Consider the following 57671-nt stretch of genomic DNA (forward strand, 5'->3'; position numbering starts at 1 on the left):
CTTCCGCCCGCACCCATGACCCGATCCGACCTCGTCGCCCGGCTGGCCGAACGCTTCAGCCAGCTCACCCAGCGCGACGCCGAATTCGCCGTCAAGACCATCCTGGACGCCATGTCGGAAGCGCTGGCGCGGGGACACCGCATCGAAATCCGTGGATTTGGCAGCTTTTCCATCAACCGCCGCCCGCCCCGCATGGGCCGCAACCCGCGCTCCGGCGAGCAAGTCCTGATCCCCGAGAAGCTGGTGCCGCACTTCAAACCTGGCAAAGCCCTGCGCGAAGGCGTGGACACGGTGGATACTGCGGGGGAGGCAGCGGCCACACCGACCGTCGCCGACACCCCATCGACTTGAACACCCAGCTGAACACCCATGCGAGCACTGACCTGGTTGTGGCGCGGCCTGCTGTTTTTCGTGTTGTTCGCCTTCGCACTGAACAACCAGCACCTTGTCGAACTGAAATGGATGTTCGGCTGGCACTGGCAGGGCCCGATTGTGTTCGTGGTGCTCGGCGTGTTCGCACTCGGTTGCGCCACGGGCGTGCTGTCGATGGTGCCCAGCTGGTGGCGCCACCGCCGTGACGCGCGCACCCGCCAACTGCTGATGCCCGAGCCAGTGCCAGGCACCGCCAAATCAAGCGGCAAAGCAGGGACAGGCAATGCCAGCGACGCGGCCGGACCGCCCTCGCTGCCCAGCGAACTGCCCTTCCCGCCCGACATGCCTGCGCCGCGCAAGCCGGCGAAATGAGCTTGGCCCTGGTGGCCTGACACACCCATGGACTTCAATTTCTACTGGCTGCTGCTGGCCCTGCCTGGCGCTTTCGTGCTGGGCTGGATGGCCTCGCGCATGGACCTGCGCCAACTCAAACGCGAAGACCAGGCCTCGCCCCAAGCCTATTTCAAAGGCCTGAACCTGCTGCTCAACGAACAACAGGACAAAGCCATCGACGCCTTCATCGAGGCAGTGCAACACGACCCCGACACCTCGGACCTGCATTTCGCCCTGGGCAACCTGTTCCGCCGCCGTGGCGAGTACGAACGCGCCATCCGGGTGCACCAACACCTGCTGGCCCGCGCCGACCTCAAGCGCGACGAGCGCGAACGCGCCCAGCACGCCCTGGCCCAGGACTTCATGAAGGCCGGCCTGTTCGACCGCGCCGAAGAGGCCTTCCAGGCGCTGGCCGGCACCGCCTTCAGCACCGATGCCCGCCTGGCGCTGCTCTCGCTGCACGAGCGTTCGCGCAACTGGCACCCGGCCATCGAGATGGCCCACCAGCTGGAAGCGGCCGGCACGGGTTCGTTCTCGCAGCGCACGGCCCACCACTGGTGCGAAATCGCCCACGAGGCCGATGCACGCAGCCACCCGGAAGAAGCCGCCCAGGCCTTGGTGCGCGCCCGCGAAGCCGCACCGCAAGCCGCCCGCCCCCTGGTGATGATGGGCCAACGCTTCATGCGCATGGGCCAAAACGCCGAGGCCTTGCGCGCCTGGGAGGAACTGCTGGCCGTGCAACCGCAGGCCTTCGCACTCATCGCCATGGACTACGCGCGCTGCGCCCAAGCCTGCGGACAAACCGCCACGGCCCTGGGCAAGCTGGAGAGTCTGTATGCACAGGCCCCTTCGGTGGACGTGTTGCTGGCCCTCAACGCCCTGCAGCCCGATGGCGACCTGCGCCGCCAGGCCCTGATGACCCACATCTCCAGGCAGCCATCCTTGTCAGCGGCGCAAGGCCTGATCCGCGAGCGCCTGCTGACGCACAAGCCCTTGGAAGAGCCGGAAATCGAGCGCATGCAGCAGGCCCTGGCCACCGCGGCCCAACCGCTGCAACGCTACCGCTGTGCGGCCTGCGGTTTCGAGAGCCAGCACTACTTCTGGCAATGCCCTGGCTGCCAGGGCTGGGACACCTACCCCCCCCGGCGCCTGGAAGATCAGTGAGCGTGTTGGTGCTTGTGGTCGTGGCTGCCGTCGTGACCATGGGGGTGGCCGCCCTCTGACGGCACAGCCTCTGCCGCAGGCCCCTTGGCCTTGACCGGCACCACCACCGTTTGCGAGAAGGCCGTGCCATCGGCCGCCTTCAGCTTCAGCACCACCTGGACCTTCTCGCCCGCCTTGAGCTGACGCTTCAGGCCCATCAGCATGAGGTGGCGCTGTCCTGCGCCCGGCTGCAGGGCCACCGCGGTGCCCGCTGGCAGCGACAAAGCAGCCGACTCTCGCATTTGCATCACGTCACCGTTCATCACCATTTCGTGCAGTTGGGCTTCGGCCGCCACGGGGCTGCTGAAGCCGAGCAACTGCAGGTCTTGGGATGCGGTCAGGCGCATGTAGCCCCCGGTCGCCGACTGCCCAGCCACCGTGGGGCGCAACCAGGCGTCCTGAACCTGAACCTGTGCTTGTGCGCGCCCCTGGGGCTGCGCCTGCGGTGACTGCCCCCGAGGGGCCTGCGCCCACACCGTGCCCACAGCCAGGCTTGCCAGGCACAAGCCCGCCAGCCAGGGTCGCACCCTCGGTGCGCTGGTGGCCCGGGCGCGGGCGTCATCGGGGGCGGATGCAAAAGTGGCCTTGGAAGACATGGATGTGGCTCCGATGACGGTGAGGGATGGGTGGGGTGCTGGTGGATGCCTGATGAGCGTTGGCTCAGGCCAGAACCTGCAGTATGCCGACACGCCACCTCAGGCAGAAGTCAAGACCCTCCGGTGCTGGATGGCCTCGGCCATGTGCGCCGATGCGATGCGCGGTGCTCCGGCCAGGTCCGCCACCGTGCGCGCCAGCTTGAGCACGCGGTGGTACGCACGGCCCGACCAGCCCAGCTTGGTGCAAGCCGCCTGCAGAAAGGCCAGCGCTGCCTGATCGGCCTGGGCGTGCTCGTCAAGCAGCGACCCGGACAATTCGGCGTTGAGCGCCCCCTGGCGCTGCAGCTGGCGCGACCGGGCAGCCTGCACCCTGGCCGCGATGCTCGCCGAGGCCTCGCCATCCGGGCTGCGCGCCAGCACCTCGGGCGGCACGGCAGGCACCTCCACTTGCACGTCGATGCGGTCCAGCAAGGGGCCGCTGAGGCGCCCCTGATAGCGGGCCACCATTTCGGGCGTGCAGCGACAGGCCTTGATCGGGTTGCCGAAATGCCCGCACGGGCAGGGGTTCATGGCGCCCACCAATTGGAAGCGCGCTGGAAAGTCATGCCGCCGCGCCGCGCGCGAGATGGTGATGTGGCCGGTTTCGAGCGGTTCGCGCAGGGCTTCCAGGGCGGCGCGCGGGAACTCGGGCAACTCGTCCAGGAAAAGGACGCCGTGGTGCGCCAGGGAAATCTCACCCGGGCGTGGGGGCGATCCGCCGCCGACCAGCGCCACGGACGAGGCCGTGTGGTGAGGCGCGCGCAGCACCCGCTGGCGCCAGTTGGCCGCGTCAAAGTGACCGGCGAGGCTGAGCACGGCCGCCGAGCTCAGGGCCTCCTCCTGGGTGAGCTCGGGCAGCAGCCCCAGGAATCGCTGCGCCAGCATGGACTTGCCCGTGCCAGGTGGCCCCACCATGAGCAGGGAATGGCCGCCGCCGGCCGCCACCTCCAGCGCGCGCTTGGCCGCCGACTGGCCCCTCACGTCGCGCATGTCGGGTAGCACACGGTCGAGCAGCGCTGGAATCTGGGCGCGCGCCCGTGACAAGTCCGCGCCCGAGCCCTGGCCGTCGGGTCGCAAGGCCTCCACCACCTCCAGCAGGTGCCGCGCGCCGTACACCCGGGCGCTGTCCACGAGGGCGGCCTCGCAGGCACTGGCGTGAGGCAGCACCAGCCCGCGCTGGCGCACACCTGGCATCTGGCGGTGCCAGGCCAGGGCCATGGGCAGGGCGCCCCGCACCGGGCGCAACTCCCCACCCAAAGACAGCTCACCCGCGAACTCCAGCTCGGCCAGCTTGGCTGCGTCCACGTGGCCCATGGCGGCAAGGATGCCGAGCGCGATCGGCAAGTCGAAGCGCCCTGATTCCTTGGGCAGGTCGGCGGGGGCGAGGTTGACCGTGATGCGCTTGTTGACCGGGAACTCCAGGCCGCTGTTGCTCAGCGCCGCGCGAACGCGCTCGCGGGCCTCCTTGACCTCGGTGTCCGCCAACCCAACCAAAGTGAACGAGGGCAGGCCGTTGGCGAGGTGGACCTCCACGGTGACTTCCGGGGCCAGCAGGCCATCGAGGGCGCGGCTGTGAACGATGGCAAGCGACATGGCTTTGGATTCTGCCCAGATCAGGCCGGTTTGACCCTCCCTCTGAAGGGGGTGTTGCGCAAAGGGTGGGCCAGGGGGGTGACCATCCGCAATCGCACCATTCAGGTGCGATCCACGCATGTCCCCACCTGACCCGTCAGACCGCGCACCTTTGGCGTGCGCCTTGCGCAGCGCTCCGCCAAAGCGGTGCACAAGCCCATGCACCAAAGGCAAGCTCGCCACGGTCAGCTCACCGTTTTGGCGCGCTGGCACAGATCATGCAGTTGATGGTCCACACCCATCTGTCCACCCTCACCGGAGAAACAACCATGAAAATGGTGACTGCCATCGTCAAGCCCTTCAAGCTTGATGAAGTGCGTGAGGCCCTGTCTGCCATCGGCGTCCAGGGCATCACCGTGACCGAAGTCAAAGGCTTCGGCCGCCAGAAAGGCCACACCGAGCTGTACCGAGGCGCGGAATACGTGGTCGATTTCCTGCCCAAGGTCAAGATCGAAGCCGCTGTGGACGAAGCCATCCTGGACCGCGTCATCGAGGCCATCGAGACCGCAGCGCGCACCGGCAAGATCGGCGACGGCAAGATCTTCGTCACCGCCCTGGAGCAGGTCATCCGCATCCGCACCGGCGAGACCGGCCAGGACGCGCTCTGACACCCACACGCCCGATCCCCTGAACCCTTCTGTGTGGCCGCACCCGCGTGGTGTGCGCGCCGTCCCCCTTCATTTCGACCCTTCGAGAGGCATTTCATGAGAAAGCTCATTGCGTCCATCGCGCTGGGGCTCGCCGCCTTCGGCATCCTGGGCGTCTCGCACGCTCAGGACACCGCAGCGTCGGCCCCGGTGGCGGCATCGGCCATGGCCGAGTCCGTTGCACCTGCAGCAGCACCCACCGCAGCACCTGCACCGGCCGCTGACGCCAGCGCCCCCGCAGAGGCCGCTGCGGCCGCCGCCCCCGTGCCCAACAAGGGCGACACCACGTGGATGATGGTGTCCACCCTGCTGGTGATCCTCATGACCGTGCCGGGCCTGGCCTTGTTCTACGGCGGCTTGGTGCGCAGCAAGAACATGCTGTCCGTGCTGATGCAGGTGATGGTCACGTTCTCGCTGATCGTCGTGCTGTGGTTCGTGTACGGCTACAGCCTGGCCTTCACCGAGGGCAATGCCTACATAGGCGGCCTGGACCGCCTGTTCATGAAGGGCATCTGGGACAACGTTGCCGGCACATTCGCCGTCACCGGCACCTTCAGCAAAGGTGTGCCGATGTACGAGATGGTGTTCGCCGCCTTCCAGGCCACCTTCGCCGGCATCACCTGCTGCCTGATCGTGGGCGCCTTCGCTGAGCGCATCAAGTTCTCGGCCGTGCTGATGTTCATGGTGCTGTGGTTCACCTTCAGCTACGCCCCGATCGCGCACATGGTCTGGTTCTGGATGGGCCCTGACGCCTACACCAGCAAGGAAGTGGTCGATGCCATGAACGGCAAGGCTGGCCTGATCTGGCAATGGGGCGCGCTGGACTTCGCCGGCGGCACCGTGGTGCACATCAACGCCGCTGTCGCTGGCATCGTGGGCGCCTACATGGTCGGCAAGCGCGTCGGCTACGGCAAGGAGTCGTTCACCCCGCACTCGCTGACGCTGACCATGGTCGGTGCCTCGCTGCTGTGGGTGGGCTGGTTCGGCTTCAACGCCGGCTCCGCCCTGGAAGCCAACGGTTTCGCCGCCCTGGCCTTCATCAACACCTTCATCGCCACCGCTGCCGCTGTGCTGGGCTGGTGCCTGGGTGAGGCGCTGCTCAAGGGCAAGGCCTCGATGCTGGGTGCCGCTTCCGGTGCTGTGGCTGGCCTGGTCGCCATCACCCCTGCCGCCGGCAACGTCGGCCTGGGTGGCGCCGTGATCATCGGCCTGCTGGCCGGCCTGATCTGCCTGTGGGGCGTGACCGGTCTGAAGAAGATGCTGGGTGCGGACGACTCGCTCGACGTGTTCGGTGTGCACGGCGTCGGCGGCATCTTCGGTGCCCTGGCCACCGGCATCTTCAACTCGCCCAACCTGGGCGGCCCCTCGGCCGTAGGCGACTGGGTGACCGCTTCGGTGATCCCCGCGGCCGACTACGTGATCTCCACCCAGCTCATCACCCAGGCCAAGGCTGTGGGCCTGACGGTGGTGTGGTCCGCGGTGGTGTCGGTGATCGCCTACAAGATCGTCGATGTGGTGATCGGTCTGCGCGTGCCGGAAGAGGAAGAACGCGAAGGCCTGGACATCACTTCGCATGGCGAAACGGCCTACCACAAGTGATCAGCCCATGAGCTGAGCCGCTCTTCGGAGCGTCACACCAGGGTCGCCTTCGGGCGGCCCTTTTTTTTTGCCGAACAGGCACCATCTGCTCTTCTTCCTAGAATGAACGGGTGTTCCACGTCCGACACCTCCGCCCCCCATGGTCCCCCACCTCATCACCGCACTGACTGGCCCCATCAACGAGCTGGAGCAGCGCATGCTGGAGTCCATGCCCGCCATCGAACGCTGGTTCCGGCTGGAATGGATGGAGCACACGCCGCCCTTCTACACCTCGGTGGACCTGCGCAACGCCGGCTTCAAGCTGGCGCCGGTGGACACCAACCTCTTCCCCGGCGGCTTCAACAACCTGACCAACGAGATGCTGCCGCTGGCGGTGCAGGCGTCGATGGCGGCCATCGAGAAGATCTGCCCCGAGGCCAAGAACCTGCTGCTGATCCCCGAGAAGCACACGCGCAACACGTTTTACCTGGCCAACCTGGCGCGCCTGGTTCAGATCTTCACGCTCACGGGCCTGAATGTGCGCCTGGGCACACTGGACGAATCCATCAAGGAGCCCACCGACATCGAACTGCCCGACGGCAGCAAGCTGACGCTGGAGCCGCTGCTGCGCACCCAGCGCCGCCTGGGGCTCAAGCACTTCGACCCCTGCACGATCCTGCTCAACAACGACCTGTCGGCCGGCATCCCCAAGGTGCTGGAAGACCTGCACGAGCAGTACCTGCTGCCACCGCTGCACGCCGGTTGGGCGGTGCGCCGCAAGAGCAAGCACTTCGAGCTCTACGAAGACGTCGCCAAGAAGTTCTCCAAGCTGCTGGGCATGGACCCCTGGCTGATCAACCCCATGCACGGCGAGTGCGACGAGGTGGACTTCCAGGACGGCGCCGGGCTGGAATGCCTGCAGACCCAGGTGGACGCGCTGCTGGGCAAGGTGCGCCGCAAGTACAAGGAATACGGCATCAACGAGAAGCCCTTCGTCGTGGTCAAGGCCGACAACGGCACCCACGGCATGGGCATCATGACGGTGCGCGACGCCAAGGAGCTGGCCGACCTGAACCGCCGCACGCGCAACAAGATGTCGGTGGTGAAGGACGGCCAGGAGGTCACGCAGGTGATCATTCAGGAGGGCGTGCCCACCTACGAGCGCATGAACGAGGCCGTGGCCGAGCCGGTGGTTTACATGATCGACCGCTACGTGGTGGGCGGCTTCTACCGCGTGCACGCCGAGCGCGGCATCGACGAGAACCTCAACGCACCAGGCTCCAGCTTCGTGCCCCTGGCCTTCGCCGAGCCCACCCAGCTGCCCCGCCCCGGCGTCAAGCCCGGCGCCAGTGCGCCCAACCGCTTCTACATGTACGGCGTGATCGCCCGCCTGGCGATGCTGGCCGCGAGCTACGAGCTGGCCGTGACCGACCCGAACGCCGAGGTTTACGCCTGAGCCGTGGGGAAGCCTGGCTCCGGGTGAGAGCACGACACGGCCGATTCGTCAAGGGACGCGTCGCCGGCAAGGGCAAGGCCCCCACAGTGGGGTGGGCGCGCCGGCTGAACGGGCGCAAAATGGCGGATCGGTCGTTTCTCGCCCCAATTCTGTGCAGCATCCATCCAACGCTCCGCTCAGCAAATCCCAGCTCGCCGCATTGACTCTGGGCGCCCTGGGGGTCGTCTATGGCGACATCGGCACCAGCCCACTGTACGCTTTCAAGGAAGTCTTCGCGCACGGGCACCTCCAGCCCACGCCGGAGAACATCCACGGCATCCTGTCGCTGATGTTCTGGACGCTGACGGTGATCGTGTCGCTGAAATACGTCACGCTCATCCTGCGCGCCGACAACAACGGCGAAGGCGGCCTGATCGCCATGCTCGCGCTGGCCTCCACCGCGGTCAAAGACAAACCCCGAACGCGGTCGGTGCTGCTGGCCATCGGCATCTTCGGCACGGCCATCTTTTTCGGTGACGGGGTCATCACGCCGGCCATTTCGGTGCTCTCTGCCGTCGAGGGCATGGAGGTCGCAGCCCCGGGGCTGGAGCGCTTCGTCGTGCCCATCACCCTGGTGGTGCTGACGCTGCTGTTCATGGTGCAAAAGCACGGCACGGGCGGCATCGGCAAGTTCTTCGGGCCGATCACGGCGGTGTGGTTCATCGTGCTGGCCGTCATGGGCATGCAGCACATCCTGGCCAATCCCTCGGTGCTGGTGGCCATGAGCCCGCACCATGCCCTGGGCTTCATCGTGAACCACCCCGGGCTGGCCTTCATCGCCCTGGGCGCCGTCATCCTGTGCGCCACCGGGGCCGAGGCGCTCTACGCCGACATGGGGCACTTCGGCAAGCTGCCCATCCGCCTGGCCTGGTTCAGCCTGGTGATGCCGGCACTGGTCATCAACTACTTCGGCCAGGGCGCCATGCTGCTGGCCCACCCCGAAAACATCGGCAACCCCTTCTTCGAGATGGCGCCGCAATGGGCGCTGTACCCGCTGGTCGGCCTGGCCACCTGCGCGACCTTCATTGCTTCACAGGCCTTGATCTCTGCGGCGTTCTCGGTCACCAAGCAGGTCATCCAGCTGGGCTACCTGCCGCGCCTGCGCGTGCTGCACACCTCCGAGAAGGAAACCGGCCAGATCTACATCCCCTTCGTGAACTGGAGCCTGTACGCCTGCATCGTGATGGCCGTGATCTTCTTTGGCTCCAGCAGCAAGCTGGCCGCGGCTTACGGCATCACGGTCACCATCGACATGCTGATCACGACGGTGATGACCTTCTTCGTGATCCGCTTCGCCTGGGGCCTGGGCCTGGCGCTGTGCGTGGCCGCCACCGGGGTGTTCTTTGTCATCGACGTGCTGTTCTTCAGCGCCAACGTGGTCAAGGTCATCGACGGCGGCTGGTTCCCCCTGCTGATCGGCGTGGTCATGTTCAGCCTGATGCAGACCTGGAAAGACGGCCGCGCCTTGCTGAGCGAACGGCTGCGCTCGGACGCCATCGACCTGCACCCCTTCCTGGAAGCGGTGTTCTGCAGCCCGCCGCTGCGCGTGGCCGGCACGGCGGTGTTCATGAACGCCGATGCGGGCACCACGCCCAACGCGCTGCTGCACAACCTCAAGCACAACAAGGTGCTGCACCACCAGAACCTGTTCGTCACGGTGCGCTCGCACGAGGTGCCCTGGATCCGCGATGCCGACCGCATCGAAGTCGAAGACATGGGCAACGACTGCTGGCAGATCATGCTGCACTTCGGCTTCAAGGACGAGCCCGATGTGCCACGTGCGCTCAAGTTGCTGCAAGCGCACGGCGTGCAGATCGACGACATGGAGACCAGCTACTTCCTGTCGCGTGACATCGTCATCCCGACCATCGGCGGCGGCATGATGCCCTGGCGCGAAAAGCTCTTCGCCAGCATGCATCGCAACGCATCGGGTGTGGCCGACTTCCTGAGCCTGCCCACCAACCGCGTGGTGGAGTTGGGCTCGAAGGTGGAGATCTGAGCGCGTGCGGCATCTGAAAGAGATGCTGCGTGACACCTCTCTGTCGGCGGTGTCGGCCGGCTTCGTGGCCACGCTGGTGGGCTTCACCAGCACCATCGCGCTGATCTTCCACGCGGCGCGCTCGTTGGGCGCGACGCCCGACCAGATCACCTCCTGGGTGCTGGCCTTGGGGCTGGGCATGGGTCTGAGCACGCTGGGCCTGTCGCTGTGGACGCGCGCGCCCATCCTCATCACCTGGTCCACGCCAGGTGCGGCAGTGATCGCCGGCGCGGCCACGGGCGTGAGCCTCTCCGAGGCGGTCGGGGCCTTCCTCGTGTGTGGCGTGCTGATGTGGCTGTGCGGCGTGACCGGCTGGTTCGAGCGCATCATGAACCGCATCCCGCTGGCGCTGGCCTCCAGCCTGCTGGCGGGCATCCTGGCCAAGTTCGCGCTGCTGTCGTTTGCCGCGGCCACGCCACAGCCGCTGCTCATCGTCACGATGCTGATGGTCTATCTCGTGGGCAAGCGCTGGTGGCCGCGTTATGCCGTGCTGGGCGTGCTGCTGGGCGGCACGGCCGTCGCAGCAGCCCAAGGCCTGCTGGACACCTCGCAAGTGAAGCTGCAATTCGCCCAACCCGTGTTCGTGATGCCGACGTGGTCCTGGCACGCGGTGCTCAGCATGGGCGTGCCGCTGTTCATCGTCACCATGGCCTCGCAGGCCGTGCCGGGGGTGTCGGCCATCCGCGTGTCGGGCTACCAGCCACCGGTCTCGCCCTTGATGAGCTGGTCGGGCATCACGACCGTGCTGCTCGCGCCTTTCGGTGGCTACGCCTTCAACCTGGCCGCCATCACCGCGGCCATCGTGCTCAACCCGCACGCCCATGCCGATGCCGGCAAGCGCTACACGGCGGCGATGTGGGCGGGCCTGTTCTACATCGCCATGGGCTTGCTGGGTGGCGCCGTGGCCGGGCTGCTGGCCGCCTTCCCGGCGGCGCTCATCATGGGCGTGGCGGGCATGGCCTTGCTGGGCACCATCGCCAATGGCCTGGCCACCTCGCTGGCCGAGCCAGGCAAGCGCGAAGCGGCGCTCATCACCTTCCTGGTGACGCTGTCGGGCGTGACGTTGCTCGGCGTGGGTTCGGCCTTCTGGGGCCTTGTGGCCGGTGTGGTCACCCTCTTCGTGGAACACTACCGCATCAGGCCACCCTCGCACGAAGGGCCCGACGAGCGTTGATGCCATCTGGCCCCACACGCTCCAGCGCGACCGCCAGCCCCACCCTCCACCGCCGCCATGCCACAGCTCCTCTTCGTCGCCGATCCGCTCGAGACCTTCAAGACCCACAAGGACAGCACCTTCGCCATGATGCGCGAGGCGGCCTCGCGCGGGCACACGCTGTGGGCCTGCGAGCCGCAGCAGCTGGTGTGGCAACGCGGTGGCGTGGTCACGGCGCACGCGCGCCGCATCACGCTCACAGCTGATGCGCACGACTGGTTCGACGAAGTCGAAGCCGCCGACATCGCCCTGTGCCAGCTCGATGCCGTGCTCATGCGCAAGGACCCGCCGTTTGACGCCGAGTACCTCTACACCACCCACCTGCTGACCCAGGCCGAGCGCGAAGGCGCGCGCGTGTTCAACAGCCCCGAGGCCCTGCGCGCCCACCCCGAGAAGCTGGCCATCCTGGAGTTCCCGCAGCACATCGCGCCCACCCTCGTCACGCGCAGCATCGCCGCCGTGCGCGCCTTCCACGCCGAGCACCGCGACATCATCCTCAAGCCGCTCGATGGCATGGGCGGCGCCGGCATCTTCCGCGTGAAAGAAGACGGCCTGAACCTGGGCAGCATTGCCGAGACGCTGACGCGCGACGGCGCCCAGACCATCATGGTGCAGGCCTTCCTGCCGGCCATCAGCGCCGGGGACAAGCGCGTGCTGCTGATCGACGGCGTGCCCGTGCCTTATGCCTTGGCGCGCATCCCGCAAGGCGGCGAAGTGCGCGGCAACCTGGCGGCCGGCGGCAAGGGCGTGGCCCAGCCTTTGAGCAACACCGACCGCGCCATCGCCGAACACCTCGGCCCCATCCTGGCGGCGCGCGGCCTGCTGCTCGTGGGTCTGGACATCATCGGTGACCGCCTCACCGAGATCAACGTGACCAGCCCGACCTGCTTCCAGGAAATCACCGACCAAACCGGTTGGAACGTGGCCCAGCGCTTCATCGACGCGCTGGAAGGCAAGCTGGCCGCCTGACATCGCCAGCAGACAGCGTCACGCCAAACAGCGACAATACCGGGTTGTCCGGCCCCACGGGGGCCCCTTGCTGCTTACCCGGATCCTCCATGGCTGTCCTGACCCTGAACGACGCGTGCCTGGCCTTTGGCCACGTCGCCCTGCTTGACCACACCTCTTTTGCGCTGGAGACGGGCGAACGCGTGGGCCTGATCGGCCGCAATGGCACGGGCAAGTCCTCGCTGCTGAAGATCATGGTCGGCATCGACAAGCTCGACGACGGCCAGGTGCAGGCGCAAAAGGGCATCGAGCTGGCCTATGTGCCGCAGGAGCCCTCGTTTGCCGACGGCGCCACGGTGGAGACCACGGTCAGCGAGGGCCTGGGCGACATCCGCCAGTTGCGCGAGCGTTTCGAGGCCATCACCCATGGCGAGGGCGATGCCGACCAGATGGAATCGCTCATGACCCAGATCGAGGCCCGCAACGGCTGGAACTGGGAGCAGCGCGTCGAGGAAACCTTGCAGCGCCTGAACCTGTCGGCCGACCTGGCGATCGCCAGCCTGTCTGGCGGCATGAAAAAGCGCGTGGCCCTGGCACGTGCCCTGGTGGCCAGCCCTGACGTGCTCTTCCTCGACGAGCCGACCAACCACCTCGACCTCGACGCCATCACCTGGCTGGAAGACCTGCTCAAGGACTTCCAGGGCAGCATCGTGTTGATCTCCCACGACCGCGCCTTCCTGGACAACGTCTGCACCCGCATCGTCGAACTCGATCGCGGCCAACTGCGCAGCTACCCGGGCAACTTCGCGGCCTACCAGAATCTCAAGGAACAAGAACTGGCCGACGAAGCCGTGGCCAACGCGCGCTTCGACAAGCTGCTGGCGCAAGAAGAGGTCTGGATCCGCAAGGGCGTGGAAGCCCGCCGCACGCGCTCGGTGGCGCGCATCAAGCGCCTGGAAGTCCTGCGCGACACGCGCTCGTCCCGCCGCGACGTGGTGGGCCGCGTCAAGCTGGAAGTGTCGCAAGGCGACCGCGGCGGCAAGATCGTGGCGGAGCTGGAAGACGTCTCCAAGTCCTACGGCGGGCGCACCATCGTCAAGGGCTTCACGGGCACCATCCTGCGTGGTGACAAGGTCGGCCTAGTGGGCTCCAACGGCGCGGGCAAGACCACGCTGCTGAAGATGATCCTGGGCGAACTGGCCCCCGACAGCGGCACCGTCAAGCAAGGCGCGAACATGCAGGTCGCCTACTTCGACCAGATGCGCGACCACCTCGACCTCGACGCCACGCTGGCCGACTTCATCAGCCCGGGCAGCGAGTGGATCGAGATCAACGGCTCGCGCAAGCACGTCATGGGCTACCTGCAGGACTTCCTGTTCTCGCCGGCCCGCGCCAACTCGCCCGTGCGCACGCTCAGCGGTGGCGAGCGCAACCGCCTGCTGCTGGCGCGCCTGTTCGCCAAGCCCAGCAACGTGCTGGTGCTCGACGAGCCCACCAACGACCTCGACATCGACACGCTCGACCTGCTCGAAGACCTGCTGGCCGAGTACCCGGGCACCGTCTTCCTGGTCAGCCACGACCGGCGCTTCCTGGACAACGTCGTCACCTCGACCCTGGTGGCCGAAGGCCAAGGCCATTGGCGCGAGTACGAAGGTGGCGTCGAAGACTGGCTGATCCAGTCGCGCCGCGCGCAAGCCATCGCGGCGGGCAAGCCGGGTGCGGCCGCCATCGCCGCCTCGGTCAAGCAGACGCCTGAGGCCAGCCTGCGCACGCCCGTGGCCGTGGCTGCCGACACTGCACCAGCCGTGGCACCCGCCGCACCCGTGGTGGCCAGCCCGAAGCGCAAGCTCAGCTACAAAGAACAGCGCGAGCTCGACGAGTTGCCGGCCCGCATCGAAGCGCTGGAAACAGAACAGGCCGAGCTGAACAAGCAGTTGGCCGACCCGGACATCTACCGCAAGGAAGCGGGCAACGTGGCCACGATGCACGCCCGCGTCGAGGCCATCGACGACGAGTTGCTGGCTGCGTTGGCGCGCTGGGAAGAGCTCGGTCAGCGCTGAGGCTGAGCCAGCAGATCAGGCCGCCATCGGCTTGGGGGCAATCGCCGCCGCGCCGGTCAGCAAGGCCTGCGTGCAGGCGGCCTCCGGGTCCTCGCAACTCAGCACCTGGTCCAGCAATGGCGCCAGGCGGCGCGTGTCGGCGCGCAGCACGCGCTGCTTGACCGAGGCGATTTGCGTGGGGTGCATCGAGAAGCTGCGCAGCCCCATCGACAGCAACAACTCGGTGAAGGCCGGGTCGCCGGCCATCTCGCCGCACACGCTCACGCCCTTGCCCGCCGCGCGCGCCTGAGCGATGGTGGTGTGCAGCAGCTGCAAAACCGCGGGGTGCCAGGGGTCGTAGAGGTGGGCCACGGCCTCGTCGGCGCGGTCAATGGCCAAGGTGTACTGGATCAGGTCGTTGGTGCCGATCGAGACAAAGTCGAAATGCCGCAGGAAGATGGGCATGGTCAGCGCCGCCGCCGGCACCTCGATCATGGCGCCCAGCTCGCACTGGCCGAAAGGCTTGCCCGCATCGGTCAGTTGGCGCTGCACGTGGGCGATGTTCTCCAACGTCTGGCGGATCTCGCGCTGGCTGGCCAGCATCGGGATCAGGATCTTCACCGGGCCATGCACCGCGGCACGGAACAGCGCGCGCAACTGGCGGCGGAACATGCTGGGCTCGGACAGGCTCCAGCGGATGGCACGCAGGCCGAGCGCCGGATTCAGCACCGACTCATGGCGCAGCTCGCTCGACGACATCCCCTCCAGCGGCTTGTCCGCGCCGATGTCCACCGTGCGGATGGTCACGGGCAAGCCCTTCATGGCCTCCACCGCGCGGCGGTAGGCGTCGTACTGCTCTTCCTCGTCGGGCAGGTTGCCGGCGCGGTTCATGAAGAGGAATTCGGAGCGGAACAGGCCCACGCCCACGGCACCGGCTTCCAGCGCACCGGGGCTGTCTTCCGGCATCTCGATGTTGGCCAGCAGCTCGATGCGCTCGCCGTCCAGCGTGACCGCTGGGGTGTGGCGCAAGCGGGCCAGGCGACCGCGCTCCAGCTCGGCCTGGCGCTGGCGGAAGCGGTATTCCTCCAGCACGATGGGGGAGGGGTCCACGATGACCAGGCCGGCGTCACCGTCGATGATGATGCAGTCGTCCTGGCGGATCAGGCCACTCGCCTGGCGGGCGCCCACGACGGCCGGGATGTCCATGCTGCGCGCCACGATGGCCGTGTGCGAGGTCTTGCCGCCCACGTCGGTCACGAAGCCGCAGAACACGCTGCGCTTGAAGCTGACCATGTCGGCCGGCGCGATGTCGCTGGCCACGAGGATGAGCGGCTCGTCACCGCCGAAATCGCGGGCGTTCTGCCCCGGATCGGGCATGGGCGAGGGGCTGCCGCGGCCGATGCTGCGCAGCATGCGCTCGACCACCTGCTCCAGGTCCACCTTGCGCTCGCGGATGTAGGCGTCTTCCATCTCGTCGAACTGGCGGGCCAGCACTTCGAGCTGCGCCGACAGCGCCCATTCGGCGTTGTAGTGGCGCTGTCGGATCCAGTCCAGGGCGGCCCCCACCAGGGCCTCGTCCTGCAGCAGCATCTGGTGCACGTCCAGGATGGCGGCCAGCTCGGCGGGCGCATCGGCGGGCAGGTCGCGCTTGAGCGCATCGAACTCGGTGGCCACCACGTCACGGGCGGTGAGCAGGCGCGCGATTTCTTCCTCGGTCCGCGCGGGATCGATGAAAACGTGCGGGACGTCCACCCGGCTGGAAGCGATCAGCACCGCGCGGCCAATGGCCACCCCGCGCGACACCGGCAAACCGAAAATCTGGATGCTCATACTGTAGATGCTATCAGCGTGCGTGTATGCTTGGCCTCCGGATTTGCCAGGCGAATGAACATTCCACGCCAAATCCATCCTCCATACGGCGTCACCCGCATGTCACCCGCTGTTCACGACTTCGTCATGTTGCCGCCAGACACTGCCAACCATCGACTGAAAGCCCGAGACTGGAGATGACAATGCGCGACATCCCGCTGCCCACCCTGCCCATCGCAGGCCTGTCCAACCAGCTGTCGGCCGACCGTGCCGCACGGAGGTCACTTCACCCGGGCTCCACGCGCCAAGGCTTTGAAGTCGTTTGGGCTCGCACTGAAGAAGATGTTCGCGCGGCGCAACGCCTGAGGCACGACATTTTCGTCGGCGAAATGGGCGCGCGCCTGAGCGTGCCCGCCGGCAGCCCTGACGGCCACGACATCGACCTGTTCGACCCCTACTGCGAACACCTGCTGGTGCGCCTGCAGTCGGACGACGGCGAACCGGGCGAAGTCATCGGCACCTACCGCGTGATGACGCCCGATTCGTCCAAGCGCATCGGTGGCCTCTACAGCGAAACCGAATTCGACCTGACCCGCCTGCGCGGCCTGCGCGGCAAGATGGTCGAGTTGGGTCGCTCCTGCGTGCACCCCGACCACCGCAACGGTGGCGCCATCATGGCGCTGTGGGGCGCCCTGGCCGAGTTCATGGTCCGCAACGACCTGGACACCATGATCGGCTGCGCCAGCATCTCCATGCGCGACGGTGGCCACGTGGCCGCCAGCCTGTGGGAGCAGCTGCGCCAGACCCACCTGGCCCCCATCGACCTGCAAGTGCGCCCCCGCCTGCCCCTGCCGGTGGAAGAGCTGGACCGCCACCTGGACGTCGAACCGCCCGCGCTGATCAAAGGCTACCTGCGTTGCGGCGCCAAGATCCTGGGCGCACCCGCCTGGGACCCCGACTTCAACACCGCCGACCTGCCGATGCTGATGCGCATCGCCGACCTGCCGGCACGCTACCGCCGCCACTTTTTGGGCGACTGAACCTCAGGGATTGAACCTGGGCGAACGAAGCCGCACTGCGGACTCCCCACAACGGCCGCGTCTGCTTGCAGCGCGGCCGTTTGCATGAGGACACGCCAGCCCGGCCTTGATCTGCGCATAGACTGCCCGGCATGTCCCAGCGCCCCGCCTCCTCCGCTCCCGCAGCCCCCCGCACGGCCACCCCGGCCCACCCGCACAGCCTGCCACTGTGGCAACTGCTCAGCCGCTGTGCCGAGGCCGTGGCCGCCGTGCGCCAGGGGCAATCCCTGACAGATGTGCTCGCCGCCCTGCCCCCCGCAGAGCGCCCAGGCACCCAGGCCCTGTCCTTTGCCGTGCTGCGCCGCCTGGGCACCGCCCTGGCCCTGCGCCAGGCCCTCGTGCCCAAAGCCCCGGCCCCCTGGGTGGACGGCCTGCTGCTGTCGGCCCTGGCCCTGGCCTGCGGTGACGAGTACGCCCGCCACACCCTGGTCGATCAGGCGGTGGACGCTTGCAAGCGCCGCGCCCGCCCCGCCAGCGGCCTGGTCAACGCGGTGCTGCGCCGCTTCCTGCGCGAAGAGGCCGATTTGCTGGCCGCGCTGGAAGACGACGATGTCGCGCACTTCAACCACCCCGCTTGGTGGATCCGCCGGCTCCAGCGCGACTGGCCCGAGCATTGGCAGGCCATGCTGATGGCCAACCAGACCCAACCGCCCATGACCCTGCGCGCCAATGTGCGCCACGGCAGCAGCGCGGCCTACCGCGCGCGCCTCATCGAAGCGGGCCTGCTGGCACCCGACAGCGCCCCGACCGCTACCGCGCAGGCCAGCGCCCCCCCCCTGGAGCCCGAAGGCTTCGACCCCATCGTGCTGCCCCGTGGCGTGCCCGTCCAGCAGCTGCCGGGTTTTGCCGAGGGCGATGCCTCGGTGCAAGACGCCGCCGCGCAACTGGCCGCGCCCCTGCTGGTGCACGCCGGTGGGCGCCCCCTGCCCGCCGGCGCCCGCGTGCTCGACGCCTGCGCCGCGCCAGGCGGCAAAACCGCCCACCTGCTGGAGCTGGCCGACCTGGACGTCACCGCGCTCGACAGCGACCCGCAGCGCCTGGTGCGGGTCAACGAGACCCTGCAACGCCTGGGCCTGGGCCCCAACGACCACACCCGCACCGTGGCCGCCGACGCCAGCCAGCCAGCCACCTGGTGGGACGGCCAAGCCTTCGACGCCATCCTGCTGGACGCCCCCTGCAGCGCCTCGGGCATCGTGCGACGCCACCCCGACGTGCGCTGGTTGCGCCGCGAATCCGACCTCACGGCCCTGGCCCGCACCCAGGACGCCCTGCTGGACGCGCTGTGGCCGCTGCTCAAACCGGGCGGCCATCTGCTGTATTGCACCTGCTCCATCTTCCGCATCGAGGGCCAGGAACGCATCGACGCGTTTTTGCAACGCACGCCGGGCGCCCGGGCGCTGCCCTCCCCCGGGCACCTGCGCCCTGTGGTCGAATACTTGGACCCCATCGCCGCCCCAGCGAGCCGCGGCATGGGCGATGGCTTCTTTTACGCCCTGCTGTCCAAACCCTCCTGACGTGCGTGATGCCCCCGATGCCCCGCCGCGACCTGCTCAAGCACAGCGCCCGCCTGGCGCTGGCAGCGGCCGTGGCGCCGGCCAGCCAGTGCGCGCAAGCACAAGCCAGCACCGCGCGCAGCGGCATCGAACTCACGGCCCTGTACGCCCAGCAAAGCGATGAAGGCGTGCTGCTGAGCTATGCCGTGCGCTTCGAGCTGTCACGCGAGGTCGAGCAGGCGCTGAGCCGGGGCGTGGCGGTGGTCTTCGCCGCGCAAGCCGAACTGCTGCGCAGCCGCTGGTACTGGATGGACCAGTCCCGCGCCCTGGCCACACGCCGCTGGCGCCTGGGCTACCAACCCCTCACCCGGCAATGGCGCCTGAACGTCGATGGCCTGAGCCGCCACTTTGCCCAGCTCAGCGAGGCCCTGGACGTGGTGCGCAAAGGCACACGCTGGCGCATCGCCGACGCCGTGTCTCCTGGCGAAGAGCCCGACCACCACATCGAATTCAGCTTCAAGCTCGACACCGACGAGCTCCCCCGGCCCTTGCAGATCGGGCTGGGCACGTCCACGGGCTGGGACCTGTCCGTGCAGCGCCGCATCCAACTCGCGCCCATCAGCCGCTGAGCGCGACACCACGCCGTGAGCACCATCAAAGCCAACCGCTGGGCCTGGATCGTCTCCGGCATCGTCATGGCCGGCGGCGCCCTCGTGCTGGGCTTCATGCTGGTGCTGGCCACGCAGAACAGCGATCGCTTCGAGCGCCACTTCGGCTGGCTGGTGTCGGCCAACATGGGCATCGCGGCCTTCCTCACGCTGATCATCATCGTGGCCCTCGGGCGCCTGGCCATGCGCCTGAGAAGCCGCAAGTTCGGCAGCCGCTTGCTGCTCAAGCTGGCCGGCATCTTCGGCGTGCTGGCCCTGGTGCCGGGACTGATGATCTACACGGTGTCCTACCAGTTCGTCTCGCGCAGCATCGAGACGTGGTTCGACGTTCGCGTCGAAGGTGCCCTGGAGGCGGGCCTCAACCTGGGCCGCAGCACCCTGGACACCCTGACACAGGACCTGGCCAACAAGACCCGCGTGGCCGCATCCCGCCTGAGCGAGCAGACCGAGCCGCTGGTGCACCAACAGCCCTCGCTGCTGGAGCTGGAGCGCCTGCGCGAACAGCTGGGCGCACACACCGTGGCCTTGGTCAACGAATCAGGCCAGGTGGAGCTCAGCGCCGGCGGCGACGGCACGCGGCTGCTCAGCAGCGAACGCCTGCCCCTGCCTTGGCGTACCGAGGCGCGCAACAAGGGCGTGCTGGCCCAGGTCGATGGCCTCGATGACCGCAACGATGCGGTCAACACACCGCACCAGCCTGCACGCATCCTCGCCATCGCCTGGATGCCCGACCGCAGCTTCAGCCTGCAGGCGCATGGTCACTTCCTGATGGTCACGCAGCGCCTGGCGCCCGACCTCGTGCGCAACGCCCTGGCCGTGCAGACGGCCTACCAGGAGTACCAGGAACGCGCGCTCAGCCGCAGCGGCCTGCGGCGCATGTACATCGGCACCCTGACGCTGGCGCTGGTGATGGCCGTGTTCGGCGCCTTCCTGCTGGCCGCCATCATGGGCCAGCAACTGGCCAAGCCCCTGCTGCTGCTGGCCGAAGGCGTGCAGGAGGTGGCGCGTGGCGACCTGCGCCCCAAAGCCATCTTCGGCTCGGGCGACGAGCTCGGCGGCCTGACGCGTTCGTTTGCCGACATGACCCAGCAACTGGCCGACGCGCGCACCCTGGCCGAACGCAGCGTGCAGGAGCTCGACAGCGCGCGCGCCCACCTGCAGACCGTGCTGGACAACATGAGCGCGGGCGTCATCGTGTTCGACGCCGCCGGCCACATCGAGATGGTCAACCCCGGCGCCACCCGCATCCTGCGCCTGCCGATTTCGGCCTACCGGGGCCGCCCGATGTCGGACATCGCGGGCCTGCAAGGTCTGGCCGAATCGGTGCGCCAGCGCTTCGAGATGGTCGCCAACGACCCGACCCCCGGTGAGCGCCTGCAATGGCAGGATTCCTACGAACTGCAGCTGCCCAGCCAGCCCGAGCCGCTGACCCTGCTGGTGCGGGGTGCGGAGCTGCCGCCCGATGAGCGCCTCATCGTGTTCGACGACCTCACCGAGGTGGTCTCGGCCCAGCGCGCAGAAGCCTGGAGCGAGGTGGCACGCCGCGTGGCGCACGAAATCAAGAACCCGCTGACGCCCATCCAGCTGTCGGCCGAGCGGCTGCAGCTCAAGCTCGAAGACAAGCTCGACGAGCCCGGCCAGCAACTGCTGACGCGCTCGGTCAACACCATCGTCACGCAGGTGCAGGCGCTCAAGAACCTCATCAACGAGTTCCGCGATTACGCCCGCCTGCCCTCGGCCAAGCTGCTGCCACTGGACCTCAATGGCCTGGTCAATGACGTGCTGGCGCTGTACGGCCAGGCGGTCGAGCAAGGCACCATCCAGCTGGCGCTCAAGCCCGATCTGCCGCCCATCCTGGGCGATGCGGCCCTGCTGCGCCAGGTCGTGCACAACCTCGTGCAAAACGCCCTGGATGCCGCACAGGACGCGGCCAGCCACCGCAAGGACGGCCCTGTGCCGCAGGTCATGCTGCGCACCGACACGCCGCTGCACGACGATGGCAGCATCCGCGCGGTGCGCCTGACCGTGCGCGACAACGGCCCGGGCTTCCCCGAGAAAATCCTCAAACGCGCCTTCGAGCCCTACATCACCACCAAACCCAAAGGCACGGGCCTGGGGCTGGCCGTGGTCAAGAAGATCGCCGATGAGCACAAGGCGCTCGTGCGCATCCGCAACCTGGTCAGCGCCACAGAAAAACCCGCTGACACGGCCTCGTCGCAAGGGTATCCCGCAGCACCGGGCACGTCTGGCGGGGCACAAGTTTCGCTATCATTTTCGGTGCTGTCATCCATCCCACTCCAAACTGGGTCACACTAGTGCAGAACCCAACCGGGGTAGCAGAAATTCATGGCCACCATTCTTGTTGTTGACGACGAACTGGGCATCCGTGCCTTGCTTTCAGAAATCCTGAGTGACGAAGGTCACTCGGTGGAAGTCGCGGAAAACGCCGCGCAAGCCCGCGCCCTGCGCGAACAGTGCCAGCCCGATCTGGTGCTGCTGGACATCTGGATGCCCGATGTGGACGGCGTCACGCTGCTCAAGGAGTGGTCCGCCAGCGGTCAGCTCACGATGCCCGTGATCATGATGTCCGGCCACGGCACCATCGACACGGCCGTGGAGGCCACCAAGGTCGGCGCACAAGCTTTCCTGGAAAAGCCCATCACCATGCAGAAGCTGCTGCGCGCAGTCGAGCAAGGCCTGAGCAAACCCGCCCCGCGTCAGGCTGCGCCGCAAAACACGATGCAAGCCGTGCACCTGGCCACGGTCACCCCGATCACGGCCGCTTCGTCGTACAACCCGGCCTACAACCCCGGCGCGAACCAGAGCGCCCATGGCATGGCGGGCTATGGCCACGCTGCGGTGGGCCGCAACGAACTGGCCGGCAATGGCGCGGCGCACGGCCTGGTGAATGGCATGAACAGTGCGATGTCCGGCGGCATGGGCCATGGCCTGGTCGGCGGACTGAACCATGGCGTGGCCGAGATGGCCGCGCATGCACCGGTCACCGGCAGCGTGATGTACGGCCACGCAGGCCATGCGGGGCACCATGGCATGTTGCACAACGGCGGGCACAACAGTGGACACAACGGCGTGCAGGGCCCCTCGCACGAGCAGAGCTTCCAGCTTGACCGCCCGCTGCGCGAAGCCCGCGACGATTTCGAACGCGCCTACTTCGAGTTCCACTTGGCACGCGAAGGCGGCAGCATGACCCGCGTGGCCGAGAAAACCGGCCTGGAGCGCACCCACCTGTACCGCAAACTCAAGCAATTGGGCGTCGATCTCGGTCGCAACAAAAAATCGGCCGTGAATTGATGTATAGTCGTGGTCTTCGCTGATTGCGACAAAGCATCGGCAAGACACAAAACGGCCTGGTAGCTCAGTTGGTAGAGCAGCGGATTGAAAATCCGCGTGTCGGTGGTTCGATTCCGCCCCAGGCCACCAAAATTCAAAGGCCCCGCAAGCTGTTGCAGCTCGCGGGGCCTTTCCACATTCGTGAACGTCGCCGACGTTGCGTGCCGGCTTGAGGAAGCAAGGGCCGTTCGACGGCCCTTGCTTGATGGATCAACGCTGAAGCTGGAGGTCGCGCACAGGGTCGATGGCCGCTGCGGACACACCCTCCAAGGTCACGAGCGGGCGTGAGGTGCTCGGACCAGATGCACCGTCAACGTCGATCATGACGAGCACGCCGCCGCTCACATCACGCAGCGTCACCACGCCCTGCGGCCACGCGCTGCGGGTGCTTTGACCGATGCTGGCCAGCAAGCGACTCAGGTCCAACCGATCGGTGCCCGGCACGAAATCAGTGATCTGATCCAACGCATCGCGGATGGACTCGAAGACGAAGATGTCTGCGCCCTGACCGCCACTCATGAGATCAGCCCCCGCACCGCCAATGAAGATCTCATTGCCGGAGGTGCCCATCAGCGTGTCTCCGCGCGGCGTGCCACGCACGGTGTTGACTTGCATGCCAAGGTACACATACACCTCGGTGGAGGCGACCAACTGGCTGTTGGAGTCGAAGGCATTCGCCTGCAGCGAGTAAGTGCCTGGCGCCGCCTTTTCAATGACCAGCTCGCTGGCATAGCTGCCCTCCCCCACGGCCACCCCATTCTGGCCGGCGATGGATCCGTACGGCACCGGATCGGTGCCATCGTCCAGGTACAGGGCCTGCAAGTTGTAGTTCACTTTCACGATGTCCTGGTCACTCGGCGCATCGAGCTCCACCGGGTAGCGGTAAAAGCTGGTGCGGCCCGGATAGTCGAGCAATTGCCAGTTCCAGCCTGGGCGGCGGATGCGGATGAGGTACTCATCCCCCTCCATCATGAACAGGCAGCCGCCCAGTTTGTCGAACTGTGAGGTTTGCCCGCTGAGCCGGTCGGTCAACTGCACCGGCACTTCAAAGCAAGCGTCACCGCTGGCTGCCGCGGTTGCTGGCGCCTCGACTTTGACGATCGCGTGTGAGGTCTGTTGCGGGCGGACCTGCAAAGTCTTCGGCTCCACGGTGGCCACCATGCCCTCGGGCAACGGCAGTGTTGTCAGATCCACGTGTTGCTCGCAAGCCGAATCCGCCGCTGCGGTGTTGGTCAATTGCAGCTGGTAGTACAGGGTTTGCGCTCGCCCGCGTTGCGCGGCCTCACTCGTTGACGATGCCTCGACTGCCAGGGCAGACGGGCAGCCCTGCAGGCGAAGCTGGGCAGTTGCCGTGCTGGCCACAGGCGCCTTCAGCGTGACAGGCCCGGGGTGGGGCAGCCACGTGCTCGACAGCGTTTGCCACGGATCGTTGGCCGTGGCGCGCGCCTGGATGGTGTGGCGCTGGTTGCCGCGCAGCGAACGCGTCTGGACCACGTACTGGCCGTTGCTGATGGCAGAGACCGGAGCGTCGGTGAAAGGGCGGGCCAGAGGGTCGCCCAGGAACAAGCCCTGACCAGGCGTTCGCACCGACTTCCAGTAAGCCTCGATCAAGGTGGCGCCACGGTAGTAGTGGTCGATCATCACCGAGGCGCGAGGGAATTTGTCAGCCACGGCATAGGGCTCTTCAACGGTGCCATAGCTGCCTGTGGTGCCAGCCTGAAGCCACTCGGTCGCCTCCATCTGGGAGGTGCCCGACAGGACGCCTCCGAAGGAGGTGAGGTGATCTCCCACCGCGCCAGGCACGAAGAAGTTGCTGGCCAGATCGGGCACCACGGTCAGTCCCGTGAAGTAAAACAGCACGGGGCTTTTGCCCGCGATCGCATTGGAGCCGCCGCCCTGGGTGGCGTCGATGTAGTTCAACTGCAGGCCTCCGTCGAAGCGCCATGCGCTGGGAAGCTTGGAAAAATCCTGCCAGCGCGGGCCACTGCGTGCCGAGTCCGTGGTGCGGATCAGATAGCCATCGCCAGCGGGGTAGGTGGCCTCCGAACTCAAACCACGGTGGATCAGGTTCACGGCATCGGCATAGGTGGCCGCGCCCAGCATCATGGACGGGCGGATGCCGAGTTCGGTCCAAGGGCGCGTGGTGTCTGCGTCGTAATAGGCGACCGGCGCGGTGAAGACAGCGTTGCAATACTTCACGTCATAACCCAGCGCAAAGGCGCTGGTGATGCTCATGCCGCAAGCGCCTTGCACACGGAAGGGGCGCGTCCAAGTCAGCAAGGTCGCCTGGACATTGGCCGGCAAGGCGGCCGTGATTTGGGCCCGGGCGCTCGCCAGCTGGCTTGGCGTGATGTTGTTGGCCCCCACCGGCAGGCTGATCCGCACGACGTTGGCGGCAGGTATCCCACGCACAGACTGGTAGTAGGTGCCAATGGCCTCCGAGGTGGGATCGCCCTGGAGGATGATGACGCCCAGGTCCGCGGGCGTGATGGACGCTCGGGGAACTGGCACGGTCTGCGCGCTGGCTGCGAAGGAGGCGCAAACGGCACAGGCCGCCGCCGTCACGCGCTTGAGGTAGCCGGGCAGGCCTGGTCCTGCGGCGGTGCGGGGCTGGAGGCAGTTGGGTCGGTTCATGTAGAGTCCCTGGTGTGTTGTGGGTGGAATCAAATTCTGAGGAGAACTCCGTGACCTGCATCGGACGAGCGCATGGTCCGGATGCCGTCAAACGGACCACCAGCCCGCCTTCTTTTTTGCTGTCGCGCCGCGTCAACACCCTTCTCCATGAACCGATCGATACATGCGGTTGACATCGACCGCCCCGACACCTGGACGCGCTACCGCCCGGGCCTGTGCGACAGCTGCGTGGCCAACTGCTGCACCATGCCCGTGGAGGTCAAGCTGGCCGACCTGGTGCGCCTGACGCTGGTGGACCCCTTCGAAGCCGAGCACGAAGCGCCCAAGCAAATCGCCAAGCGCCTGAGCAAGGCTGGTCTGATCGACCACTTCAACTTCAAGCACGAGATCTTCACCCTGGCGCGACGTGCCAGCGGCGATTGCCGCTTCCTGGACGCCGCCACGCGCCGCTGCACCGTCTATGAGCAGCGCCCCAGCACCTGCCGCAAACACCCGCAAGTCGGCCCACGGCCAGGTCACTGCCCCTACGGTGCCCGGCCCCGCAGCGCCTGAGCCAAGCGGCCTGCGGTACATTCGGCACCCTGAGCACCACGCCCTCGCCCGCCCGCCGTCCATGAGCCACCTGCCCCCGGTTTCAGCCCCGGCCTCACCGCCGATGTCGATCCTGATGTACCACCAGATCGGCCTGTACCCGCGCCCTGACGCGCACCGGGCGCTGTTCTGCCACATCGACCGCTTCCGATCGCAGCTGCGCTACCTCAAGCTGATGGGTTTCGAGGTGCTCAGCCTGGCGCAAGCCCATGCCTGCCTGTTCGAAGGCCAGCCGCTGCCCAAGCGCTCGGTGGTCATCACCGTGGACGATGGCTATGACGACTTCCGCGAGCACGCCTGGCCCGCGCTGCAGGAGTTCGGCTGCTCGGCCACCGTGTACCTGGTCAGCGACCTGATCGGCAAAACCGCGAGCTGGCTGACCGACTGGCCACACCAGCCCCAGCTGATGGACGCCGCGGCGGTGCGCCAACTCAAACGCGAGGGCTGTGACTTCGGCTCGCACGCGGTGACGCACCCGCGCCTGTCCATGCTGAGTGCGGCCGAGCAACGCCGCGAGATCTTCGACAGCAAGAAGGCCTTGGAAGACGTGCTGGGCGCGCCTGTGCCCGACTTCTGCTACCCCTATGGCGACTACTCGCTGCGCGCGCGCGACCTGGTGCAGGAAGCCGGCTACCGCACGGCCACGACCTGCATCCGCGGTGCGGCCAACCTGTCGGACAACCCCTTCGAGCTGACGCGCAAGGCCATCTCCTACGGCGACAACGTGCTGGGCTTTGCCTTCAAGCTGCACGCCAAGCAGGCGCGCAAGGGCCAAGCGGCGGTACCGGACCGCATCGCCTCGTGACGCGCACTGCCAAGCCCATGCGCATCGTCCACGTCCTGCACAGCCACGGCTATGGCGGCGCCGAAAGCCACGTCATGATGACGATGCAGGGGCAGCGCGCAGCAGGGCACGCCGTGATGTTCGCCGGGCCGCTGGACTCCTGGCTGGGCAAGGCCTGCGCCGAGGCCGGCATCGAGGCGGTGCACATCCCCATGCACGGGCTGTACGACCCGTGGTCGCACTGGCAGATGCGGCGCCTGGTTCAGCGCTGGCAGCCGGACATCGTCCACGGCCACCTGATCCGCGGGGCGGCCTACGCGGGGCGGGCCGGCCACATGCAACGCAAGCCGCTGGCGGTGTGCACGGCGCACGCCACCACAGCCGCCACGCACATGCAGCGCTGTGCGCGCATCATCGCGGTGTCCGAGGCCGTCAAGCGCAACCTGGTGGCGGCCGGGTATGCGGCCGAGCGCATCCGCGTGGTGCACAACGGTGTGCCGGATGGCCCGTGGCAAGGCACGCCCGATGAGCTGGCCGTGCAGCGCGTGGCCCTGCGCCGCGAGCTGGGCATCCCCGATGGCGTGTTCGCAGTGGCACATGCGGGCCGCTTTGTCCGCGACAAGGGGCAAGACTTGCTCGTGCAGGCCATGCTGCAAACGCAGGGCGATGCGCAGGCCGGCGTGCACCTGTACCTGATGGGCGACCCCCACACCGAGTTCGGCACCCAGCTGCAGCACACCCTGCAAGCGGTGCGCGACACCGACGCCCGCGTGCCCGAACGCATCCACCTGCTGGGCTACCGCCAGGACGTGCAGCGCCTGCTGCCGGCGTTCGACATGTTCGCCCTGGCATCGCGCCGTGAAGAGATTTCGCTGTCCGTCATCGAGGCGTTTGCGGCGCACCTGCCGGTGGTGGCCACCGCGGTGGGCGGCGTGCCGGAAATCGTGCTGCACGAGGACACGGGCCTGTTGGTGCCCACAGAAGATGCCGCTGCGCTGGGCCAGGCCATGGCTCGCCTGCACGGCGATGCAGACCTGGCAGCACGCCTGGCCGCATCGGGCCGTCAGCGCTTCGAGCAGCACCTCACCGCCGAGGGCATGGTGGCGCGCACGCTGGACGTGTACGCCCAAGCGCTGGCTTCGGCCCCATCGGCCCGCTGAATCCCCACCACGACGATGCCCACCCCAGCCACCCACCCCACACCGCGCCGCATCCTCGTCGTCCGCCTGTCGGCACTGGGCGACATCGTCATGGCTTCGGGCCTGATCCCGGCGCTGAAAACAGCCTACCCCGATGCCGAGGTGTCGTGGTTGTGCGAAGAGGGCTGCGCGCCCTTGTTGAAGCACAACCCGCGCTTGAAGCAGGTGCTGATCTGGCCGCGCACGCAGTGGGAGCAACTGTTCAAGGCCAAGCGCTACCTGGCGCTGTGGCGCGAGGTGCGGCAGTTCCGCGCCATGCTGCGCGCACAGCAGTTCGACCTGGTGCTCGATGCGCAAGGCCTGCTCAAAAGCGGCCTGCTGGCCTGGTTCACGGGTGCGCCGCGCCGCGTCAGCATCATCGCCCGCGAAGGCAGCCACCGCCTGGTGCACGAGGTGGTGACGCCCACGCATGGCGCCGACCCGGTGATGGGCTCGGAGTACCGCTTCCTGTCGCGCTACCTGGGCGCACCGCAAGGCAGCTTCGTGCACGACCTGGCCGTGGGCGAAGCACAGCAGGCCCGTGCGCGCCAGGTGCTGGCCGAAGCCCTGCAGGCCGCGCACACGCCGCACTCTGGCCGCCCGCTGGTGGTGCTGTGCCCCTTCACCACGCGCCCGCAGAAGCACTGGGTCGAAGCGAATTGGGCCGAGCTGGCGCAAGCGCTGTGGGACCAAGGGCTGCAGCCCGTGGTGCTGGGTGGGCCGACCGACCGTGAAGCCGCGGCGCGCATCGTGGCCGACGTGCCGCAAGTGCCCTCGCTGGCCGGTGTGCTCAAGCTGGACGAGAGCGTGGCGCTCATCGCCGACGCGCACTTGCTGGTGGGCGTGGACACCGGCCTGACGCACATGGGCTCTGCACTGCGCGTGCCCACGCTGGCCCTGTTCGGCTCGACCCGGCCCTACCTGCAAGGCCCCACGCCCATGACCCGCGTGATGTACGACGCCCTGCCCTGCTCGCCCTGCCGGCGCCGCCCGACCTGCAACGGCGACTTCACCTGCATGAAGCAGCTCACCGTGGAGCGCGTCAGCCTGCAGGCACTGGAGCTGCTGGCACTGCGGGCCGCAGAGCCCGGCCTGGCGGCGGGAGGCGAGGCATGAAGGTCTTGCACGTCGAAGCCGGCATGCACCTCTACGGCGGTGCGCTGCAGGTCGTGTTCCTGCTGCGTGGTCTGAAGGCGCGCGGCATCGACTGTGTGTTGGCCTGCCCCACCGGCAGCGCCATCGCCACCGAGGCCGCGCCACACGCCACCGTCGTCCAGATGACGATGAAGGGCGATGCGGACGTGGCCCTCACCGGCCGGCTGCGCGCCCTCATCCGCGAGGTCCAGCCCGACGTGGTGCACCTGCACAGCCGCCGTGGCAGCGACATCTGGGGCGCGCTGGCCGCACGGCTGGAAGGCGTGCCCGTGGTGCTCAGCCGCCGCGTGGACAACCCCGAATCGCGCTTCGTGGTCAAGCTCAAGTACCGGCTCTACGACGAAGTGGTGACCATCTCCGATGGCATCCGCCAGGTGCTGCTGTCCGAGGGTGTGCCGCCGGCCAAATTGCACTGTGTGCTCAGCGCGGTGGACACGGCGCACTACCGGCCAGACCGTTCGCACCAGGCCTGGTTCCGCGAGACCTTCGGCCTGAACGAGGGCGAGCTGGTCATCGGCATGGTGGCGCAGTTCATCGCCCGCAAAGGCCACAGCACGCTGCTCGACGCCCTGCCCGCGGTGCTGGCGGCGCACCCGAACGCGCGGGTGCTGCTGTTCGGCCAAGGCCCGCTGCGCGATGAGATTTCCGCGCGCGTGCAGGGCGATGCCCTGCTGACCCAGCACGTGCAACTGCCCGGCTTCCGCAAAGACCTCGACCGCATCCTGCCCTGCCTGGACGTGCTAGCCCACCCGGCGTTCATGGAAGGGCTGGGCGTGTCGCTCTTGCAGGCGGCGGCCTGTGGCGTGCCCCTGGTGGGCGGTCGCGCAGGCGGCATCCCCGAAATCGTCCAACCGGGGCTGAATGGCGAGCTGATCGAGCCGGGCGACACCGCCGCCTTGACGGCTGCTTTGAACAAGCTGCTGGGCTCAAGCGATGTGCGCCAGCGCTACGGCCAGGCCGGCCGCGCCTGGGTGGAGCAGAGCTTCTCGATCGACGCGATGGTGAGCGGCAACCTGGGCGTGTACGGGCGTGCCATCGCGCGGCACGCTGCACGCTGAACTCAGCCCTTCATCGGGCTTTCAGCAAGGCGTCCACGCAGGCTGCCAGGTCGGCATGCGCCGCATCGGCACCGGCCAGACCATCGACAGATTCGGCATTGTCCGACCGCACGATGTATGCACGGCCCACGCCCGCGGCACGGGCCGCTTCGATGTCCGAAGGCTTGTCGCCCACCATGAAGGAATCGGCCAGCGACAGGCCATGCTCGCGCGCAGCCCGCAAGATCATGCCGGGTTCGGGCTTGCGGCAATCGCAATCCACGGCCAGCTCGGGCACCGTGCCCTTGGGGTGGTGCGGGCAGTGATAGACCGCCTCGACCTCGGCACCGGCCTCTTTCAACGCGGTGCGCATGTGCGTGGTCAGCACCTGGAACTGGTCCTCGGTGTACATGCCGCGCGCCAGGCCCGACTGGTTGGTCACGACGATGAGCACATAACCGGCTTCGCGCAAGCGGCGCATGGCGTCCACCGCACCGGGCACAAACTCGAACTCGTCCCACTGGTGCACATAGGCCCGGTCCAGGTTGATGACGCCGTCGCGGTCCAGGAAAGCGGCCTTGCGCGGTGACGTCAAGGCCGAGGCCTGCGGCACGGCCTCCGACGATTGCCCGGCGCGGATGCGCTTGACCAGCGAGGTCGTGGAGTAGCCATCGACGAAAGGAATCGCCAGCGCCTCACCGCCCCAGGAACGCACCACGGCGGTCTCTTCCAGGGTCTCCATGTCGTAGTCGCCGCCCTTGACGTAGAGGTCGGGGCGCGCGTCCTTGATCAGCGCCACGGGCGTGCGCTCGTCGAAGAAGGTCACCAGCGAGACAGACGCCAGCCCGGCCAGCACGGCGGCGCGGTCTTCGGCCTTGTTCAGCGGGCGGTCCGGGCCCTTGCCCAACATGCGCGCCGACGCATCCGAGTTCACGGCCACCACCAGCGAGCCACCCAGTTGGCGGGCCTCGTGCAGGTAGGCCACGTGGCCGCGGTGCAGCACGTCGAACACGCCGTTGGTGAAGACGACGGGCTTGGGCAGCGCGGCCATGCGCGCAGCGATGTCCTCGCGCGCGCAGACCTTGTCCATCAGGGATTGGAAGGGGTGGCCGCTCATGCGAACAGCTCCTCGTAGCTCAGCGTGGCGGTGCCGAACTTGGCCACCACCAGGCCGCCGGCGCGGTTGGCGTGCGCCATGGCGTCGGCCATCGACAGGCCGCAGGCCATCATCAGGGCCATCGTGGCGATGACGGTGTCGCCCGCGCCGGTGACATCGGCCACCTCGCGCGCCTGCGCCTGCACATTGCTGACCTGGCCCGGCTCGAACAGCGACATGCCTTCTTCGGAGCGCGTCAGCAGCAAGGCGTCGAGGCCCAGCTGCACGCGCAGCGCCTCGGCCTTGGCGATGAGATCCGCCTCGTCCTTCCAGTTGCCAATGACCTGCTGCAGCTCCGCGCGGTTGGGCGTGATGACGGTGGCGCCGGCATAGCGGGCGTAATCGCTGCCCTTGGGGTCGATGAGGACGGGCTTGCCGGCCTGTCGGGCCATCTCGATCATGCGGGGGATGTGGGCCAGGCCACCCTTGCCGTAGTCCGAAAACAGCACGACGTCGTGGTTGGCGAGTTCGCGCTCGAAATCGCCCAGCATCTGCGCCAGCACCTCGTGGGTGGGTTCGCGCTCGAAGTCCACGCGCAGCAGCTGCTGGTTGCGCCCGATGATGCGCAGCTTGACGATGGTCTGCATGCCCGGGTCCTGGCCCAGCACGGTGGCCACGCCGTGGGCCTCCAGCAATTCGCGCAGGCGGCGGGCCGGCTCGTCCTGGCCGACCATGCTCAGCAGGGTGACGCTGCCACCCAGGGTCTTGACGTTGAGCGCGACGTTGGCGGCACCGCCCACGCGCTCCTGCTCGCTGGCCACACGGACCACGGGCACCGGGGCTTCGGGCGAGATGCGCTCCACAGCGCCGAACCAGTAGCGGTCGAGCATCACATCGCCCACCACCAGCACACGGCGGCTGGCGAGCGTCTGGCGGTCGGGGCAAACGGTCGGTTTCATGGCGGTCGGTCCGGCAAGCAAAAGAGGTCTGAGGAAGACCCGTATTGTCGGCACAAATGTGTCAGTTCTCATCAACGGCAAGACCAAGCTCGGGGCAAGGCAAAATACCGGGTTAGCCGTCCGCCCACCTTTTGTGCATGCCCACTTCGAATGACTCCCGGCCCCGCACCGTCGTCTTGCTGCAATACGCCGGCATCGGTGACCTGGTCTGGCACATCCCCTACTTCAAGCTGATCGCCGACCAGAGCCAGGACGGGCGCGTCACCGTGGTCGCCCAGCCCTCGACGCTCACGCGCGCCTTCATCGGCAAGGAACCCTGGGTGGCAGAGGTCATCGACCACGACCACCGCCCCCGCCGTGGCGAAAAACGCCGCGGCAAGCACGCGGGTTTCGCGGGCATGTGGCGCATGGCACAACAGCTCAAGGCCGGCCGCTTCGACCGCATCGTCCTGTTCTCTGGCCGCCCCAGCCGCGGCCTGGTGGCCTGGCTCAGCGGCATCCGCATCCGCCAAGGCTTCGGCTACCGCTTCCTGCAGCGCATGTTCCTCAACAGCGGCCCCTTCATCGAGGCCTACCAAGGCCCCTCGCTGGCGGTCTATCCCGAGGCCAGCGCCTTCATGGTGGCCCACGGCTACTGCCCCGAGCCCATCGTGCCGCACCTGCACCCGCCCACCGAGTTGCTGGCGCAGATGCAGACGCGCCTGGCGAACATGCCCCACCCGCTTTACGCTTTTGCCATCGGCACCAGCGAAACGCACAAGCAGTGGGGCGTGCAGAACTACGCCGATCTGGCCTGTGCCCTGATCGCCGAAGGCGCGGGCGTGATGCTGCTGGGCGGCCCGGGCGAGGTGGCCCTGGCGCGCGAAATCGAAGCCTTGATCCCTGACAAGGCCCGCCACGCCCTGACCCTCGTGACCGACGCGCCCGTGCTGGGCAGCGCCGCGGCCTTGCAAGTGGCCGATTTCTGCGTGGGCAACGACACCGGCATGGTCAACGTGGCCGCCGCGGTGGGCCGCCCCAGCTTCGTCATCATCGGCTCGCGTCCGACGCTCGACCAGGACCCGCACAACATGCGCAACGTCACGGCAGCCCGCCTGTCCGACATCACCGTCGAGCGCGTGCTCGACCTGCTGAGAGAGGCCCGTCATGGCGCAAACGCCTGATCAAGCAATGGAACTGAAGGAAACCGGACGCAAGATCCTCGCGTACGGCAAACCCCACTGGAAGAAGTTCGCCGGGGCCTTCCTGCTCTTCACGGCGGGGGCGGCGGTCGAGCCGGTCATCCCGGCCCTGTTCAAGAAGCTGATCGACTCGGGCTTCAAGGAAGGGCTCAACTACCCCCTGTGGCTGGTGCCCATCGTCATCATCGGCCTCTTCCTGGTGCGCGGCCTGTTCAACTTCGCGGGCAACTACGCGATGACGGACAGCGTCTCCAGCGTGGTGCTCAGCCTGCGCCGCGACCTGATGCGCGGCCTGCTGCGCGCCGATGCCAGCTTGTTCACCTTGATCAGCCCCGGTGTGGCCGTCACCAAGATCATCAACGACCCACAGTTCGCCTCGCAGACGCTGGGCAACGTCGTGATTTCCGTGATCAAGGACTCCATGACCCTGGTGTTCCTGCTGGGCTACCTGCTGTACCTGAACTGGCAGCTCACCTTGCTGTCCTTCGTCAGCATGCCGCTGCTGGGTTTCTTGCTCAAGCGCGTGCAAAAGCGCCTGCAGCATGTGGGCCAGGCCCAGTACGAATCGCAGCAGCGCCTGGTCAACACGGTGGACGACAACGCCCGCGCCTGGCGCGTGGTGCGCACCTTCGACGCCGCTGACTTCGAGCTGGCCCGCTTCGACAAGGAAGCCCATGTGCTGCGCCGCATGGTGCTCAAGACCATGGCCACCAGCTCCCTCATCACCCCGATGACGCAGGTCGTGGCCGCCATCGGCGTGTCGATCATCATCACCCTGGCCATCCACCAGGCGAGCCAAGGCTCGACCACGGTGGGCGAATTCGTCTCCTTCATCACGGCCCTGCTGATGACGATCTCGCCCATGCGCCACCTCACCGACGTGTACCAACCGGTCACCGGTGCGCTCATCACCGCGCGCGGTGCCTTCGACCTGATCAACGCGCCGGTCGAGCCTGACAACGGCACGCTGGAGATGCCCATCTCGCGCGGCGACATCGCCTTTGACAACGTCAAGGTGCATTACGAGGGCGCGGCCGCGCCATCCCTCAACGGCTTCAAGCTGCACATCGAACCCGGGCAAACGGTGGCCCTCGTGGGGTCGTCGGGCGCAGGCAAGACCACGGTGGTCAACACCCTGCTGCGCTTTGCCAACCCGTCCGAAGGGCACATCCTGCTCGATGGCACTCCCATCGAAGACCTCAAACTGGCCAGCCTGCGCCGGCACTTTGCCGTGGTGTCGCAAGACATCGTCCTGTTCGACGGCAGCGTGGCGCAGAACGTCGCCTACGCCAGCCCGCTGGGCATCGACCGCGCCAAGGTGGAGCAATGCCTGCGTGCGGCCAACCTCTGGAACCACGTGTCCACCATGGCCCAAGGCATGGACACGGGCATCGGCACCAACGGCAGCATGATGTCGGGCGGCCAGCGCCAACGCCTGGCCATCGCGCGCGCCCTGTACCGCGACGCCGCGGTGTGGATCTTCGACGAAGCCACCTCGGCGCTCGACTCGGAATCCGAGGCCGTGGTGCAACGCTCCATCGAGGACCTGCGCCACGCCAAGACGCTCATCCTCATCGCGCACCGCTTGAGCACCATCAAAAATGCCGACGTCATCTGCGTGATGTCTGAAGGGCGTATCGTCGAGCAAGGCACCCATGCCGAGCTGATGGCCCTGGGCGGCATCTATGCCGGCATGGTGCGCATCCAGTCTGCGGACTGACCGGAAAGGCTACCTGTTCATGCCTTGGCGCCCCTGCCAAGCGGCATATTCCAGCGGGCGAATGCCAAAGCGCACGGCATTGCCAGCATGCATTGCAGCCAACTCGTTCAGCACCAACTGAACAAACGGTTCGCGCTCTGAGGGGGCCACTGTGGGCGGCACCTTGCCTCTCACTGCCAGCGCCGTGGCCACGTCCCCTTGCCTCACGATGGCCGCGATCACCTCTGCCAGCGCCTGACGGTGGCGCAAACGGAAGAGGTCAGGCGGCACGAGGGTTTGCTTCACGGCGACGTACTGCTGGCAAGAGCGCTCGTAAGCCCACACAAAAACATCGCGCAGCAACTCCACCCTGTTCAGCTCGTACACCCCCAGCATGGCTGCCACATAGGCTTGTTGAGGCACGTCGATGAACGACAGCGGGCACAGGTTGTGCCTGATGAACGGAATGTTCGCCGCCAGGCGCGACACGCGCTTGTTCACATCCTCGAAGGGCTGCAGATAGGGCAAGTGCACCATCAGGAAAAAGGCTTGCTCGAACGGATCCTCGATCTCCGCGGCCATTTGAACCACGATGCCGAAGAGCTCCTCCAGGCGCTGAGGCAGGGCAATGGGCAAATAGACACTGCCGCCGATCTCCACTGCGCGTCGACGGATGCGACCCACAGCAGCAGGGTCCGCCATCAAGCCGTCTGACAGAAACGCATGCAAGGCAATGAGCGTGTTCGCTTCCACCCTGGCATTTTCCGGGTTGAGCACGAGGTACTCGATGGCCTGCTTGTGGTTCAGGATCATCTGCGTCTCCAACGCATCCTTGCCCTCGGCGACCTGACCGAACTCGATCAGCCGTTCAGTGTCCAGCCGGCTGTAGGTATTGCCCTCCAGGTGCGACGAAGCCCATGACAAATCAATCAACAGCCTGTTGAGGATGTCTCTGGCAAAAGTGCCTGCGGGTGTTTGCGCTGCTGGCGAGCGGCCCAAGGCATGCAACTGATCACGCAAATCGATCGGTAGATAGGCGGTGCTATTGGGCTGGTACTGTTCAAGGAACTGCAGGCGATAGCCAACCGGGCTGCGCAAATGACGGGGCTTGGCAACATGGGCACGGATTTCCGCGCCCTGCGCTGAAACCGGCACATCGCTTTCCGTCGAACCCGGAAATGACAACCCCGCCGCATGCAGGATGCGGTAACGCGTGGCCCGCCGGGCACCGACCATCTCGACGCGCTGCAGCGCCACCAGCAAAGCCAAACGGCGTTGCAGGGTTCTGCGCTGACCGCCCTCGCCCAACTGCCGCAGGATCGCGTCGATGCCCAGCCCCTCGGGCTCGGCCCCAATCATGGCCACCAGCGCGTCCAATTCTTCAGGTGGGATGGTGCGTGCCATGCTGTGGGCTCCTTGCGACCGAGGCCGTATCGCGACAAATGACTGTCGCACAGAATTTTATGCGCCAAATGAACTGTCGCATAACAGCATTCGCTCATGCCTCACACGCTACACACCACATCCAACGGCGACATCCAGGCTGCTGGGCTCAGTTCAGCGGAGCGTAAAAAGGCCGCGGGCATAATCTGGCTCTCATTTCAGACTTGAGCCCACCCCATGATCATCGTCACCGGCGCCACCGGCTTCATCGGCTCCAACATCGTCGCCGACCTCAATGCACGCGGCCGCACCGACCTGCTGCTGGTCGATGACCTGGGCACCCACGGCAAGTGGAAGAACGTGGCCAAGCGCCGCTTCCTGGACATCGTGGACTACCGCCAGATCGACGGCCTGCTGCCCAAGCTGAGCAAGGCCGATGCGGTGTTCCACATGGGCGCGAATTCGTCCACCACGTCCACCGATGGCGATGAGATTTTGCGCGTCAACCTGCGCGCCACCATGGCCTGGTGGCAGTGGTGCACGCACAGCGGCACGCCCTTCATCTACGCCTCGTCGGCAGCGACCTATGGCGACGGCCAGGAAGGCTTCGACGACAACCAGGCGCCCGAGGCCCTGGACCAACTCGCCCCGCTGAACCTGTACGGCTGGTCCAAGCACCAGTTCGACAAGTGGGCCGTGGAGCGCGCTGCCGAAGGCAAGGCCCCGCCGCAATGGGCCGGCCTGAAGTTCTTCAACGTCTATGGCCCCAACGAGTACCACAAGGGCGACATGAAGAGCCTGGTGGCCAAGAACACCGAACTGATTGCCCGCGGCGAAACCATCCGCCTGTTCAAGTCACACAAGGAAGGCTATGCCGACGGCGCCCAGCTGCGCGACTTCGTCTATGTGAAAGACTGCTGCGCCGTGATGATGTGGCTGCTGGACCACCGCGAAGCCAGCGGCGTGTTCAACCTGGGCACCGGCCAGGCCCGCAGCTTCGTGGACCTGATGCAGGCCATTGGCTCAGCGCTGAACAAGCCCGTGAACATCGAGTACGTGGACATGCCCGAGAGCATCCGGCCGAACTACCAGTACTTCACCGAAGCGAAGATGGGCAAGCTGCGCGCGGCGGGCTGTGATGCGGCGTTCCATTCGCTGGAACAGGGTGTGTCGGATTACGTGGGGCAGTACTTGACCCGGGCGGATGTTTACCGCTGACAAACTACAGAACCTACCTCGATCCAACTCACCTCAAAGATGTCCTCTGCGCCTGCCTTCTTGCTGATCATGCCGTCGTACAACCAGGCGCACTACATCGCCGCAGCGGTTGACAGTGTGCTTGCACAAGACGATGCCAACTGGGTGCTTTGGGTGATCGACAACTCGACAGACCACACGCCAGAGGTGATGGGAGAGTACAGTGACCCGCGCATACAGTTTGTGCACATACCCCAGCGCATGGACCCAGGCTCCTGCTTGAACTGGGTGCTTGAGCGAGAGGGCCACAAGTACCGTGACTTCTCCTATGTCCACACGGACAACCATCTGCGTCCAGACTACGTACGTCAGATGCGACGAGCCCTTGCGGCCTCGGACAACACGCTCGCTTACTGCGACATGCGCAGCATGGATGGCCAAGGCGCACTGACGGGCGTGTTCCGGCGAGGCACCTTTGATCTGGCCAGGCTGTTCAGCCTCTCTCCTCTGGGCGTACCGTTTTCAGCGACGACAGCGTTGGCACGTGAACTCGGCGGCTTCAGCCGCATGGACGTCGCAGACGATGTCGTTTTCTGCCTGCGTGCCTGGCCGCGTGCCCGTTTCGTACACCTCCCGGACGCGCTCATGGACTATCGCCTGCACAGCAACAGCCGGACAGAGGCGCACGGTGGCGCACTGGAAATCAACCGCTCATTCCTCAGCGCATACCACCGACTCTTACCCGACGTGATAGCGCATGACTGCGATCCCATCCAAGCACTGCTCACACGGCTGCAGCGCCTGCAAGGTGATGTGCAGATGCGGTTAGAGGACACCTGGTATCGAGAGCGCGAAATCACGGCCAGACTGTTGCAACAACCCAGCCTGCAGACATTTTTTGACCTGGCGCTGATCGATTTGCCCAACATCAGCGACGCGCCCCCTCCGCTACGGGTGGATCGGCCTGAAACAGGCTGGGTGCGCCTAAAGAACAAGCTGTACAAACGGCTGCGACGTTGGCGGGGGCAACTGCCGCTCAACAAGGAACTTACGGTCCCTGATCTCCACTCGCGCATTGCGCGGCACTGTGCGTGGGACTTGTCCACCCAGTTGTGCGACCACGCCGTACCTTGGCTTTACCTGTCGGTGCAACACACCGGCGGCGACATCCAGCGCCTGCGCCTTGCGTCAACAGACATCTATACGTTGTGGATTACGCTGGTGTTGCACCGCATGTGCGGCTGGCGCTTCAAGGTCGACCAAGGGGCTGCAACGCCCAACCTGAACCTGAGCGCATGGCCTCATCTGGACGCGGTTGACTGCCAAGAAAGCGGGGCGGAAACGCTCATTTCGCTGGCGCCAGGGAATGTCTGGGTGAAGTCCGCGGCGCTTGCTCGCGACACTCAGCCACCAGTGCACCCAAACTTTCCGCAAACGTCGCCTTGCTGAATCGCGCGCTGTTGCTGAGTCCTGACTGAGACAACTGCTTCAAGCGCGAAGGCTGACTCACGAGTTCATCCAGCGCCACACCCAGCGCCCGCACATCCTCGATCTGCTCGACCAACATCGCGGAATCGCCCAACACCTCGGGCATGGTCGATCCAGCCGATGCCAGGACTGGACAACCGAACGACTGCGCCTCCAGCACCGGGATGCCAAACCCTTCGACCAAGGTAGGAAATGCGAACAGGGCAGCGCAACGCAGCAGCACCAACTTGTCGATTTCGGATATCCGCCCCAGCAGTAGCACATCGGACACCGACTCGCCATCGCCAGGAATGCGTTCCAGCCCCGAGGCATCCTTCACAGTCACCAAGCCATGCTGCGCCAAGTAGCCAGGCTCAGCCATTCCCGCGATGACCAGCGTCAGCCGGCTCGCGTGTCTCGACTGTTGATGCGCCCTGATCAAGCGCGCCACGTTCTTGCGCTCCTCAACGGCACCCACATACAAAATAAACTGTTTGGGCCGGAGCCCCCATCGTCTCAGCACCTCGGCTTGCAGCCCATCCTGGGCACTGCGTGCGATGGTCGGCTCGTCAGCAGGGATGGGCTGGTGCAGCACGCGGATTCGGGGCCCAGCCTCGGGGTGATGCTGCAGGATCACGTCCCGCGTGTACGCCGACATCGCGAGCACCATGTCCGCATGCTTGACACACGCCTCGATCTTTCGGCGGAACTTGTGTCCATTCGAATTGGAAACGGGCACGTCGTACAGGAACATGTCGTGAACGGTTTGCATGATTCTCACAGCACCCGTTCTTGACTGAATGGCGCAAGGCGCCGTCGTCAGCACCAAGTCCGAGCCCTGCCTGCGCAGAAAATCCACTTGCACTGGGGGCACGAAGGGCTTGCTACTGGCAAGGCGGATGACCTCATAGACCATCTCTACATTGACCAAGCCACCCGCTGTGTTCAAAAATGCACTGCGATCTTCAAGTTCGACCGCATCGGGCACATCCCACAGTCCTACACGGACTGCGCGGGCGCGCATCATCGCCAAGTAGCGAGGCAACATCTGCAAAGCGCGGATCTTCATCTTGCGCGGATGCTCGATGTCCTGAATGAGGCCCATGACGTCTGCGTGATCATCTCCCGTCGACAGCGCGTCGGTCAGCAGCCTGTAATTTGGCTCAAACGTAGCCACGGCGGCCATCAGCGATTTAGCGTAGAGGTAAATCCCCCGCTGATAGGTCACCCGCAGATCCGGGTGCATGACTGTCAGCCATGGGGGTTGAACAACTTGCGTCATTGGGTTGGATCGCGTGCGAACTCAGCTTGGGCGAGGCAACAAAAAGAGCCACGCAAACCCAAGCGACTGAGCAAAAAACAGCCTAAAGACTGTAGATGATACCGGCCATCATCTGATCGTTGAGCAGCAGCAAAGCTGCACGAAGCGCACGCCATCGGCTCTCTATCGCCCTTACAAATGGGCTTACACTGCCGCGACATTCATCAAGGTCAGTGGAATGGCATCTCCCTCAACCGTATTGATCACAGGCATCCTAGGGCAGGATGGCAGCTACTTGGCAGACCATGCGCTGCGCCTCGGGTATCACGTGCTGGGGGGCATCCGCGGCGAGCCCACGCCCGATAGAACATGGCGTTTGCGCCACTTGGGCATCCACGAACAAGTCTCCTACATCCCGTTTGATCTGGGCAATGCCGACTCCATTCACACCGCACTGCGCCAGAGCCAGCCGAACCTGATTTTCAACTTTGCTGCGCAGAGCTCGGTCGGCGACTCCTTCAAGATGCCCGTGCAGACGGCTGAAAGCGGCGGCATGGGCGCGCTCCACATTTTCGAGTACGCACGGACCGCGGATCACCCATGCAGAGTGTTCCAAGCCTCCTCATCGGAGATCTTCGGCGACATCACCGACTCGCATCATTCGGAAGACAGTGTCTTCAACCCAAAGACGCCCTACGGTGCGACAAAGCTGTTTGCGCACATCATGGCCGAGGCATACCGAGCAAGCTACGGCACGCATGTATCGACGGGCATATTGTTCAATCACGAAAGTCCCTTGAGAGGGGGCAACTTCGTGACCAAGAAAATCACCAAAAGCATGGTGGCAGTCAAGCAAGGACGCATGTCCTCGTTTTCTTTGGGCAATCTGGATGCACGCAGAGATTGGTCTCATGCCAAAGACTTCGTCGATGCCATGTGGCGAATGCTTCAGCTCGATCAACCAGACAACTTTGTGTTGGCAAGCGGTCAACTCACGTCGGTGCGTGAATTTGTGAACCTGACTGCGCAGGCCCTGGACATGAAGCTGGACTGGCAAGGCACAGGCACCGAGGAGCGCGGCGTCGACACAAAGACTGGGCGCACCATCGTGCAGGTGAATCCCGAGTACTACCGCCCCTACGACCCCGCACAGCCACTTGCTGACGTCCGCAAGGCTCGGCGACTCCTCAACTGGTCACCAAAGCACTCGCTGACGGACCTGATTCAGGACATGGTGCGCTTCGACCTTTCACACGACATCTGACAACATGAAAAAAGCTCTCATCACTGGCATCACGGGCCAAGACGGCGCCTACCTCGCAGAGTTCCTGCTGGGCAAGGGCTACGAAGTGCATGGCATCAAGCGCCGCTCGTCGCTCTTCAACACCGACCGCATCGACCACCTCTACCAGGACCCGCACGTCAACAACCGCAACTTCGTGCTGCACTACGGTGACCTGACCGACTCCACCTCCCTGGTGCGCATCGTCCAGAAGGTCCAGCCTGACGAGATCTACAACCTGGCCGCGCAAAGCCACGTCGGCGTCAGCTTCGAAGAGCCCGAGTACACCGCCAACGCCGATGGCCTGGGCGCGCTGCGCCTGCTCGAAGCCATCCGCATCCTGGGCCTGGAGAAGAAGACCCGCTTCTACCAAGCCTCCACCTCCGAGCTCTACGGCCTGGTGCAAGAGATCCCCCAGAAGGAAACCACCCCCTTCTACCCGCGCAGCCCCTATGCGGTGGCCAAGATGTACGCCTACTGGATCACGGTGAACTACCGCGAGGCCTATGGCATGTACGCCTGCAACGGCATCTTGTTCAACCACGAAAGCCCGGTGCGCGGCGAGACCTTCGTGACCCGCAAGATCACCCGCGCCATCAGCCGCATCGCACTCGGCCTGCAGGACTGCCTGTACCTGGGCAACATGAGCGCGCTGCGCGACTGGGGCCACGCCCGCGACTACGTCGAGATGCAGTGGCTGATGCTGCAGCAAGACCAGGCCGATGACTTCGTGATCGCCACGGGCGTGCAGTACAGCGTGCGCCAGTTCGTGGCGTTCGCAGCGAAAGAGCTGGGCGTGACGGTGACCTTCGAAGGCGAAGGCGAGGCCGAAGTGGGCCGCGTCACGAAGATCGAGCCCATCACCAACGCCAAGGGCGAGGCTGAAATTCTGGCCAAGTGCCAGGTAGGCGACGTGATCGTCAAGGTGGACCCGCGCTACTACCGCCCCACCGAGGTGGAGACCTTGCTGGGCGACCCGAGCAAGGCCAAGGCCAAGCTGGGCTGGACGCCCAAGACCACCCTGGCAGAGCTGGTCAAGGAGATGGTCATCAGCGACTACACCTCGGCCAAGCGCGACAACCTGGTCAAGCAAGCAGGGTTCCAGGCCTATGACTACCACGAGTGATGTGAAGCGGATCTATTTCGACATCACGGACATCGTTGAGTACGCACGGGTCTACAACCATGTCTCGGGTATTCAACGTGTCCAGATTCGAATCATTGCTGCGCTGGCGAAACAGCATGGCGGCAAACGCATCGTCTGCTCATACTGGAACCGTGCCACCAGCACCTATTGCCAAGTACCTGGTGATGGCGTTTTCACAAGCAGCGCCTTCAACTCAACCGAGTTGCTTTTGAAGCTGCGAGCCAGCACGTCACATTGGCTGCTAGACAAAAGCGATGCGAAGAAGGCGCTTGCCAAATACAACGGCCAAAAGCAGTACAGGGCGCTCAAGAAACTAGAGCTGTACCTCACAGCCTTGTTGTGGCCGGCAGGCCTGAAGCGCTTTGGCATCCAACCCAAGCAGTCGTTCAATCACATTCGCCCCCTTGAGGTCCAACAACTCACGGACATCCCAGCCAACGAGACCTTGGTCTTTCTTGGCTCAAATTGGAACACTCCGGAATTGCTGGAGGTGGGAAAACGGCATCGGCAGGCTGGGGGTCAGGTCGTTCAGATGATCTATGACCTGATTCCGCACACGGCCCCTCAGTACTTTACCCAAGGCTTGGTCAACGCATTCAACCAGTTCCTCGATAGCACCCCTCAGTACGTGAGCAGTTTCACCTGCATTTCAGATTGGACGGCCTCAGACCTGCGCCAATTTGTTCAACACATCCCAGGCTACGCCCCCTTGATTCAGACCGTGCCGCTGGCGCACGAGTTCGCAGGCTTTGCACGCAATCAAGACGAGATCAGCCCAACGGACGCGTCCTTGATTCAAATGGTCAAGCAACGTCCTTACGTTGTCTGCGTGGGCACCGTTGAAGTCCGCAAAAACGGCCTGGCGTTGCTGCAGGCTTGGCAGCGGCTGATCGGTGAACTCGGTGAACGCACGCCCCAACTGGTGTTTGGTGGCAAATACGGCTGGAAAATCGACGAATTCAAAGACCTCCTCAAGCGAGATGCGCAACTGGCGCGCTACGTCACGATCATTGCGAACGCGAGCGACCAGGACTTGGCCTACCTCTACAAGCACTGCGCCTTCAACATCTACCCCAGCTTCTACGAGGGGTGGGGGCTTCCGGTGGGCGAGGCCGCATGGTTTGGACGCACTTCTGTGGTGTCCTCGGCCACATCCATGCCCGAAGTCTGTGGAGATCTAGTGGACTACGTCGACCCGAACGACATCCAGGCAATTGCAGACAAAGTCAAGCACTTTGTCTTGAACCCAGAGATCGTCAAACAAAGGGAGCAACGCATTCGCGAAGCACCCTTGCGCGACTGGCTGACCGTTGCCAATGATTTCTACGACTTCGTCATGGCAGACAGCGTTTCCCTCGGCTCCCAAGCCGCTTGATTTCCTGCCAAGCCACGCGCGTCGACGCAATGAAACACAAGCTGATCTCGTTCGCTTTGTTCGGCAACGACCCCAAGTACCGAACGGGGATGATGGCCAATGTACGGGCAGCATCACGCTACTACCCTGGGTGGAAGCTCGTCATCTATTGCGATCGAGTGAACCACGATGCCCTCGTCAAGGAAGACTTGGGCCCCTCCGTTGAATGCATCCTGCAAAAGGACGAAAGCCAGGGCGTTGAGGGCATGAGTTGGCGATTTTTGGCGGTGCTCAGGGATGACGCCGAAGTCGTCATTTTCCGAGATGCTGACTCCATCTTCACAGCACGCGAAACTGCGGCAGTGTCAGAGTGGCTGACCTCCCGGAAGGACATGCACATCATCCGTGACCACCCTTATCACCGCTCGCCAGTGATGGGTGGACTTTTCGGAGTCCGTGGCCGGGCACTGAGCTTGCTCGCGGAACTCGTGCGCGCGCGCATGCTGTCGCACAGGCTCACCGAATACGGCGATGACCAAGTTTTCCTGACCAAAGATTTGTATCCCAAGGTCGTCAAGACAACGCTGGTGCACACCAATTGCGTGCGCTTTTTCCCGGAGTTCACCCGGCCGTTGCCGCCTGATCAGCCTGGCGATCACTTCATTGGGGCATATGCCCTCCTCACCGACGAGGAACATGAGGAATATGAAGCCATCCGACGCCAATGGGCCCCCGTGACCTTGATCCCAGAGACTTGGCAGCACCACCGTTACCGCATCCTGCGCAAAATCTACCGGAAGTACCATGGCATCCAACGCATCAGACACGGTTGGCGGTGGTGCATCTGAGCGCTCCTGAGCCGCCGATCTCATTCACCGCGAGTTGTTTTCAGCTGGTGCCGCCGGGCATACGGCCTCTGAACAGTCCTTGCCATACACCTGAGTCACCATCATGAGCACCATTCTCAAGAAAATCACCCGCATCATTGGCAAGCCAGATGAAACCCGACGCACAACCGACGCTGCCGAAGGCGAAGTGAACATTTACAAGGAGTGGGAGCAGCGAGGCTTCACGGCCCCCAGTCCGCACCTCATCAAGCAAGCCGTCGTGTTGCGCAATGGAATTCCTGGTGCCACCTGGGTGGAAACAGGTACGTACATGGGACAAACCACAGAGTTGCTGTCGCGTCATGGCAGCAAGGTCTACAGCATCGAGCCGGAGCCCACGCTGTACGCCAACGCCAAACAGCGATTCAGAAGCGTGTCGAACGTCGAAATATTGAATGGCACAAGCGAGGACATTTTCCCAACACTCGTACCGACCCTCACAGGTGCTGTGAGCTTCTGGCTCGATGGCCATTATTCAGGAGACGGCACTCACAAAGGCCCGCTGGACACCCCTGTCGAACGGGAAATGGCATGCATCGCCGACAACCTTCGTCACATGGACAAGGCCGTCATCATGATCGATGACATCCGCCTGTTCAACGGCCAGATTCATGCCTACGGCAACTACCCAACATTGGATGATCTCGTGAACTGGGCGCGAGCCAACGGCCTGGCTTGGCACATCGAGCAAGACATCTTCATTGCCAAGAAAACCTGAGCCGATCAGCCACCTGACTCGCAGCCACCGCACCAAAAGCATCAGGCCTTCTTGAAGGTATAGATGCCGCACCCGTATGAGACATCGGGGCGATCCGACTGCAGATCCACCTGCTTGTGCAGGTCACCGCGATCGTCCACATAGTCAAATCGCAGCAGGGACAACTGATCGGCTGGCGTGATCCAGTTGAAGATCTCCAGGGGATCAAACACCCTATGGGCATTGAAGTGAACCTCATTACCCTTGCCAATCGGAAAGCTGATATGAAGCGTTCCTGAGGGCTTGAGCATGCGAACGATGTTGCGAAACCCCTTGAGGTGTCCCGCCGGATCCAATGGATCGCCATAGCGTCCCAAGCCGAAATGCTCCAGCGCATGCAGGCAGGATATCGAGTCGGCAATACCCTCCTGCGCGTTGGCCTCGTCCATCAAATTGGCCTTGATGAAAGAGATGTTCTCGTGCCCAGTGTCACTGAGATCTCGGACATCGATCACCTCAATCTTGCGGAAAGAAGCCACATGGGCCACGAATCCGTCAACGCGTGACCCGATGTCAATGTGGCGCTGTGGATTATTCTGGTGGATCAGTGAAGCCACCAACAGATCCTGGTGAAAGTAGTGCCCTGTGGCCGTTCCCGCCTGGTCCTCATAGTCGGACAAAATGGGAAAATGGTGCGTGATGACGCCGCCAAGTTCCTGGAAGCGCTTCATGTCGTCGTTGTATCGTTGGTTAAGACGATTGTCTGCGGCGGGCCGTGGCTGCCCCCCCCAACGCAACAGCATCGCGCCGGAGGCAAGGCTCAAGCGCTTGAGTCGCTTCTGAATGGACTTGAGAAGTGGCATGAGTTCAATCCGAAAAAAGAATAAGGGCTGGCGACTCAAAGACGAACCCAACGACTGGGCACGATGTGCGACTGCGCAGCCGCTGGGTCAAGAAACCAGCATTGGGGCGCAATGGTGACCCCATCCGATGCGCCCAACCAAGCCCCCCACCAGCTGAAACTGCTGTTGGCAATGATGTGGTGACGACACAAGCTCATCAGCCAGATGTCCTGCGCCGGGCTGGAATTTTCGCACTCCACCAATGTGATGTTGCTTGGCAGATTCGCCTCCTGCTTCACCCACTGAGGGTCATCAGAAAACACATACAGGTCAAGCTCCCCAAACATCTGGCGCAGATGTTCAATGCCCGCATGGTAGTAACTGTTGGAGCAGGTGCCGTGGAACTTGGCGGCGGAGGGAAGACTGACATAGTCGCCTCGCCGGAAGTGCACCGAAACACTGTTGCTCGCCCCCCGAATGCGCTCAGCAATGCTGGCCACATGCGCATTGGGCTGCGCGGACAAAGCAAAATCCTTCAAAAGCTGCGGTCGTATCGACGAGAAAAAACGCTCCGACTGCCAGTGCCCCGAGATGCTGACATTACCTTTGATTTTGCGTGGCCACTCGCCCGGCACCTCACCCTCCTCCAGCACCGTCAACTTCGACCATTCGTCTGGATTCAAGTCATCCAGGGTTGCCCGGATTTTGAATGCATCCAGCCCATAAGCCCGGGGAGTGTGGTCCGCTTTGACATGAAGCGGGGCCGTGTCCAGCACCAAGTCGCCATGGAGGCGTGCGGCCAGAGCCCTGCCAGCTGCGTACTGGAACATCTGGTTTCCCAAGCCACCGATCAGCGAAGACACGATTTTTTTCCGCGGGAAAAGGAATCGAAACATGCTCACTTTGTCCCCATGCCTGTTGATGAATCACTGCGCCAAAACGCTGAAAGCTCGTCTGACACACCGATTTTGAAAAAAGCACACACACGCATCTGAAAATCACGATCATCATGGATGCTGACCCGATTTTCCAGATTGTAAAACCCCCCAACAAATTCCCAGGCAGACTTCAGAAAAGTGCAACCCGTCATGGTCATGTCGATCGAATTGTCGTGGCTGAAGTGCCTGGCATCATCGGGCCCATGCATTCGAAACCCAGATTGCGGCTGGTAATTGCTCTGACGCAAGGTCTGCGCCATGTGCTTTTCCGATTGCGGGAAATGATTGAAGAAACAAATGTGCTTGCCCCCCAACAAAGAAATATCTGTCTCTCCGAATTTCCCAAGAGCGTAACTCACCCAGGCTGGCAGCAAATAGTCATCGGCATTCGCAACGATGAACAAATTGTTTTCTGATTCGGCAATGGCTTTGTTAAGCGACCCCGCCTGACGAAGATTCACAGCATTGCGGATGACCTTCAACCCGTGCTTTCGTTGGAGGTTGTCAATGATCTCGCGTGTTTCGGCATTCGAATTGTCATCGATCACGGTAACCGGCACATTGACGTCTTGCAAAACATCGACCAAGTTGCCGATGAACGCACCGTGGTTGTAGCAAGGAATCAATATTTCAGGGCGTAACACACCTTCTCGTGGACCTGGCTGGCGATGCTGGTTCTGCTCGATGTAGCGCAGCATCTTGTCGTTCAGCGATGGCTCATGAGGGAGAGGAGGCTGCGCCTCCTTCACTTTCTTGCCTTTGAACCACTTGCGGAGAACCTTGAACCTTGCTTCACCCACGACACAGATCCTTTGTTTGATGCGCCCAGAGCCGGGTGGAGCAATTGTATTGACGCGCGCAAGTCCAAACGACCGTTGTCCACCAGCAGCCGACTGCCCCCCCGCCCCAGTCACCTCCGCTCACAAAATCCGCCCCAAAGGGTGATTCCCAACCTCCCTGTGCCTTCCTAAAGTGCCCCTCGGCCCGCCCATCTCGGCGGTCCGCAACCAAGCATTCACACAGGAATCACCATGTCCCAAAACCTCATTTCGCTCAGCCTGACCGACGCTGACTACGCCGAGATCGACGCCGCCCTGGCCGTGCTGGAGCGCCACTTCAAGTCGCTCATCGACCTGTCCATCGCCGAACGGCGCAGCCTCACCAAGATGGGCGACAAGTCCGAAGCCTTCTGCCGCCAGGCCCTGCGCGTGCTCGACCAGAACCGCCAGGTGCTGCCGCCCACCCTCGACCTGGCCGAAGCGCAGCGCGATCTGGCACAGCTCGACGCCCTCAGCAGCCGCGCCGTGCGCCTCGACGTGCTGCAAGGCAAGGTGGACGACAGCATCATCGCCCTGGGCAGCGACATCATGAGCGCCGCCCTGGAGGGCTACGCCCTGCTGCGCGTGGTCGGCGAAGGCTCGGGCCTGGAACACCTCCGCCAGGACATGTCCGCCCGCTTCTCGCGCCGCAGCACCACACCGAAAGAAGCCGTCGCCAAGGCCTGACACCCCGTCTGCAAGGCCCCAGGCCCTGCGCGCAGAGCTCCAAGCTCGGCCCGCAGGGCTTTTTGCTTTGCGCGCAAGGTTCAAAGGCTGGCGCGCGAAGCTCTGAACTCGGCACGCAAAGCTTGGTGCTCGGCCGGCAAAGCTCAAAGCTTTGCGCGCCGAGTGTCTGAACCTTGCCCGCCGGCTTCCAAGCTTTGCGAGCGAAGCCAAAAGCCCTGCGGGCAAAGCCCCGAGGTCGGCGCGCGAAGCCCTCCCACCTCGCGGTCCGAGTTCAGAGGCTTGCGCTCGAAGCTCAGATGTTCGCATTCCGGGCCATGCAGGCGCTTCACCGAGCAAATCGCGCCGGAAGGCGGGCGTCAAGCCTGTGCCGGCGCAAATGGGTTGAAAACGTCCAGCCCAAGCGCATTGAAGTCACTGACGTTCCTCGTTGCGACCGTCAAGCCGTGCACTTTCGCGGTGGCCGCGATCATGGCGTCTTCGTACAGCGTCTCGGATTTCCTGTGCATCAAGCGCGCCCAGGCCCTGAAGGTGTCAAACCACCTCTGGTGCGGTGACGAGGGTGCTGCTTTCGCGGTTGGGGGCGACGCGCAGAGCGCTGTTGCATGTAACGCACAAGGCCCGCACAATGCGGGCTGTAACGACAGGGTCTCTCATGACAAACGTCAACTCAAGGGTCAAGAAGCACCGCGAAGGCCTGCGCATGGCCGGCTTGCGTCCGGTGCAGATTTGGGTGCCAGACACGCGCCGTCCTTCGTTCACGGAGGAATGCCGTCGTCAGTCGCGCCTGGTGTCACAAGCAGACAAGGGCGATGCCGACATGCAGCAGTTCATGGCCGAGGCCTTGGCAGACGTGGATGGCTGGACGGAATGAAGCGGGGAGACCTCGTCCCCATCGCCATGCAGGGAGACTTTGGCAAACCAAGGCCCGCCCTGGTGGTTCAGGCAGACCAGTTCGACGAGCACGCCACAGTGACCGTGCTGCCGGTCACCAGTGCGTTGGTGGCTGCACCCTTGTTGCGCATCACGGTCCTGCCAGATGCCACCAATGGCTTGCACAAGCCATCGCAGGTGATGGTGGACAAGGCCATGACCGTGAAACGAGACAAGGTGGGGCCCACCTTCGGGCGCATCGATGTGGATGCCCTGGTGGAGGTTGAGCGCTGCCTGGCCGTGTTCCTTGGCATTGCCAAGTAGGCTCAACTCAGACGCAAGTGAGGCCCTCAACCCCGCAACACCACAGCGGCCGCCGGGTTACAGTGCGCCAGCCCACCCAGATGCCCCCTTCCGTGCAAGCCAGCCCAATCCCCCCCAGAGCGATCCCCCGCGTCATCCACCAAATCCTGCTGGACAAGCACCACATCGCGCCCAGCATCGCGGACAACATCGCCCGGCTGAAAGCCCTGAACCCCGGCTGGCGCCACGTGCTGTACGGCAACGACGAGATCCAGCAGCACATCGGCACGCACTTCGGTGCCGACGTGCTGAAGGCCTACAACAGCATCAACCCCCTGTACGGCGCCGCCCGCGCCGACTTCTTCCGCTACCTGCTGATGTTCCAGGACGGCGGCGTGTACCTCGACGTCAAATCGGGCTGCACCCAGCCGCTGGACAGCATCATCCGCTCCGACGACGAACTGCTGCTGTCGCGCTGGAACAACCAGCCAGGCGAGAAGTTCGCCGGCTGGGGCGCGCACATCGACGACGGCGTGCCCAGCGAGTTGCAGAGCTGGCACATCATCGGCCGCCCGGGCCACCCCCTGATGCAGGCCGTCATCGACACCGTGCTGGCCAAGCTGCGGGGCTACTCGATGCGCCGCGACGGTGTCGGCAAGTTCGGCGTGCTGCGCACCACCGGGCCGATCGCCTACACCAAGGCCATCGAGCCCCTACTGGCGCAGCACCCGCACCGCTTCTTCGACAGCGACGCCGCCGGGCTGGTGTACGTCGCCCTGGTGCTGCCACCCGGGCAAAGCTCGCACATGGGCCTGTTCAAGCAGCACTACACCCGGGTGAAGATGCCGCTGGTGTCCAGCGGACCGCAGCGGCCCTGGCATTACGCGCGTTACAAGGCGCTGCGCCTGCTGGGGCTGATGCGCTGATGCACCGATGCAGCCCGGCTCAATCAGCCCAGCAGACACCCGCCTTCTCCGGGCTTTCCCCTGGCTGCGCGCGTGGCACATTGCGCATCAAGCTGTACCATCAGCCGATTGTCTGACACCGCTTTTCCAAAGTCTTCATGGCAGCTGAGTCCACCCTGGCCGATGCTCCCGGCACGCTCTCAGGCGTGGCCCGGGTGCTGGTCAATGCCGGCAAGCTGGACGCCAAGTCCGCCGAAACCCTGACCCGCACCGCCCGCGAGCAAAAGCGCAGCTTCGTCAGCACGCTGGTGGGCAGCGGCGCCATCCAGCCCACCGACCTGGCGCAAACGCTGTCGCAGGCCCTGGCCGTGCCGGTGCTGGACATCTCCGCCATCGACGTGCAGCGCCTGCCCAAGGGCGTGATCGACAACAAGCTGTCGGCCCAATACCAGGTGCTGGTGCTGTCCAAGCGCGGCAACCGCCTCTTCGTGGCCGGCGCCGACCCGACCGACCAGGAAGCCATCGAGCGCATCAAGTTCGCCACCCAACTCACGCCGGAGTGGGTCATCGTCGAGCACGACAAGCTCGCCAAACTGCTCGAAGGCCAGACCGCCTCGGCCGAAGACCAGCTCAACGCCATCGCCTCGTCCGACTTCGAGTTCGATGTCACCGACGACGCCAGCCCCGCCCCCGAAGCCGATGCCGCGGCCACCGAGGTCGAAGACGCGCCCGTGGTGCGCTTCCTGCAGAAGATGCTGATCGACGCCATCAACGCGCGCGCCTCCGACCTGCACTTCGAGCCCTACGAGTACAACTACCGCGTGCGCTTCCGCGTGGACGGCGAGTTGCGCGAAGTGACCCAGCCGCCGGTGGCCATCAAGGACAAGCTGGCCTCGCGCATCAAGGTCATCTCCAAGCTGGACATCGCCGAAAAGCGCGTGCCGCAGGACGGCCGCATGAAGCTGAAGTTCGGCAACAAGGCCATCGACTTCCGCGTCAGCACCCTGCCCACCCTGTTCGGCGAGAAGATCGTGATCCGCATCCTGGACCCGTCTTCGGCCAAGCTGGGCATCGAGGCGCTGGGCTACGAGCAAATCGAGAAAGACCGCCTGATGAAGGCCATCGTGCGGCCTTACGGCATGGTGCTGGTCACGGGCCCCACGGGCTCGGGCAAGACGGTGTCGCTCTACACCTGCCTGAACATCCTGAACCAGCCCGGCGTGAACATCTCGACCGTGGAAGACCCGGCGGAAATCAACCTGCCCGGCATCAACCAGGTCAACGTCAACGACAAGGCCGGGATGAACTTCCCGACCGCGCTGAAGGCCTTCCTGCGCCAGGATCCGGACGTGATCATGGTCGGTGAAATCCGCGACCTCGACACCGCCGACATCGCCATCAAGGCCGCCCAGACCGGCCACATGGTGATGTCCACCCTGCACACCAACGACGCGCCCACCACGCTGACCCGCCTGATGAACATGGGCGTGGCGCCGTTCAACATCGCCTCCAGCGTCATCCTGATCACGGCGCAGCGTCTGGCGCGCAAGCTCTGCGAGGTCTGCAAGTCGCCGGCCGACTACCCCCGCGCGGCGCTGTTGCAAGCTGGCTTCAAGGAAGAAGAGCTCGATGGCAGCTGGAAGCCTTACAAGGCGATTGGCTGTTCATCCTGCAACAACGGTTACAAAGGCCGCGTCGGCATTTACCAGGTCATGCCCATCAGTGAGGAAATCCAACGGATCATCCTGACTCAAGGCACCGCCATGGACATTGCCCGTCAAGCCAAGGTCGAAGGCGTGCGAGACTTGCGCGAATCGGGCCTGGTGAAGGTCAAGGCCGGCCTGACCTCGCTCGAAGAAGTCATCTCGGTGACCAACGAGTAAGCCCCCGCAGATACCTGTCACGGAGCCCCGACATGGCCACGGCAACCGCCAAAAAACCCCAGGAAGCCATTTACGAATGGGAAGGCAAGGACCGCCAGGGCAAAGTCGTGCGCGGTGAAATGCGTGCCGGCGGCGAGGCCGTGGTGGGCGCCACGCTGCGCCGCCAGGGCATCCTGGTGCAGAAGGTCAAGAAGCGCCGCCTCAAGACCGGCGGCAGCGTCAAGGGCAAGGACATCGCCATCTTCACGCGCCAGCTGGCCACGATGATGAAAGCCGGCGTGCCACTGCTGCAGTCCTTCGACATCGTCGCGCGCGGCAGCACCAACCCCCGGGTCACCAAGCTGCTCAACGACATCCGCGGCGACGTGGAAACCGGCACCAGCCTGTCGTCGGCCTTCCGCAAGCACCCGATGCACTTCGACGCCCTGTACTGCAACCTGGTGGAAGCAGGTGAGGCGGCGGGCATCCTGGAAACCCTGCTGGACCGCCTGGCCGTCTATCAGGAAAAGACGCTGGCCATCAAGCAGAAGATCAAGTCGGCGCTGACCTATCCGATCGCCGTGATGGTCGTGGCCTTCGTGGTGGTCGCCGTCATCATGATCTTCGTGATCCCGGCGTTCAAGGAAGTGTTCACCTCCTTCGGCGCCGACCTGCCCGCCCCGACGCTGTTCGTGATGGCGATGTCAGAGATTTTCGTGTCGTACTGGTGGGCGATCTTCCTGACCATCGGCGGCAGCATCTATTTCTTCCTGCAGACCTGGAAGCGCTCGGAGCCCATGCAAAAGCGCATGGACCGCCTGCTGCTGAAGATGCCGATTTTTGGCGACCTGCTGTTCAAGTCGGCCGTGGCGCGCTGGACGCGCACGCTGTCCACCATGTTCGCCGCGGGCGTGCCCCTGGTCGAGGCGCTGGACTCGGTCGGTGGCGCCGCGGGCAATGCCGTGTTCGCCGAAGCGACCGAGCAGATCCAGAAAGACGTCTCCACCGGCACCAGCCTGACCAACGCCATGATGGCGGCCAACCTCTTCCCCAACATGGTGCTGCAGATGTCGGCCATCGGCGAAGAGTCCGGCGCGCTCGACCAGATGCTGGGCAAGGCGGCCGACTTCTACGAAGAAGAGGTGGACGAAGCGGTGAAGTCGCTGTCCAGCCTGATGGAGCCCTTCATCATCGTGATCCTGGGCACCATCATCGGCGGCATCGTCGTGTCGATGTACCTGCCCATCTTCAAGATCGGCCAAGTGGTTTGACGACGGGCCCGACACCGCATGCAGTTCGATGACGTGTGGCCGGTGCTGACCGGCGTCCTGCTGACCCCCTGGGGCCTGGCCGTGCTGGGCCTGTGTGTGGGCAGCTTCCTCAACGTGGTCGTCCACCGCATGCCGCTGATGCTGGACGCGCAGTGGAAGCGCGATGCCGCCTACACCCTGGGTCAGACCGTGCCCGAGCCCGACCCGGCCCAGGCGCTGAGCCTGTCCAAACCGGCCTCGCGCTGCCCGGCGTGCGGCCACCAGATCCGCTGGTACGAGAACATCCCGCTGTTGAGCTGGCTGGCCTTGCGCGGCAAGTGCTCGGCCTGCGGCACGCGCATCTCGGTGCGCTACCCGCTGGTGGAGCTGCTCACCGCTGGCCTGTTCGCCTGGTGCGGCGTGCATTTCGGTGCGCAACCCACCACGCTGCTGTGGTGCGGTTTCGTGGCCGTGCTGGTGGCCGCATCCCTCATCGACTGGGACACCACCCTGCTGCCCGACGACCTCACCCTGCCCCTGCTGTGGGCCGGCCTGCTGGTGGCCGCCCTGGGCTGGAACCTGCCCCTGAAAGACGCCTTCTGGGGCGCGGTGGCGGGCTACCTCTCGCTGTGGTCGGTCTATTGGCTGTTCAAGCTGACCACCGGCAAGGAAGGCATGGGCTACGGCGACTTCAAGCTGCTGGCCGCGCTGGGCGCCTGGCTGGGGGCGAGCATGGTGCTGCCCATCGTGCTGGGCTCGTCCGTCATCGGCGCGGTGGTGGGCATTGGCATGAAGGTCACAGGGCAGTTGCGCGAAGGCGTGTACGTGCCTTACGGGCCCTTCCTCGCAGGCGCGGGCCTGGTCGTCACGCTGGCCGGGCCTCAGCAGGTGCTGGCCTGGATGGGCTGGGCATGAAGCCCCGCCTTGTCATCGGGCTGACCGGTGGCATTGGCAGCGGCAAGTCCACCGTCAGCCAGATGCTGACCGAGCTGGGCGCCCACCTCGTTGACACCGACGCCATCTCCCGCAGCCTCACTGCGCCCGGTGGTGCGGCCATTCCCTTGATCGCGGCGCAGTTCGGCGACCACCTCATCGACGCGCAAGGCGCGATGGACCGCGGCCGCATGCGCGAGATGGCCTTCGCCGACCCGAGCGTCCTGGCACGGCTGGAAGGCATCCTGCACCCGCTGATCGGGCAGCACGCCGACGCCCACGCCGGCCTCGCCTTGCCAGACCAACACATCGTCTATGACGTGCCGCTGCTGGCCGAATCCAGCCAGCGATGGCGCGACAAGGTTGACCGCATCCTCGTGGTGGACGCCGAGCCCGACACCCAGATCGCCCGCGTGATGGTGCGCTCGGGCTGGCCGCGCGAGGCGGTGGAGGCGGTGCTGGCCAAGCAGGCCACGCGCGAGGTGCGCCGCGCGCTGGCCGACCACGTCATCCTCAACGAGGGTTTGAGCCTGGAAGAACTTCGCGCCGAGGTCCATAAGCTCTGGCGGCTGTGGAACAATGGCGCCTGAGCGTTTTCAGACGTTTTCAGGTGGCGCGTTGATCCTCTACGAATACCCCTTCGGTGAAAGCATCCGCACGACCCTGCGGTTGGAACACTTGTTCGACCGTCTCACCACGCTGATGTGGCGTGAAGACCCGATCGATCACCACTTTGCGCTGGCCTCCATCTTCGAGATCATGGACGTGGCCGCCCGCGCCGATCTCAAGAGCGACCTGCTGCGCGACCTGGACCGCTACAAGGCGCAGTTCATGTCCTGGCGAGGCAACCCGGCCATCCAGGAAGGTGCGCTCGACGAGGTGCTGGCCCGCATCGAACACGCGCACCATGGCCTCAATCAGGTCAGCGGCAAGGCGGGGCAGAGCCTGTCCACCAACGACTGGCTGATGGGCATCCGCAGCCGCATCAGCATTCCCGGTGGCACCTGCGAGTTCGACCTGCCCTCCTACTACGCCTGGCAGCACGAAGCCGCCGCCAAGCGCCAGCAGGACCTGCAGCAATGGGTGAGCACGCTGGCGCCGTTCGCCGAAGCCGTCAAGCTGGTGCTGGGCCTGCTGCGCGACACCGGCCAGCCGCACATGGTGGCCGCGCCCTGTGGCCAGTACCAGCAGAACCTGAAGGATTCGCGCAGCTACCACCTGCTGCGCCTGCGCATCGACCCAGGCCTGGGCTTGGTGCCTGAAATCAGCGCCAACCGCCTGATGGTGTCCATCCGCCTGATGCGCCCCGATGCCGAGGGCAAGCTCAAGATCGCCTCGGACACCGACGCCAGCTTCGAGCTGACGCTGTGCGCCTGACCCCGAGCCCCTGCCCGCCCCTCGCCTGAGCACCATGTCGTCCCCTGAACCCCAAGGCGCCACCGGCGCGCCCCAAGGCCTGCAGGTGCGCTGCCCGTCCTGCGGCGTCATGCACACCTACAGCACCGACAACCCCTACCGCCCGTTTTGCGGCAAGGGCTGCAAGGCCATCGACCTGGGCGCCTGGGCCAGCGAGAGCTACCGCGTCGAGGCCAAGCCCACGACGGAAGACCTCCTCGACGATCCGGGGACGTGACGCACAGCCCCCCTTTTTGACGCCGGCACGCCCTGCCCATCGGGCGGGTGTGCCTCAGAATCCACCCCCGTTTTGGAAGAAACCATGAAGACTTATCAATGCGTTGTGTGCGGCTTTGTGTATGACGAAGCCAAGGGCCACCCGGAAGACGGCATCGCGCCCGGCACCAAGTGGGAAGACGTGCCCGCTGGCTGGGAATGCCCGGACTGCGGCGTCGGCAAAGCCGACTTCGAAATGATCGAAATCTGAGCCTGGAGCACAGCGCATGCATGAAGCGGTCGTGATCGTCGGCGCCGGCCTGGCGGGCTACAACGTGGCGCGCGAGTTGCGCAAGGCCGATGCGGCCGTGCCCATCGTGCTGGTCAGCCGGGACCACGCCGGCTTTTACTCCAAGCCCATGCTGTCCAACGCCCTGGCCAGCAAGAAAACGCCGGCCACGCTGGTGATGAAATCGGCCGAGAAGATGGCCGAGGAAGTCCAGCTGCGCGTGGTGGCCCACACGGCCGTCACCGCCCTGGACACCACCGCGCGCACGCTGACGCTGTCCAGCGGCGAGGTGCTGCCCTACCGCGACCTGGTGCTGGCGCTCGGCGCCGACCCCATCCGCATCCCGCTGCAAGGCGATGCCGCCGACACCGTGGTGTCGGTCAATGACCTCGACGACTTCGCCCGCTTTGCCGAGCTGCTGGACAGCGCCGCGGGCGGCCAGGCCGTCCAGCGCGTGGCCATCCTGGGTGCCGGCCTGATCGGCTGTGAGTTTGCCAACGACTTGCTGCACCGCGCCATCCAGCCCACCGTGCTGGACCTGGCCGAGCGCGTGCTGCCCCGCCTGCTGCCGCCCGAGGCCAGCGCCCGCCTGCAGGCCAAACTGCAGGAAGGCGGCGCGAGCTTCCGCTTCGGTGTGGGCGCCGTGGCCGTGAACCGCGCGCCAAACGGCCAGGGCCTGGTCGTGACGCTGTCCGACGGCAGCACGCTGGACACCGACCTGGTGCTCTCGGCCATCGGCCTGAAGCCGCGCACGCAACTGGCGGCCGACGCCGGCATCGCC

The 57671-nt window shown here is 65.1% G+C and carries 52 protein-coding genes, 1 tRNA gene and 2 pseudogenes (1 of these 55 cut by a window edge); 42 read left to right on the plus strand and 13 right to left on the minus strand.

The annotated features are described in order from the left end of the window. Window positions 1-15 precede the first annotated feature (15 nt). Genes EV672_RS02840 through lapB form a run of 3 tightly spaced genes read left to right on the plus strand, consistent with a single transcriptional unit; the run spans window position 16 to window position 1929 of the window. The gene (locus tag EV672_RS02840; RefSeq protein ID WP_243738478.1) at window positions 16-351 is read left to right on the plus strand and encodes an integration host factor subunit beta; all 336 of its coding nucleotides are present in this window, start codon (window positions 16-18) and stop codon (window positions 349-351) included. A gap of 18 nt (window positions 352-369) precedes the next feature. Beyond that, the gene (locus EV672_RS02845; RefSeq protein WP_133606037.1) at window positions 370-744 is read left to right on the plus strand and encodes a LapA family protein; all 375 of its coding nucleotides are present in this window, start codon (window positions 370-372) and stop codon (window positions 742-744) included. Between the two features lie 27 nt (window positions 745-771). Then, window positions 772-1929: a lipopolysaccharide assembly protein LapB gene (lapB, locus tag EV672_RS02850; RefSeq protein WP_133606038.1), complete on the plus strand. Its 1158-nt coding sequence runs from the start codon at window positions 772-774 to the stop codon at window positions 1927-1929. Here the strand turns inward: lapB and EV672_RS02855 are convergent. Both EV672_RS02855 and EV672_RS02860 read right to left on the minus strand, forming a co-directional pair. Then, a complete protein-coding gene (locus EV672_RS02855) occupies window positions 1923-2564 on the minus strand; it encodes a copper chaperone PCu(A)C (protein WP_133606039.1) in 642 nt (213 codons plus the stop codon). The two genes, lapB and EV672_RS02855, sit on opposite strands and share 7 nt — an antisense overlap. A gap of 99 nt (window positions 2565-2663) precedes the next feature. Beyond that, on the minus strand, window positions 2664-4196 hold the full coding sequence (locus EV672_RS02860; protein WP_133606040.1) for a YifB family Mg chelatase-like AAA ATPase: 1533 nt from the start codon (window positions 4194-4196) through the stop codon (window positions 2664-2666). A gap of 308 nt (window positions 4197-4504) precedes the next feature. Here EV672_RS02860 and EV672_RS02865 point away from each other — a divergent pair, with 308 nt between their 5' ends. From EV672_RS02865 to EV672_RS02895, 7 genes are all read left to right on the plus strand, one after another. Further along, on the plus strand, window positions 4505-4843 hold the full coding sequence (locus EV672_RS02865; RefSeq protein ID WP_133606041.1) for a P-II family nitrogen regulator: 339 nt from the start codon (window positions 4505-4507) through the stop codon (window positions 4841-4843). 96 nt (window positions 4844-4939) lie between these two features. Beyond that, the gene (locus EV672_RS02870) at window positions 4940-6481 is read left to right on the plus strand and encodes an ammonium transporter (RefSeq protein WP_133606042.1); all 1542 of its coding nucleotides are present in this window, start codon (window positions 4940-4942) and stop codon (window positions 6479-6481) included. Between the two features lie 139 nt (window positions 6482-6620). After that, complete coding sequence (gene gshA, locus EV672_RS02875) at window positions 6621-7916, plus strand: glutamate--cysteine ligase (RefSeq protein ID WP_133606043.1); 1296 nt, start codon at window positions 6621-6623, stop codon at window positions 7914-7916. A gap of 151 nt (window positions 7917-8067) precedes the next feature. Continuing rightward, a complete protein-coding gene (locus EV672_RS02880) occupies window positions 8068-9954 on the plus strand; it encodes a potassium transporter Kup (protein ID WP_133606044.1) in 1887 nt (628 codons plus the stop codon). A 22-nt stretch (window positions 9955-9976) separates the two neighbouring features. Then, window positions 9977-11167, plus strand: coding sequence for a benzoate/H(+) symporter BenE family transporter (locus tag EV672_RS02885; protein WP_133606045.1), 1191 nt, complete (start codon window positions 9977-9979; stop codon window positions 11165-11167). Between the two features lie 57 nt (window positions 11168-11224). Then, window positions 11225-12175, plus strand: coding sequence for a glutathione synthase (gene gshB, locus EV672_RS02890; RefSeq protein ID WP_133606046.1), 951 nt, complete (start codon window positions 11225-11227; stop codon window positions 12173-12175). Between the two features lie 89 nt (window positions 12176-12264). Beyond that, a complete protein-coding gene (locus EV672_RS02895) occupies window positions 12265-14214 on the plus strand; it encodes an ATP-binding cassette domain-containing protein (RefSeq protein WP_133606047.1) in 1950 nt (649 codons plus the stop codon). Between the two features lie 15 nt (window positions 14215-14229). On the opposite strand, the gene ptsP is transcribed toward EV672_RS02895, so the two are convergent. Further along, window positions 14230-16023 (minus strand): phosphoenolpyruvate--protein phosphotransferase, encoded by a 1794-nt coding sequence (ptsP, locus tag EV672_RS02900; protein WP_133606048.1) that lies wholly within the window; start codon window positions 16021-16023, stop codon window positions 14230-14232. Window positions 16024-16205: 182 nt separating this feature from the next. On the opposite strand from ptsP, the gene EV672_RS02905 reads away from it, so the two are divergent. The 6 genes from EV672_RS02905 to EV672_RS02935 all read left to right on the plus strand — a co-directional run bounded on the left by EV672_RS02905 (window position 16206) and on the right by EV672_RS02935 (window position 22683). Further along, window positions 16206-17042: a GNAT family N-acetyltransferase gene (locus tag EV672_RS02905; protein WP_133606049.1), complete on the plus strand. Its 837-nt coding sequence runs from the start codon at window positions 16206-16208 to the stop codon at window positions 17040-17042. Between the two features lie 131 nt (window positions 17043-17173). Then, a complete protein-coding gene (gene rsmB, locus EV672_RS02910; protein WP_133606050.1) occupies window positions 17174-18595 on the plus strand; it encodes a 16S rRNA (cytosine(967)-C(5))-methyltransferase RsmB in 1422 nt (473 codons plus the stop codon). 8 nt (window positions 18596-18603) lie between these two features. Next, the gene (locus EV672_RS02915) at window positions 18604-19203 is read left to right on the plus strand and encodes a DUF4390 domain-containing protein (protein WP_133606051.1); all 600 of its coding nucleotides are present in this window, start codon (window positions 18604-18606) and stop codon (window positions 19201-19203) included. A gap of 15 nt (window positions 19204-19218) precedes the next feature. After that, window positions 19219-21558 carry a sensor histidine kinase gene (locus tag EV672_RS02920; RefSeq protein WP_243738479.1) on the plus strand — a complete coding sequence of 780 codons (2340 nt, stop codon included), beginning with the start codon at window positions 19219-19221 and terminating at the stop codon, window positions 21556-21558. Between the two features lie 30 nt (window positions 21559-21588). Next, on the plus strand, window positions 21589-22554 hold the full coding sequence (locus EV672_RS19340) for a response regulator (protein WP_424923100.1): 966 nt from the start codon (window positions 21589-21591) through the stop codon (window positions 22552-22554). 53 nt (window positions 22555-22607) lie between these two features. Continuing rightward, window positions 22608-22683 (plus strand) — tRNA-Phe (locus EV672_RS02935). Window positions 22684-22803: 120 nt separating this feature from the next. Here the strand turns inward: EV672_RS02935 and EV672_RS02940 are convergent. Beyond that, complete coding sequence (locus EV672_RS02940) at window positions 22804-25227, minus strand: TIGR03790 family protein (protein WP_133606052.1); 2424 nt, start codon at window positions 25225-25227, stop codon at window positions 22804-22806. Window positions 25228-25374: 147 nt separating this feature from the next. On the opposite strand from EV672_RS02940, the gene EV672_RS02945 reads away from it, so the two are divergent. From EV672_RS02945 to EV672_RS02965, 5 genes are all read left to right on the plus strand, one after another. Beyond that, complete coding sequence (locus tag EV672_RS02945) at window positions 25375-25779, plus strand: YkgJ family cysteine cluster protein (RefSeq protein ID WP_133606053.1); 405 nt, start codon at window positions 25375-25377, stop codon at window positions 25777-25779. 61 nt (window positions 25780-25840) lie between these two features. Further along, window positions 25841-26623, plus strand: coding sequence for a polysaccharide deacetylase family protein (locus EV672_RS02950; protein WP_133606054.1), 783 nt, complete (start codon window positions 25841-25843; stop codon window positions 26621-26623). Further along, window positions 26620-27762, plus strand: coding sequence for a glycosyltransferase family 4 protein (locus EV672_RS02955; RefSeq protein ID WP_133606055.1), 1143 nt, complete (start codon window positions 26620-26622; stop codon window positions 27760-27762). Before EV672_RS02950 ends, EV672_RS02955 begins: the two co-directional genes overlap by 4 nt. A 15-nt stretch (window positions 27763-27777) precedes the next feature. Next, window positions 27778-28896, plus strand: a complete 1119-nt coding sequence (waaC, locus tag EV672_RS02960) for a lipopolysaccharide heptosyltransferase I (RefSeq protein ID WP_133606056.1) — start codon at window positions 27778-27780, stop codon at window positions 28894-28896. Next, window positions 28893-29993, plus strand: coding sequence for a glycosyltransferase (locus EV672_RS02965; RefSeq protein WP_133606057.1), 1101 nt, complete (start codon window positions 28893-28895; stop codon window positions 29991-29993). Before waaC ends, EV672_RS02965 begins: the two co-directional genes overlap by 4 nt. Before the next feature lie 10 nt (window positions 29994-30003). On the opposite strand, the gene gmhB is transcribed toward EV672_RS02965, so the two are convergent. From gmhB to rfaE1, 3 genes and pseudogenes are all read right to left on the minus strand, one after another. Continuing rightward, on the minus strand, window positions 30004-30585 hold the full coding sequence (gene gmhB, locus EV672_RS02970) for a D-glycero-beta-D-manno-heptose 1,7-bisphosphate 7-phosphatase (protein WP_243738504.1): 582 nt from the start codon (window positions 30583-30585) through the stop codon (window positions 30004-30006). A 15-nt stretch (window positions 30586-30600) separates the two neighbouring features. Further along, window positions 30601-31062 (minus strand): annotated as a pseudogene (rfaE2, locus tag EV672_RS02975) (D-glycero-beta-D-manno-heptose 1-phosphate adenylyltransferase); the annotation flags it as partial. Window positions 31063-31085: 23 nt separating this feature from the next. Continuing rightward, window positions 31086-32027, minus strand: a complete 942-nt coding sequence (gene rfaE1, locus EV672_RS02980) for a D-glycero-beta-D-manno-heptose-7-phosphate kinase (RefSeq protein WP_133606058.1) — start codon at window positions 32025-32027, stop codon at window positions 31086-31088. 137 nt (window positions 32028-32164) lie between these two features. Here rfaE1 and EV672_RS02985 point away from each other — a divergent pair, with 137 nt between their 5' ends. Further along, the gene (locus EV672_RS02985) at window positions 32165-33190 is read left to right on the plus strand and encodes a glycosyltransferase family 9 protein (RefSeq protein WP_133606059.1); all 1026 of its coding nucleotides are present in this window, start codon (window positions 32165-32167) and stop codon (window positions 33188-33190) included. A gap of 7 nt (window positions 33191-33197) precedes the next feature. Continuing rightward, window positions 33198-34928, plus strand: coding sequence for a lipid A export permease/ATP-binding protein MsbA (msbA, locus tag EV672_RS02990; protein ID WP_133606060.1), 1731 nt, complete (start codon window positions 33198-33200; stop codon window positions 34926-34928). 9 nt (window positions 34929-34937) lie between these two features. Here the strand turns inward: msbA and EV672_RS02995 are convergent, their stop codons facing one another. Further along, window positions 34938-36311, minus strand: coding sequence for a Fic family protein (locus EV672_RS02995; RefSeq protein ID WP_133606061.1), 1374 nt, complete (start codon window positions 36309-36311; stop codon window positions 34938-34940). Window positions 36312-36527: 216 nt separating this feature from the next. Here EV672_RS02995 and rfaD point away from each other — a divergent pair, with 216 nt between their 5' ends. After that, window positions 36528-37508, plus strand: coding sequence for an ADP-glyceromanno-heptose 6-epimerase (gene rfaD / locus EV672_RS03000; protein ID WP_133606063.1), 981 nt, complete (start codon window positions 36528-36530; stop codon window positions 37506-37508). 39 nt (window positions 37509-37547) lie between these two features. After that, window positions 37548-38936, plus strand: coding sequence for a glycosyltransferase family 2 protein (locus EV672_RS03005; protein WP_133606065.1), 1389 nt, complete (start codon window positions 37548-37550; stop codon window positions 38934-38936). Here the strand turns inward: EV672_RS03005 and EV672_RS03010 are convergent. Beyond that, on the minus strand, window positions 38833-40200 hold the full coding sequence (locus tag EV672_RS03010; RefSeq protein WP_166643421.1) for a glycosyltransferase family 4 protein: 1368 nt from the start codon (window positions 40198-40200) through the stop codon (window positions 38833-38835). The genes EV672_RS03005 and EV672_RS03010 overlap by 104 nt on opposite strands. 253 nt (window positions 40201-40453) lie before the next feature. On the opposite strand from EV672_RS03010, the gene EV672_RS03015 reads away from it, so the two are divergent. From EV672_RS03015 to EV672_RS03035, 5 genes are all read left to right on the plus strand, one after another. Further along, a complete protein-coding gene (locus EV672_RS03015) occupies window positions 40454-41479 on the plus strand; it encodes a GDP-mannose 4,6-dehydratase (RefSeq protein ID WP_133606069.1) in 1026 nt (341 codons plus the stop codon). Between the two features lie 4 nt (window positions 41480-41483). Then, window positions 41484-42623: a GDP-mannose 4,6-dehydratase gene (gene gmd / locus EV672_RS03020; protein WP_133606071.1), complete on the plus strand. Its 1140-nt coding sequence runs from the start codon at window positions 41484-41486 to the stop codon at window positions 42621-42623. After that, window positions 42607-44019, plus strand: coding sequence for a glycosyltransferase family 4 protein (locus tag EV672_RS03025; protein WP_133606073.1), 1413 nt, complete (start codon window positions 42607-42609; stop codon window positions 44017-44019). The genes gmd and EV672_RS03025 overlap by 17 nt, the downstream gene beginning before the upstream one ends. 29 nt (window positions 44020-44048) lie before the next feature. Beyond that, window positions 44049-44846: a hypothetical protein gene (locus tag EV672_RS03030; RefSeq protein WP_133606075.1), complete on the plus strand. Its 798-nt coding sequence runs from the start codon at window positions 44049-44051 to the stop codon at window positions 44844-44846. 103 nt (window positions 44847-44949) lie between these two features. Next, entirely contained in the window at window positions 44950-45603 is a 654-nt protein-coding gene (locus EV672_RS03035) for a class I SAM-dependent methyltransferase (RefSeq protein WP_133606077.1), read from the plus strand. 41 nt (window positions 45604-45644) lie between these two features. On the opposite strand, the gene EV672_RS03040 is transcribed toward EV672_RS03035, so the two are convergent. The 3 genes from EV672_RS03040 to EV672_RS03050 are packed head-to-tail and all read right to left on the minus strand — an operon-like array spanning window position 45645 to window position 48162. Next, entirely contained in the window at window positions 45645-46445 is an 801-nt protein-coding gene (locus EV672_RS03040; RefSeq protein ID WP_208110688.1) for a DUF268 domain-containing protein, read from the minus strand. A 35-nt stretch (window positions 46446-46480) separates the two neighbouring features. Further along, window positions 46481-47287 (minus strand): alpha-1,2-fucosyltransferase, encoded by an 807-nt coding sequence (locus EV672_RS03045; RefSeq protein WP_166643422.1) that lies wholly within the window; start codon window positions 47285-47287, stop codon window positions 46481-46483. A 35-nt stretch (window positions 47288-47322) separates the two neighbouring features. Next, window positions 47323-48162, minus strand: a complete 840-nt coding sequence (locus EV672_RS03050) for a glycosyltransferase family 2 protein (protein WP_133606080.1) — start codon at window positions 48160-48162, stop codon at window positions 47323-47325. Window positions 48163-48393: 231 nt separating this feature from the next. On the opposite strand from EV672_RS03050, the gene EV672_RS03055 reads away from it, so the two are divergent. Next, window positions 48394-48867 (plus strand): hypothetical protein, encoded by a 474-nt coding sequence (locus EV672_RS03055; RefSeq protein WP_133606082.1) that lies wholly within the window; start codon window positions 48394-48396, stop codon window positions 48865-48867. 356 nt (window positions 48868-49223) lie between these two features. On the opposite strand, the pseudogene EV672_RS19200 reads toward EV672_RS03055, so the two are convergent. Then, window positions 49224-49397: pseudogene (locus EV672_RS19200) on the minus strand (PIN domain-containing protein); the annotation flags it as partial. 122 nt (window positions 49398-49519) lie between these two features. On the opposite strand from EV672_RS19200, the gene EV672_RS03065 reads away from it, so the two are divergent. From EV672_RS03065 to EV672_RS03115, 11 genes are all read left to right on the plus strand, one after another. Continuing rightward, window positions 49520-49738, plus strand: coding sequence for an antitoxin MazE family protein (locus EV672_RS03065; protein WP_133606084.1), 219 nt, complete (start codon window positions 49520-49522; stop codon window positions 49736-49738). Beyond that, window positions 49735-50061 (plus strand): type II toxin-antitoxin system PemK/MazF family toxin, encoded by a 327-nt coding sequence (locus EV672_RS03070; RefSeq protein ID WP_133606086.1) that lies wholly within the window; start codon window positions 49735-49737, stop codon window positions 50059-50061. The genes EV672_RS03065 and EV672_RS03070 overlap by 4 nt, the downstream gene beginning before the upstream one ends. Before the next feature lie 92 nt (window positions 50062-50153). Beyond that, window positions 50154-50966, plus strand: a complete 813-nt coding sequence (locus EV672_RS03075) for a glycosyltransferase family 32 protein (RefSeq protein ID WP_166643423.1) — start codon at window positions 50154-50156, stop codon at window positions 50964-50966. Window positions 50967-51103: 137 nt separating this feature from the next. Beyond that, window positions 51104-52828 carry a type IV-A pilus assembly ATPase PilB gene (pilB, locus tag EV672_RS03080; RefSeq protein ID WP_133606090.1) on the plus strand — a complete coding sequence of 575 codons (1725 nt, stop codon included), beginning with the start codon at window positions 51104-51106 and terminating at the stop codon, window positions 52826-52828. 32 nt (window positions 52829-52860) lie between these two features. Continuing rightward, window positions 52861-54078, plus strand: a complete 1218-nt coding sequence (locus EV672_RS03085; protein WP_133606092.1) for a type II secretion system F family protein — start codon at window positions 52861-52863, stop codon at window positions 54076-54078. An 18-nt stretch (window positions 54079-54096) separates the two neighbouring features. Then, complete coding sequence (locus tag EV672_RS03090; protein WP_133606094.1) at window positions 54097-54972, plus strand: prepilin peptidase; 876 nt, start codon at window positions 54097-54099, stop codon at window positions 54970-54972. Then, window positions 54969-55580, plus strand: coding sequence for a dephospho-CoA kinase (gene coaE / locus EV672_RS03095; RefSeq protein WP_133606096.1), 612 nt, complete (start codon window positions 54969-54971; stop codon window positions 55578-55580). Before EV672_RS03090 ends, coaE begins: the two co-directional genes overlap by 4 nt. A gap of 28 nt (window positions 55581-55608) precedes the next feature. Next, window positions 55609-56367 (plus strand): cell division protein ZapD, encoded by a 759-nt coding sequence (gene zapD / locus EV672_RS03100; protein ID WP_133606098.1) that lies wholly within the window; start codon window positions 55609-55611, stop codon window positions 56365-56367. A 34-nt stretch (window positions 56368-56401) separates the two neighbouring features. Further along, entirely contained in the window at window positions 56402-56623 is a 222-nt protein-coding gene (locus EV672_RS03105; RefSeq protein ID WP_133606100.1) for a DNA gyrase inhibitor YacG, read from the plus strand. 84 nt (window positions 56624-56707) lie between these two features. Further along, window positions 56708-56872: a rubredoxin gene (locus tag EV672_RS03110; protein WP_133606102.1), complete on the plus strand. Its 165-nt coding sequence runs from the start codon at window positions 56708-56710 to the stop codon at window positions 56870-56872. Window positions 56873-56888: 16 nt separating this feature from the next. Then, window positions 56889-57671, plus strand: the 5' portion of a protein-coding gene (locus tag EV672_RS03115) for an NAD(P)/FAD-dependent oxidoreductase (protein ID WP_133606104.1). The gene runs 405 nt beyond the window's last position; 783 of the gene's 1188 nt are visible here — the first part of the coding sequence; its start codon is at window positions 56889-56891; its stop codon lies beyond the right edge, outside the window.

Origin of the sequence: Aquabacterium commune (assembly GCF_004362855.1) — a bacterium.
GTDB lineage: Bacteria > Pseudomonadota > Gammaproteobacteria > Burkholderiales > Burkholderiaceae_C > Aquabacterium > Aquabacterium commune.

Coding starts and splice junctions, on each gene's coding strand:
- EV672_RS02840 (WP_243738478.1), top strand. CDS start 16: ATGACCCGATCCGACCTCGTCGCCCGGCTGGCCGAACGCTTCAGCCAG.
- EV672_RS02845 (WP_133606037.1), top strand. CDS start 370: ATGCGAGCACTGACCTGGTTGTGGCGCGGCCTGCTGTTTTTCGTGTTG.
- lapB (WP_133606038.1), top strand. CDS start 772: ATGGACTTCAATTTCTACTGGCTGCTGCTGGCCCTGCCTGGCGCTTTC.
- EV672_RS02855 (WP_133606039.1), bottom strand. CDS start 2,564: ATGTCTTCCAAGGCCACTTTTGCATCCGCCCCCGATGACGCCCGCGCC.
- EV672_RS02860 (WP_133606040.1), bottom strand. CDS start 4,196: ATGTCGCTTGCCATCGTTCACAGCCGCGCCCTCGATGGCCTGCTGGCC.
- EV672_RS02865 (WP_133606041.1), top strand. CDS start 4,505: ATGAAAATGGTGACTGCCATCGTCAAGCCCTTCAAGCTTGATGAAGTG.
- EV672_RS02870 (WP_133606042.1), top strand. CDS start 4,940: ATGAGAAAGCTCATTGCGTCCATCGCGCTGGGGCTCGCCGCCTTCGGC.
- gshA (WP_133606043.1), top strand. CDS start 6,621: ATGGTCCCCCACCTCATCACCGCACTGACTGGCCCCATCAACGAGCTG.
- EV672_RS02885 (WP_133606045.1), top strand. CDS start 9,977: ATGCTGCGTGACACCTCTCTGTCGGCGGTGTCGGCCGGCTTCGTGGCC.
- gshB (WP_133606046.1), top strand. CDS start 11,225: ATGCCACAGCTCCTCTTCGTCGCCGATCCGCTCGAGACCTTCAAGACC.
- EV672_RS02895 (WP_133606047.1), top strand. CDS start 12,265: ATGGCTGTCCTGACCCTGAACGACGCGTGCCTGGCCTTTGGCCACGTC.
- ptsP (WP_133606048.1), bottom strand. CDS start 16,023: ATGAGCATCCAGATTTTCGGTTTGCCGGTGTCGCGCGGGGTGGCCATT.
- EV672_RS02905 (WP_133606049.1), top strand. CDS start 16,206: ATGCGCGACATCCCGCTGCCCACCCTGCCCATCGCAGGCCTGTCCAAC.
- rsmB (WP_133606050.1), top strand. CDS start 17,174: ATGTCCCAGCGCCCCGCCTCCTCCGCTCCCGCAGCCCCCCGCACGGCC.
- EV672_RS02915 (WP_133606051.1), top strand. CDS start 18,604: ATGCCCCCGATGCCCCGCCGCGACCTGCTCAAGCACAGCGCCCGCCTG.
- EV672_RS19340 (WP_424923100.1), top strand. CDS start 21,589: ATGGCCACCATTCTTGTTGTTGACGACGAACTGGGCATCCGTGCCTTG.
- EV672_RS02940 (WP_133606052.1), bottom strand. CDS start 25,227: ATGAACCGACCCAACTGCCTCCAGCCCCGCACCGCCGCAGGACCAGGC.
- EV672_RS02945 (WP_133606053.1), top strand. CDS start 25,375: ATGAACCGATCGATACATGCGGTTGACATCGACCGCCCCGACACCTGG.
- EV672_RS02950 (WP_133606054.1), top strand. CDS start 25,841: ATGAGCCACCTGCCCCCGGTTTCAGCCCCGGCCTCACCGCCGATGTCG.
- waaC (WP_133606056.1), top strand. CDS start 27,778: ATGCCCACCCCAGCCACCCACCCCACACCGCGCCGCATCCTCGTCGTC.
- EV672_RS02965 (WP_133606057.1), top strand. CDS start 28,893: ATGAAGGTCTTGCACGTCGAAGCCGGCATGCACCTCTACGGCGGTGCG.
- rfaE1 (WP_133606058.1), bottom strand. CDS start 32,027: ATGAAACCGACCGTTTGCCCCGACCGCCAGACGCTCGCCAGCCGCCGT.
- EV672_RS02985 (WP_133606059.1), top strand. CDS start 32,165: ATGCCCACTTCGAATGACTCCCGGCCCCGCACCGTCGTCTTGCTGCAA.
- msbA (WP_133606060.1), top strand. CDS start 33,198: ATGGAACTGAAGGAAACCGGACGCAAGATCCTCGCGTACGGCAAACCC.
- EV672_RS02995 (WP_133606061.1), bottom strand. CDS start 36,311: ATGGCACGCACCATCCCACCTGAAGAATTGGACGCGCTGGTGGCCATG.
- rfaD (WP_133606063.1), top strand. CDS start 36,528: ATGATCATCGTCACCGGCGCCACCGGCTTCATCGGCTCCAACATCGTC.
- EV672_RS03005 (WP_133606065.1), top strand. CDS start 37,548: ATGTCCTCTGCGCCTGCCTTCTTGCTGATCATGCCGTCGTACAACCAG.
- EV672_RS03010 (WP_166643421.1), bottom strand. CDS start 40,200: ATGCACCCGGATCTGCGGGTGACCTATCAGCGGGGGATTTACCTCTAC.
- EV672_RS03015 (WP_133606069.1), top strand. CDS start 40,454: ATGGCATCTCCCTCAACCGTATTGATCACAGGCATCCTAGGGCAGGAT.
- gmd (WP_133606071.1), top strand. CDS start 41,484: ATGAAAAAAGCTCTCATCACTGGCATCACGGGCCAAGACGGCGCCTAC.
- EV672_RS03025 (WP_133606073.1), top strand. CDS start 42,607: ATGACTACCACGAGTGATGTGAAGCGGATCTATTTCGACATCACGGAC.
- EV672_RS03030 (WP_133606075.1), top strand. CDS start 44,049: ATGAAACACAAGCTGATCTCGTTCGCTTTGTTCGGCAACGACCCCAAG.
- EV672_RS03035 (WP_133606077.1), top strand. CDS start 44,950: ATGAGCACCATTCTCAAGAAAATCACCCGCATCATTGGCAAGCCAGAT.
- EV672_RS03040 (WP_208110688.1), bottom strand. CDS start 46,445: ATGCCACTTCTCAAGTCCATTCAGAAGCGACTCAAGCGCTTGAGCCTT.
- EV672_RS03055 (WP_133606082.1), top strand. CDS start 48,394: ATGTCCCAAAACCTCATTTCGCTCAGCCTGACCGACGCTGACTACGCC.
- EV672_RS03065 (WP_133606084.1), top strand. CDS start 49,520: ATGACAAACGTCAACTCAAGGGTCAAGAAGCACCGCGAAGGCCTGCGC.
- EV672_RS03070 (WP_133606086.1), top strand. CDS start 49,735: ATGAAGCGGGGAGACCTCGTCCCCATCGCCATGCAGGGAGACTTTGGC.
- pilB (WP_133606090.1), top strand. CDS start 51,104: ATGGCAGCTGAGTCCACCCTGGCCGATGCTCCCGGCACGCTCTCAGGC.
- EV672_RS03085 (WP_133606092.1), top strand. CDS start 52,861: ATGGCCACGGCAACCGCCAAAAAACCCCAGGAAGCCATTTACGAATGG.
- EV672_RS03090 (WP_133606094.1), top strand. CDS start 54,097: ATGCAGTTCGATGACGTGTGGCCGGTGCTGACCGGCGTCCTGCTGACC.
- coaE (WP_133606096.1), top strand. CDS start 54,969: ATGAAGCCCCGCCTTGTCATCGGGCTGACCGGTGGCATTGGCAGCGGC.
- EV672_RS03105 (WP_133606100.1), top strand. CDS start 56,402: ATGTCGTCCCCTGAACCCCAAGGCGCCACCGGCGCGCCCCAAGGCCTG.
- EV672_RS03110 (WP_133606102.1), top strand. CDS start 56,708: ATGAAGACTTATCAATGCGTTGTGTGCGGCTTTGTGTATGACGAAGCC.